The sequence below is a fragment of the Nonomuraea sp. NPDC026600 genome, assembly GCF_040638335.1.
Lineage (GTDB): Bacteria > Actinomycetota > Actinomycetes > Streptosporangiales > Streptosporangiaceae > Nonomuraea.
The window spans coordinates 1-57,671 of the sequence record NZ_JBEZYD010000052.1 but is presented as its reverse complement, the minus strand read 5'-3'; the positions used below and the strand labels follow the sequence as shown (position 1 = coordinate 57,671).

The 57,671-nt window shown below is 70.2% G+C and carries 39 protein-coding genes and 1 pseudogene (1 of these 40 running past the window's edge); 22 read left to right on the top strand and 18 right to left on the bottom strand.

What is annotated here, in order from left to right:
- Together AB0F17_RS59335 and AB0F17_RS59330 are read left to right on the top strand one after the other, a co-directional pair.
- Window positions 1–2,341: the 3' portion of a glycoside hydrolase family 2 TIM barrel-domain containing protein gene (locus AB0F17_RS59335; protein ID WP_358044079.1), read on the top strand. 815 nt of this gene lie to the left of the window's left edge; only the last 2,341 of its 3,156 coding nucleotides appear in the window; the start codon falls outside the window, past its left edge; its stop codon occupies window positions 2,339–2,341.
- Window positions 2,338–3,681, top strand: coding sequence for an alpha-L-fucosidase (locus AB0F17_RS59330; protein WP_358044076.1), 1,344 nt, complete (start codon window positions 2,338–2,340; stop codon window positions 3,679–3,681). Before AB0F17_RS59335 ends, AB0F17_RS59330 begins: the two co-directional genes overlap by 4 nt.
- A 24-nt stretch (window positions 3,682–3,705) precedes the next feature.
- Here AB0F17_RS59330 and AB0F17_RS59325 read toward each other — a convergent pair whose 3' ends face one another.
- Both AB0F17_RS59325 and AB0F17_RS59320 read right to left on the bottom strand, forming a co-directional pair.
- Window positions 3,706–5,046, bottom strand: coding sequence for an MFS transporter (locus AB0F17_RS59325; protein WP_358044074.1), 1,341 nt, complete (start codon window positions 5,044–5,046; stop codon window positions 3,706–3,708).
- 192 nt (window positions 5,047–5,238) lie between these two features.
- Complete coding sequence (locus tag AB0F17_RS59320; RefSeq protein WP_358044071.1) at window positions 5,239–6,192, bottom strand: AraC family transcriptional regulator; 954 nt, start codon at window positions 6,190–6,192, stop codon at window positions 5,239–5,241.
- Between the two features lie 18 nt (window positions 6,193–6,210).
- Between AB0F17_RS59320 and AB0F17_RS59315 the strand changes: the two genes are divergently transcribed.
- Entirely contained in the window at window positions 6,211–7,119 is a 909-nt protein-coding gene (locus tag AB0F17_RS59315; RefSeq protein WP_358044068.1) for an SDR family oxidoreductase, read from the top strand.
- Window positions 7,120–7,567: 448 nt separating this feature from the next.
- Here AB0F17_RS59315 and AB0F17_RS59310 read toward each other — a convergent pair whose 3' ends face one another.
- The 6 genes from AB0F17_RS59310 to AB0F17_RS59285 form a co-directional block, all read right to left on the bottom strand.
- Complete coding sequence (locus AB0F17_RS59310; protein WP_358044065.1) at window positions 7,568–8,440, bottom strand: carbohydrate ABC transporter permease; 873 nt, start codon at window positions 8,438–8,440, stop codon at window positions 7,568–7,570.
- Window positions 8,437–9,315: a sugar ABC transporter permease gene (locus AB0F17_RS59305; RefSeq protein ID WP_358044062.1), complete on the bottom strand. Its 879-nt coding sequence runs from the start codon at window positions 9,313–9,315 to the stop codon at window positions 8,437–8,439. The genes AB0F17_RS59310 and AB0F17_RS59305 overlap by 4 nt, the downstream gene beginning before the upstream one ends.
- A 4-nt stretch (window positions 9,316–9,319) precedes the next feature.
- The gene (locus AB0F17_RS59300; protein WP_358044059.1) at window positions 9,320–10,642 is read right to left on the bottom strand and encodes an extracellular solute-binding protein; all 1,323 of its coding nucleotides are present in this window, start codon (window positions 10,640–10,642) and stop codon (window positions 9,320–9,322) included.
- A gap of 29 nt (window positions 10,643–10,671) precedes the next feature.
- Window positions 10,672–12,765 (bottom strand): glycoside hydrolase family 36 protein, encoded by a 2,094-nt coding sequence (locus AB0F17_RS59295; protein WP_358044057.1) that lies wholly within the window; start codon window positions 12,763–12,765, stop codon window positions 10,672–10,674.
- Window positions 12,766–12,988: 223 nt separating this feature from the next.
- On the bottom strand, window positions 12,989–15,145 hold the full coding sequence (locus AB0F17_RS59290; RefSeq protein WP_358044054.1) for a CBM35 domain-containing protein: 2,157 nt from the start codon (window positions 15,143–15,145) through the stop codon (window positions 12,989–12,991).
- A 111-nt stretch (window positions 15,146–15,256) separates the two neighbouring features.
- Window positions 15,257–16,306, bottom strand: coding sequence for a LacI family DNA-binding transcriptional regulator (locus AB0F17_RS59285; protein WP_358044051.1), 1,050 nt, complete (start codon window positions 16,304–16,306; stop codon window positions 15,257–15,259).
- Window positions 16,307–16,655: 349 nt separating this feature from the next.
- Between AB0F17_RS59285 and AB0F17_RS59280 the strand changes: the two genes are divergently transcribed.
- Together AB0F17_RS59280 and AB0F17_RS59275 are read left to right on the top strand one after the other, a co-directional pair.
- Complete coding sequence (locus tag AB0F17_RS59280) at window positions 16,656–16,967, top strand: STAS domain-containing protein (RefSeq protein WP_358044048.1); 312 nt, start codon at window positions 16,656–16,658, stop codon at window positions 16,965–16,967.
- 46 nt (window positions 16,968–17,013) lie between these two features.
- Window positions 17,014–17,430: an ATP-binding protein gene (locus AB0F17_RS59275; RefSeq protein ID WP_358044045.1), complete on the top strand. Its 417-nt coding sequence runs from the start codon at window positions 17,014–17,016 to the stop codon at window positions 17,428–17,430.
- A 136-nt stretch (window positions 17,431–17,566) separates the two neighbouring features.
- Here the strand turns inward: AB0F17_RS59275 and AB0F17_RS59270 are convergent, their stop codons facing one another.
- Window positions 17,567–18,655 carry a hypothetical protein gene (locus AB0F17_RS59270; protein ID WP_358044042.1) on the bottom strand — a complete coding sequence of 363 codons (1,089 nt, stop codon included), beginning with the start codon at window positions 18,653–18,655 and terminating at the stop codon, window positions 17,567–17,569.
- A 171-nt stretch (window positions 18,656–18,826) separates the two neighbouring features.
- On the opposite strand from AB0F17_RS59270, the gene AB0F17_RS59265 reads away from it, so the two are divergent.
- Genes AB0F17_RS59265 through AB0F17_RS59235 form a run of 7 tightly spaced genes read left to right on the top strand, consistent with a single transcriptional unit; the run spans window position 18,827 to window position 28,203 of the window.
- A complete protein-coding gene (locus AB0F17_RS59265; protein ID WP_358044039.1) occupies window positions 18,827–19,060 on the top strand; it encodes a hypothetical protein in 234 nt (77 codons plus the stop codon).
- 20 nt (window positions 19,061–19,080) lie between these two features.
- Window positions 19,081–20,409, top strand: coding sequence for an SWIM zinc finger family protein (locus AB0F17_RS59260; RefSeq protein WP_358044036.1), 1,329 nt, complete (start codon window positions 19,081–19,083; stop codon window positions 20,407–20,409).
- The gene (locus tag AB0F17_RS59255; protein ID WP_358044033.1) at window positions 20,406–23,591 is read left to right on the top strand and encodes a hypothetical protein; all 3,186 of its coding nucleotides are present in this window, start codon (window positions 20,406–20,408) and stop codon (window positions 23,589–23,591) included. Before AB0F17_RS59260 ends, AB0F17_RS59255 begins: the two co-directional genes overlap by 4 nt.
- Window positions 23,588–26,416 carry a hypothetical protein gene (locus AB0F17_RS59250; protein WP_358044030.1) on the top strand — a complete coding sequence of 943 codons (2,829 nt, stop codon included), beginning with the start codon at window positions 23,588–23,590 and terminating at the stop codon, window positions 26,414–26,416. Before AB0F17_RS59255 ends, AB0F17_RS59250 begins: the two co-directional genes overlap by 4 nt.
- A 51-nt stretch (window positions 26,417–26,467) precedes the next feature.
- Window positions 26,468–26,875, top strand: a complete 408-nt coding sequence (locus AB0F17_RS59245; RefSeq protein WP_358044131.1) for an ATP-binding protein — start codon at window positions 26,468–26,470, stop codon at window positions 26,873–26,875.
- A gap of 60 nt (window positions 26,876–26,935) precedes the next feature.
- Window positions 26,936–27,058, top strand: coding sequence for a hypothetical protein (locus AB0F17_RS59240; protein ID WP_358044028.1), 123 nt, complete (start codon window positions 26,936–26,938; stop codon window positions 27,056–27,058).
- 29 nt (window positions 27,059–27,087) lie between these two features.
- Window positions 27,088–28,203 carry a methyltransferase domain-containing protein gene (locus tag AB0F17_RS59235; protein WP_358044025.1) on the top strand — a complete coding sequence of 372 codons (1,116 nt, stop codon included), beginning with the start codon at window positions 27,088–27,090 and terminating at the stop codon, window positions 28,201–28,203.
- A 307-nt stretch (window positions 28,204–28,510) separates the two neighbouring features.
- Here the strand turns inward: AB0F17_RS59235 and AB0F17_RS59230 are convergent, their stop codons facing one another.
- The 3 genes and pseudogenes from AB0F17_RS59230 to AB0F17_RS59220 form a co-directional block, all read right to left on the bottom strand.
- Window positions 28,511–30,070, bottom strand: a complete 1,560-nt coding sequence (locus tag AB0F17_RS59230; RefSeq protein WP_358044022.1) for a DUF11 domain-containing protein — start codon at window positions 30,068–30,070, stop codon at window positions 28,511–28,513.
- 380 nt (window positions 30,071–30,450) lie between these two features.
- Window positions 30,451–30,937, bottom strand: a pseudogene (locus tag AB0F17_RS59225) (adenylyl-sulfate kinase).
- A 322-nt stretch (window positions 30,938–31,259) separates the two neighbouring features.
- A complete protein-coding gene (locus AB0F17_RS59220) occupies window positions 31,260–34,586 on the bottom strand; it encodes a S8 family serine peptidase (RefSeq protein ID WP_358044019.1) in 3,327 nt (1,108 codons plus the stop codon).
- 84 nt (window positions 34,587–34,670) lie between these two features.
- Between AB0F17_RS59220 and AB0F17_RS59215 the strand changes: the two genes are divergently transcribed.
- Together AB0F17_RS59215 and AB0F17_RS59210 are read left to right on the top strand one after the other, a co-directional pair.
- Window positions 34,671–35,648 carry a LysR family transcriptional regulator gene (locus AB0F17_RS59215; protein WP_358044016.1) on the top strand — a complete coding sequence of 326 codons (978 nt, stop codon included), beginning with the start codon at window positions 34,671–34,673 and terminating at the stop codon, window positions 35,646–35,648.
- A gap of 45 nt (window positions 35,649–35,693) precedes the next feature.
- Complete coding sequence (locus AB0F17_RS59210) at window positions 35,694–35,990, top strand: hypothetical protein (protein ID WP_358044013.1); 297 nt, start codon at window positions 35,694–35,696, stop codon at window positions 35,988–35,990.
- Window positions 35,991–35,994: 4 nt separating this feature from the next.
- Here AB0F17_RS59210 and AB0F17_RS59205 read toward each other — a convergent pair whose 3' ends face one another.
- Genes AB0F17_RS59205 through AB0F17_RS59195 form a run of 3 tightly spaced genes read right to left on the bottom strand, consistent with a single transcriptional unit; the run spans window position 35,995 to window position 39,184 of the window.
- Window positions 35,995–36,900, bottom strand: coding sequence for a carbohydrate ABC transporter permease (locus tag AB0F17_RS59205; RefSeq protein WP_358044010.1), 906 nt, complete (start codon window positions 36,898–36,900; stop codon window positions 35,995–35,997).
- Window positions 36,897–37,829, bottom strand: a complete 933-nt coding sequence (locus AB0F17_RS59200) for a sugar ABC transporter permease (protein WP_358044007.1) — start codon at window positions 37,827–37,829, stop codon at window positions 36,897–36,899. The genes AB0F17_RS59205 and AB0F17_RS59200 overlap by 4 nt, the downstream gene beginning before the upstream one ends.
- On the bottom strand, window positions 37,826–39,184 hold the full coding sequence (locus AB0F17_RS59195) for a sugar ABC transporter substrate-binding protein (protein ID WP_358044004.1): 1,359 nt from the start codon (window positions 39,182–39,184) through the stop codon (window positions 37,826–37,828). The genes AB0F17_RS59200 and AB0F17_RS59195 overlap by 4 nt, the downstream gene beginning before the upstream one ends.
- Window positions 39,185–39,305: 121 nt before the next feature.
- Here AB0F17_RS59195 and AB0F17_RS59190 point away from each other — a divergent pair, with 121 nt between their 5' ends.
- The 5 genes from AB0F17_RS59190 to AB0F17_RS59170 all read left to right on the top strand — a co-directional run bounded on the left by AB0F17_RS59190 (window position 39,306) and on the right by AB0F17_RS59170 (window position 44,152).
- Window positions 39,306–39,980 carry a GntR family transcriptional regulator gene (locus AB0F17_RS59190; RefSeq protein ID WP_358044001.1) on the top strand — a complete coding sequence of 225 codons (675 nt, stop codon included), beginning with the start codon at window positions 39,306–39,308 and terminating at the stop codon, window positions 39,978–39,980.
- Window positions 39,967–40,902 (top strand): dihydrodipicolinate synthase family protein, encoded by a 936-nt coding sequence (locus AB0F17_RS59185; RefSeq protein WP_358043999.1) that lies wholly within the window; start codon window positions 39,967–39,969, stop codon window positions 40,900–40,902. Before AB0F17_RS59190 ends, AB0F17_RS59185 begins: the two co-directional genes overlap by 14 nt.
- Complete coding sequence (locus AB0F17_RS59180) at window positions 40,899–42,035, top strand: mandelate racemase/muconate lactonizing enzyme family protein (protein ID WP_358043996.1); 1,137 nt, start codon at window positions 40,899–40,901, stop codon at window positions 42,033–42,035. Before AB0F17_RS59185 ends, AB0F17_RS59180 begins: the two co-directional genes overlap by 4 nt.
- Window positions 42,036–42,134: 99 nt before the next feature.
- On the top strand, window positions 42,135–42,854 hold the full coding sequence (locus tag AB0F17_RS59175) for a DUF4429 domain-containing protein (RefSeq protein ID WP_358043993.1): 720 nt from the start codon (window positions 42,135–42,137) through the stop codon (window positions 42,852–42,854).
- Window positions 42,855–42,967: 113 nt separating this feature from the next.
- Window positions 42,968–44,152 (top strand): DUF2786 domain-containing protein, encoded by a 1,185-nt coding sequence (locus tag AB0F17_RS59170; RefSeq protein WP_358043990.1) that lies wholly within the window; start codon window positions 42,968–42,970, stop codon window positions 44,150–44,152.
- Between the two features lie 328 nt (window positions 44,153–44,480).
- Here AB0F17_RS59170 and AB0F17_RS59165 read toward each other — a convergent pair whose 3' ends face one another.
- Window positions 44,481–46,883: a hypothetical protein gene (locus tag AB0F17_RS59165; protein ID WP_358043987.1), complete on the bottom strand. Its 2,403-nt coding sequence runs from the start codon at window positions 46,881–46,883 to the stop codon at window positions 44,481–44,483.
- Between the two features lie 311 nt (window positions 46,884–47,194).
- Between AB0F17_RS59165 and AB0F17_RS59160 the strand changes: the two genes are divergently transcribed.
- Window positions 47,195–49,186, top strand: coding sequence for an FHA domain-containing protein (locus AB0F17_RS59160; RefSeq protein WP_358043984.1), 1,992 nt, complete (start codon window positions 47,195–47,197; stop codon window positions 49,184–49,186).
- A 96-nt stretch (window positions 49,187–49,282) separates the two neighbouring features.
- A complete protein-coding gene (locus tag AB0F17_RS59155) occupies window positions 49,283–50,665 on the top strand; it encodes an FAD-dependent oxidoreductase (RefSeq protein WP_358043981.1) in 1,383 nt (460 codons plus the stop codon).
- Between the two features lie 87 nt (window positions 50,666–50,752).
- Here the strand turns inward: AB0F17_RS59155 and AB0F17_RS59150 are convergent, their stop codons facing one another.
- Entirely contained in the window at window positions 50,753–51,958 is a 1,206-nt protein-coding gene (locus tag AB0F17_RS59150) for a hypothetical protein (protein ID WP_358043978.1), read from the bottom strand.
- Window positions 51,959–52,054: 96 nt separating this feature from the next.
- On the opposite strand from AB0F17_RS59150, the gene AB0F17_RS59145 reads away from it, so the two are divergent.
- Complete coding sequence (locus AB0F17_RS59145; protein ID WP_358043976.1) at window positions 52,055–54,931, top strand: tetratricopeptide repeat protein; 2,877 nt, start codon at window positions 52,055–52,057, stop codon at window positions 54,929–54,931.
- A gap of 204 nt (window positions 54,932–55,135) precedes the next feature.
- Here AB0F17_RS59145 and AB0F17_RS59140 read toward each other — a convergent pair whose 3' ends face one another.
- Complete coding sequence (locus AB0F17_RS59140; RefSeq protein ID WP_358043973.1) at window positions 55,136–56,659, bottom strand: hypothetical protein; 1,524 nt, start codon at window positions 56,657–56,659, stop codon at window positions 55,136–55,138.
- Window positions 56,660–57,671 lie beyond the last annotated feature (1,012 nt).

The following is a 57,671-nucleotide window of genomic DNA, read 5'->3' as shown; positions in this document are numbered from 1 at the left end:
GCGTGAGCAGGACTCTGCGTGGCTGGGACGGACCCGGCTGCGCGCCTGCTTGCCGGATGTCCAGCCCTGGTCGGCCGAGACCCCCGTGCTGTACGGCCTCACCGTGCGCCTGCACCGCCCCGACGGGACCGTCGCGGACGAGACCCGCCTGCGCGTCGGCTTCCGGGATGTCGAGATCGCCGGCCGGGACCTGCTCGTCAACGGCGCGCGGGTCCTCCTGCGGGGCGTCAACCGGCACGACTTCCACCCCGTCACCGGGCGCGTGGTGTCCGTCGAGGACATGCGGGCCGATCTGGTGACCATGAAGCGGTTCGGCTTCAACGCCCTGCGCACCTCGCACTACCCGAACGATCCTGCGCTGCTCGATCTGGCCGACGAGCTCGGGCTGTACGTCGTGGACGAGGCCGACATCGAGAGCCACGCCCATGCCGTCGAGATCGCCGACGATCCGGCCTATTTGCCCGCCTTCCTCGACCGGGTGTCCCGGATGGCCCTCCGGGACGGCAACCACCCGAGCATCATCATCTGGTCCCTCGGCAACGAGAGCGACTACGGCGCCAACCACACCGCCGCGGCCGGCTGGTTGCGCCACCATGACCCGACGCGGCCCGTGCAGTACGAGGGCGCGATCAAGTACGACTTCACCGCCGGCGCGGCGGCGAGCGACATCGTCTGCCCCATGTACGCCTCGATCGACGACATCGTCGGCCACGCCCGGTCCGGCCGGCAGAACCGGCCGCTCATCCTGTGCGAGTACTCCCACGCGATGGGCAACAGCAACGGCTCCCTGGCCGACTACTGGACGGCGATCGAGTCCACGCCCGGCCTGCAGGGTGGTTTCATCTGGGAGTTCTGGGACCACGGCCTGGCGCAGCGGCTGTCGGACGGCCGCCCGGGCGTCGAACCCGATGCCGGTGGAGGTGCCGACGGCGTCGCCCCGCCTGGCCATCGCTGGGCGTACGGGGGAGATTTCGGCGACGTGCCCAACGACGGCGGCTTCTGCGCCGACGGTGTGGTGTTCCCCGACCGCACGCCCAAGCCGGTGATGTACGAGCACCGGGAGCTGGCCACGCCGATCCGGTTGACGCTCGCCGGCGACGGCCTCGTGCGCGTGCACAATCGGCAGCAGTTCCGCGACTTGTCCTGGCTCGTGGGCGAATGGAAGCTGGTGACGGACTCACCCGACCGGCGAGGGGACGGCCTGGATACTCGGAACCGGGTCGATGGGGACCGGGCCGACCTGGATACTCGGGACCGAGCCGGCGGGGACCGGGCCGACCTGGATATTCGGCATCGGGACGGCCTGACCTGGGCCGCCGACCTGCCGGCGATCCCGCCGGGCGCGTCCGCGGTCGTCGAGTTGCCCGCCCGGCTGCTGGCCGCTCTGCCCGCCAGGGGCGAAGCCTGGCTCACGCTCGTGGCGACCAACCGGGCTGACGAGCTCTGGGCAGGCGCGGGAAGCGTCGTCGGCATGCCCCAGATCCGCCTGCGGGCGGAGGATCGTGACCTGCTGACCAGGGCGGGGGCGGTCCACGTGCGTGACAGCGGTGTTCCCTGGCCGGTCGAGGTCGATCGCGACGGGCTGATCGCGCATCCGCTGCTCGCGATCCCTCCGCTGCTCAGCCTCTGGCGCGCGCCGACCGACAACGACCGCCTCGGCGGGCACGCCGCGCGCTGGGCGGCGCAGGGGCTGCCCGAGCTGTCCCGCTCGCTGGTCGAGGTCGTACGGCAGGACGGCCGGATCACCGTTCGCGCTGATTACCGGACCGGTGCCGGGATCGTCGTCCCGCACGAGCAGGTCCTGGTCCCGCTGCGCGACGGCCTGCTCATCCATGAGCTCGCCGTACTGCCGGGCGAGCTCGACGACGTGGCCCGCGTGGGCGTCGTCTGGGAGACGGTGGCCGGGTTCGACGAGGTCGAGTGGTTCGGACAGGGCCCGTGGGAGAGCTACCCCGATCGGTGCGCCGGAGCGCCGGTCGGCGGCTACCGGGCCCGCGTCGACGACCTCTTCACGCCGTACCTCCGGCCGCAGGAGAGCGGTGGCCGGCACGCCGTACGCCGGTTCGAGCTGAGAGGGAACGGGCGGGGCATCGCGGTCCACCTCGACGAGCCGGGGCAGGTCGGCATCACCCGCTTCCGGGCGTCCGACCTCGACGCGGCCGCCCACCATGACGAGCTCGTCCGGCGCGAGGGGTGCGTGGTGCACATCGACGCCGCCCACCGCGGCCTGGGCACCGCTTCCTGCGGCCCCGACACGCTACCGCCGTACCGCATCGGGCCCGGTGCCCACCGATGGTCCTGGATCCTGTCCTGGAGTGATGGAGAAAGGGGCGCGCCATGACCGTTCCCGACTGGTTCACCGACGCCAAGTTCGGCATATTCATCCACTGGGGCCCGTATTCGGTGCCGGCGTGGGCCGAGCCCACCGGTGAACTGGGGGCCGTGGACCCGGGGACGTGGTTCGCCCACAACCCGTACGCCGAGTGGTACTGGAACACCAGCCAGATCGAGGGCAGCCCCGCCTATGAGCACCACCGCACCGTCCACGGCGGCCGCCCCTATGACGACTTCCTCGACGCGTGGCGGGCCGAGTCCTTCGACCCCGCGGACTGGATCGATCTGTTCGCCCGCGCCGGCGCCCGCTACGTCGTGGCGACCACCAAGCATCACGACGGCGTGGCGTTGTGGGACGCGCCCGGCACCGGCACCCGCAACACGGTTCACCGCGGCCCGCACCGCGACCTGGTCGCCGATCTCGCCACCGCCGTCCGGGCCCGGGGCCTGCGTTTCGGCGCGTACTACTCCGGCGGCCTCGACTGGTACGCCGGACGCCGGGCCGTCATCCGTCACGAGGATCTGATCGACGACTACGGCCGTCCCCACGAGGCCGCCTACGCCGCCTACGCGCTGCGTCAGGTGCGCGATCTGATCGACCGCCACCGGCCGGACGTGCTGTGGAACGACATCGGCTGGCCCGACGCGGGCATGGCCGACCTGCCGGAGCTGTTCGCCCACTATTACGCCACCGTCCCGGAGGGCGTGGTCAACGACCGCTGGGACGGTGCCCACGCCGACTACCTGACCAGCGAATACCAGGCGAACCGCCAGAACGAGACGGCCGCCCACTGGGAGAACTGCCGGGGCATCGGCCTGTCCTTCGGCTACAACCGCAACGAGGGCCCAGAGCACCTGCTGGACCCGGCGGCCGCCGTCCGCCTGCTGGTGGACGTCGTCTCCCGCGGCGGCAACCTGCTGCTCAACGTCGGCCCGAAAGCCGATGGCACCCTGCCCGGCGAGCAGCGCGCCGTCCTGGAGGGCATCGCGTCGTGGACGGCCGGCCACGCCGCCGCCGTGTACGCGACCAGGCCGCTGGAGCCCGATGCCGCCACGCCCCGCGAGGGAACCCCGTGGATCCGCTGGACCCGCGACGACCGTCATGCTTACGCCTTCCTGGCCGACGTCCCGGTCTCGGCCCGCGGCCAGGTCCTGCTGAGGACCCGGCCGGGACTGCTGGATCCCGCCACGGCGGTCCGCCTGGACAGCCGTCCCGTACAGGCCGACGCCGTGCCGGTCGGCATCCTGGTCACGTCCGCCGGACTCGGCGGGCCGCTGCCCACAGTGGTCCGATTCACCCTCGCGCCGAGCAGATCCGTGGACGCCGGTCAATCGCACCGGGAATGATCGCGTCCGCGCCCTGCCGCACGGTCAGCGGCATGAGAGTGCACCGCGGGAGGGGACGGCCTGCTGGACGATGAGGGCCGCGGCGAGGCACACCGCTCCAGCGACTGCCATTCCGGATGAGGGGCCGAGAGCCGCCATCACCCCGGTGGCAGCGGCCAGGGTGACAGTTTCCAGGCTCATCCGCGTCGTGCTGAACAGCGCGGCGCCCGCCCCTCCCCGCTGGGCGGGCACGTAGGTGAGCGCCTGCCCGTCCGGGACGCCTTCGGTCAGCCCAAGACACAGCCCGATGACCCCGGCCGCGACGAGAAGGGCGGCGGGATGGTCGGTCACCTGGAGGATGACGGCGGTGACGGCGCAGGCGAACAGGGCGGTCGTCACCAGGTGCCGGGCCAGTCGGCGCGCGAGCCGAGCGGCAAGGAGCGGAAGGACCGTTGATGGCACGGTCAGCAGGCTGAGCATGATCGCCGCCTGGCCTGGACCCATGTTCTGGACGGCGCCGAGCTGCGGGAGCACGGTCAGTCCCACCACGAGCATCCCCATGAGGGCACCCGTCGCCACGGCGTAGGCGCGGTAGGCGGGGATCCGCAGCAAGTCCACGGGGATCGCGGGATCTGCTGCTCGCCGCTCCACGCGGATGAGCCCGGTGGCGCCGGCCGCCGCGACCAGGACGAGTCCACCCGGCCCCCACCACGGGACGCCGGCCCCAAGGCCGAGCCCGAGGGCGGTCACCACGGCGGCGATGCTCACCCCGAACAGGACAGCGCCGGCAAGGTCGAAGTCATCGGACACCTCGGGGCTACGCAGACCCGGAAGCCCGAGCGTGACCAGGGCCGCGATGGCGGCGACAGCCCCCGGCACGACGAAGACCAGGGGCCAACCTCCGACGGCCATCAGGGCCTGGGCGACGATCGGTCCCAGCGCCAGGCTGCCGCCCAGCACGGCGCCCGCGTAGCCGTACACCCGCCGCCGCTCCTGCGGCGGGTACACGGCCAAGACCATCGACGATCCACCGGCGGCGCACATGGCCGCCCCGACGCCGGCCACCGCGCGAAGGGCCACCAGCGACGACAGATCCGCAGCGAAGGCGGACAAGACCCCGGCGGCCGCGACGACGATGTTGCCGACGGCGAAGAACCGGGTGCGGGCGCTACGATCCGCCGTCGCCCCGGCCAGCAGCAGGGCCGCGGCGAAGAGCCCGTTGTAGGCCAGGACGATCCACGGACCCAGAACACCCGCACCGGGCAACTGCGTGGTCACATCGGGGACGACCGCTGTCGCGCCGGTGATGGCGAGGGGGAACACCGCGGTGGAGATGAGGTCAGCGACAAGGACCCGCCGACGTTGACGAGAAGACAAGGCGAACATGGGTGCGCTCCGGAACAAGGAATCCGAGCGCCACGAAGGCGCTCCTGGCCATGGGTCAGGAGCGACGGCGAGAACTGGGGTTGTGCGCCGTCGCTCTCAGCGACGGCGCACCTTGTCTGTCTTCGGCACGAGCACACGCTAGCAGCGTGTCGGCGTACGGGTTCGGCTGGAGAGCCGCACGTGCGGAGATGATCAACTGCTGCGCTGGTCCGGCAGGATGGTGGCCCGGTATTGGCTTGGGGTGGTACCCAGCCGGCGTTTGAACGCGGCGCTGAGCGCGAAGGTGCCGGAGTAGCCGACCTTGTGCGCTATGGAGCCGACGGTGGCGTCGGTGCCGCGGAGGAGGTCGGCCGCCAGGGCGATACGCCAATGGGACAGATAGGTGATGGGGGGCTCGCCGACCTCGGCGGTGAACCGGCGGGCCAGGGCGGCTCGGGAGACGCCGACCTTGGTGGCGAGGCTCTCCACTGTCCATGGGTGGGCCGGGTCGCGGTGCATGAGGCGAAGGGCCGTGCCCACGACGGAGTCGTCCTTGACGCGGTACCAGACCGGGGCGTGCCACTGCGGGCGGTCGAACCAGGCGCGCAACGTGGTGACGAGCATCAGGTCGAGCAGGCGGTCGAGCACCGCCTGCTGGCCCGGCCTGTCCCGTACCACCTCCGCCGCCACCAACCTGAGCAGGGGGAAACAACATTCGTCGTCGGTGATGACGAGGATGTCCGGCAAGGCGTCGAGCAGGCGGTCGCTGATCCCGGACCGGCCCTGGTAGGCACCGCTGAGCAGGACGGCCGAGCCGCTTTCCGCGACGCCGCAGGTACGCGGATCCATGGCAGGTTCGCCATCCTCGATCGTCCGCGCGGTGGCCGCGCAGTAGTAGGCGCTGGTGATCACGTGCTGCGGCGGAGTGGCGGGGTCTTCGGCGACGGTGTACGAGGCGGGCCCACGGACGATCGCGATGGCGCCGGGGCCGATCGCCACCGCGTCACCTTCGGCCGGGATGATCCAGCCCTGTCCGTCCAGCATGGTGAGGAGGGTCAGCGGGGCTCCGCTGGCGAAACGCAGCGACCACGGCGAGGTCATGATCGACCGATAGACGAGGGCCGCGCGTGCCCGCACCCCGTCCAGCAGGTCCGTCAGTGTGTCCACGAGCCCAAGGTTAGACGCTTGAACATCGAAGTGAGCGTTATGGCCATCGTCCCGCTCACCACATCAGGGTTGAGTAGACCCATGACGCAACAACCGATTCTGATCACCGGCGGTACCGGCAAGGTCGGCACGCGGATCGTGTCTCGACTTCTGCGCGGGAACGTGGCCGTCCGCGTGGGTTCTCGCTCCGGCACCCCTCGCTTCGACTGGACCGACCAGGACACGTGGGATGGCGCCCTGCACGGATCGAAGACCGTCTTCATCGTGCCGCACGACGGCGAACTACTGACCCGACCGTTCGTTCAGCGGGCGAGGGACCTCGGCATCGAGCGCGTCGTGCTGCTTTCGGGACGCGGAGTGGACGTGCCCGGCTACGCGGGCGACGACAACGCGGTGGGCAAGACTCATATCGATGGCGAGGACGCGGTGCGGTCCTGCGGCCTGGCGTGGACGATTCTGCGGCCTGGCTGGTTCGCGCAGAACTTCAGCGAGGGCTTCTTCCGCGACGCGGTGCTCGCCGGTGAGGTGCGGCTGCCGGCCGGTGACGGTGCGGTGAGTTTCGTCGACGCCGAGGACATCGCCGCGGTGGCGGTCGCGGCGATGACCGAGGACGGGCATGAGGGACAGACCTATGAGCTGTCCGGGCCCCGCGCACTGACCATCGCCGAGGCCCTCGAGTTGATCTCGGAGGCCACCGGCCGCACGGTGCGCTACGTGCCGTTGACCGTCGAGGAGTTCATCACCCATCTGGAAGCCGAGGGCTGGCCGAAGATCGACGCCGAAGCCTATGCCGACGCGTTCGTCCCCATCCGACGCGGTATGGACGAGCACCTGTCCGACGGAGTACAGCACGCACTCGGCCGCCCGCCTCGCGACTTTGCCCGTTTTGTGAAGGACGCGGTCACCGCCGGAGCGTGGCAGGGCTGATCTCGTAGCCCCCTTATCGGCTTGCCGTGGCGGGAAGCGCAGCGAAACGCTCGGCGAGGGTCTCCCCGCCGAGCGTCTTTTTGGGTTGGGCGTTGAACTCAGTGGCGGTGACGGCGACGACGGCGCGCGAGTTCGGCACCAGAGCTGCCGCCCGAGATGATATCCGGAGGCATGGGCACCGGCGGGCGCGTCAGGCCGAGATAGCGAAAGATAGACACAGTGTTCTCCGTGGGATTTCTGGTGTCAGCGGGGATGGATACTGACCCCGCTCTCCACGGCTACAACCCATCGAATGCCCCGAGCCTGCCCGCTGAGAGGGCTTCTGACCTGGATTTTCACCACTTGAGCCCATGCCGAGACTCAGGCCGGGCACCCCCTAGCCGGGCTTTACTCCGCGAAGATGTCGTTTTGTCGTTCCGGCCGTCGTGAGGGAGCAGTCGGTCAGGAGTCACTTCACCGCTCCCCCGGTGATCCCGGAGATGATTTTGCGCTGCGCCACGGCGAAGACGACCAGCAGCGGCAGGCTCATCAGGATGATGTAAGCGAAGATCAAGTGCCAGTTGTTGAGGTAGAGCCCGGCGTTGGCCACCTGGAAGAGGTTCAGGGGCAAGGTGTCCATCCGTCCGCCGATGACGAAGAACGCGTAGAAGACGTCGTTCCACACGTACAGGCAGATGAGGATCGTGGCGGTGGCCAGCACCGGGCGCAACATGGGCAGGATGACCGAGACGAAGACCCGCACCGGGCCCGCGCCGTCCATGCGCGCGGCCTCCTCGATCGACAGCGGCACCGTACGCACGAAGCCGGTGACGAAGAAGACGACGGTCGACAGGTAGATGCCGACGTACACGCCGATCATGCCGGTGAGGGTCCCGGCCAGGCCGAGCTGGCGCAGCAGCAGCACGATCGTCACCACGGCGGGCGGCAGCACGATGCCGCTGATGGCCAGCGCGTACAGGACGGCGGTGAGCCGGCTGGCCCGGCGGGCCAGGATCCACGCCGCCATGGAGCCGAACGTCAGCACCAGGGCGACGGCCGGGACCACGATCAGCACGCTGCCGAGGAACGCGGCCGGGATGTCGCCCTGGGTCCACACCTGGGCGAGGTTCTCCCAGAGCCGCCAGCGCGACGGCAGCGACAGGTCCGGTGAGAGCGCCTCGGCCTGCGACTTGGCCGCCGTCGAGACGATCAGCCAAAGCGGCACGCCCATGACGGTGACGACGAGCGCGACGACGGCGAAGGGCCGCAGCCGCGCCGCCAGGCCGGTCGCCCGGGGCGTCCGGACCCGGCGGCCCCGGACGCCGTACGCGGGGATGGTCACAGGATCTCCTCTCGCTTGCGCAGGGTCCGGATGACGGGGAAGGCCAGCAGCCCGACCAGCAGGAACAGCACCAGGCTCATGGTCGTGGCCTGCGCGAACAGGCCCTGGCCGAAGGTGCGGTAGATGAAGATGTTGAGGATCTCGGTGCTGCGGGCCGGCCCGCCCCCGGTGGTGGCCTGGACGATGTCGAAGCCGTTCATCGAGCCGAGCAGCGCGGTGGCGACGTTGAAGGTCACCGCGGGCGCGAGCAGCGGGAAGCGAATCGACCAGAACGCCTGCCAGGGCGAGGCGCCGTCCATCCTGGCCGCCTCGGTGATGTCCTCCGGCACGGTTTTCAGCCCCGCCAGGTAGATGAGCATGGACAGCCCCATCCACTTCCAGGCGTGGATGACCGAGGCCACGACCAGCGTCCAGGTGGTGTCGCCGAGCCAGGCGATGCTGACCGGGTGGCCGAGCAGGCCGCCGAGCAGGCCGTTCAGGCTGCCGTTGGGTTTCAGCAGCGCCTGGAAGACGTAGCCGACCGCCAGGGCCGACATCAGCACCGGGATGAGGAAGAACAGCCGCGCGACCCGGTTCAGCCAGGTGTCGCGCTCCAGCAGCACGGCCAGGCCGAACCCGAAGAGGTTCTGGAACAGCGCCACCAGGACCGCGTACACGACCGTGATGCGCAGCGCGGCGAACAGCGTGCCGTCCGACAGCAGGTCGGTGAAGTTGTCCAGCCCCACCGGGCGGATCTCGCTCTTGAAGCTGGACCAGTCGGTGAAGGCGTAGATGAAGTTGAACAGGGTCGGCAGGAAGAAGAAGACGAACAGGATCGCGAAGGCCGGGCCGAGGAACCACATCGGATGCGTACGGCGCGCACTGGTGTCGGTCATGTGGTCAGAACCCGGAAACTCCAGCAGCCTTCGCGAGCTGGGCGAACTGCTTCTGGGTCGCGGCGGCCACCTGCTCGGGCGTCAGGCTGCCGGTGATCATGTCGGCCAGGTTGAGGTACAGGTCGGGGTTGGCCACGGCGAGCGCCTGCATCGACCCGACCGAGTCACCGAGCGACTTGTGCACGTCGAGCAGCGCCTGCGGCACTCCGGCCGGGCTCGGCACGTCGGCGCGCAGCGAGACGGTCTTCCGGTCGGCGATGAAGCTCTGGTAGCCGGGGCCCATCCAGTACGACAGCAGTTGGCGGGCCGCCGCCTCACGCTTGGCGTCGCCGGTCCTGAAGGCCACCAGCGCGTTGCTCTGGTCGGGGATGAACGTGCCGACGTTGCCCGACGGCGAGATGGGGAAGAAGCCGATCTTCTTGTCCAGCGTCGCGGTGTCGGCCTTGGCCTGGAGCTGGCCGAAGAACGAGTTCACCTGGACGGCCATCGCCGCCTTCCCGGACAGCAGCGCCGCGCCCTGGTCCTCGAAGGTCGCGGTCTTGATGTCGGAGTTGAACAGGCCCTCGCCGATCAGCGCCTTGTACTTCTTGATCGCGTCCAGGATGGTCTTGTCGGCGAAGGTCTCCTTGCCGGTGTTGACCCGGTCCCACAGCCCGTCACGGGCGGCGTCGGCGAGCTGCACCTGCACCCACCACTGGGTGGCCCACTTGTCGCCGGCCATCTCGAAGAACGGGGTGACGCCCTTGCCCTTGAGCTTGCGGGCGATCTCCACCATCTCGTCGAAGTTCTTGGGCGGCGCGGTGACGCCGTTGGCGGCGAAGACCTCCTTGTTGTAGTAGACGCCCTCGACGGCCGGGCTGGTGATGAGGGCGGCGTAGCGGGTCTTGTCCAGCAGGCCGGTGATGTCGCGCAGCTCGGGCGTCATCGAGGCGAGCCAGGGGGCGTCGTCGAGCGGCTGCAGGTTGTTCCTGGCGTTCAGCGCGGTGAGCATGGACGCGGTCGGCTGCCAGAAGGCCAGGTCGGGCTTGTCGCCGGTGGCCACCTTGGTCTGCACGCCCTGCTCGTACGGGTCCGGGATGGTGACGACGTCGACCTTGGCGCCGGTGGCCTTCGTGAACCCGTCGATGACCTGCTTGGGCACGGTGTTGCTGTTCTGCGCGGCCCAGATGGTGAGCGTGGTGCCGTCGAGCTTGCCGGTGGGCGCGGCCCAGGCGGCGGGCTGCCCGCTCCCGGCCGGGGTGGCGGCGGGTCCGGAGGCCGGGTCGCTGCAGGCAGTGAGGGCCAGGAACGCGGTGGCGGCCGCGGCCGTGATCGCGGTGAGTTTCACGGTGTGCTTCCTTCGGTTCATCAGGGGGTTCACAGGGAGCGAAGCTTGAGGATTCGGGCGGTCGGGCCGGTGATGGCGCTGGTCACGGACAGCTCGGCGGTCAGCGGGTCCCAGGAATGTCCCCAACCTTCCGCATACCCCGGGTAGACGGTCTCGATCTGCAGGCCGCGCCCGGCCAGGTGCGGCAGGGACAGGACCGCGGTCTCGGCGGCGCCGGGGCGGCGCCACAGCCCGAGATGGGTGGTCTCCCCGGCGCGCAGGCCGAGGGCGAGCCAGTGGTCGTCCCAGCCGGGCAGGCCGAGCGGCCAGCACGGGACCGCGCGCACCAGGTCGGCGCGCAGGTCACGGTGCGCGGTCACGCCCGCCCGCACCAGGTCGAGCTGGGCGGCGCTCATGGCGTGCAGGTTGCCGGACAGGTAGAGCCGCCCCAGCACGCCGGTGCACATGGTGAAGACGAGCTCCTCGTCCGTCATCTCCGGTTGCGGGTACGCCCAGCTCGCGGCCTGTTCCGGCAGCATGGACAGCGGCGCGGCCACGGCTATCGGCGGGTAGCGGAGGAAGTCCTGCTGGTCGCTGGTCGACTGCAGGTTCAGCCGCGACAGCAGCGCGTAGTCCATGCGCATCGCGCCCGAGGCGCAGTTCTCCAGGACGAGCCCGGGGTGCCGGTCCAGAACGCCGTCCAGCCAGGCGAGGTGGGCCCGGTTGCAGGCCAGCAGCCCGGCGCCCGCGCTGTCGGCGTCCAGGTCGGTGCCGACGCCCGGGTTGATGTTGTAGTCGAGCTTGAAGTAGCCGACGCCGAGCTCCTCCACCAGCCGGTCCACCACCTGGTCCAGGTGCGCGACGGCAGCGGGGTGGCGCAGGTCCAGGTGATGGCGGCCGTGCTCGGTCAGGCGCTGGCCGCCGCGCTGGAGGAACGCCTCCGGGGGCAGTTTGTCCGCCATCGGGCTGCGTACGCCGATCACCTCGGGCTCCAGCCACAGCCCCGGTGTCATGCCGTGCTCCCTGATGTGGCCGAGCACCTCCTGGATGCCGCCAGGGAAGCGGGTCCGGGACGGCTCCCACTCGCCGACGCTGTCCCACCAGGCGCCGTCGTCGTCGTACCAGCCGGCGTCGATGCAGAAGATCTCGGCGCCGGCCGCGGCGGCGGCGTCCACCAGCGGCAGCAGCTTGGCCGTCGTCGGGTCGCCCATCAGGGTGTTCATGTAGTCGTTGAAGACGACCGGCAGCGCCGACCTGTCGGGGTGCGGGCGCAGCAGCGCGCGCCGGTGCGCGGTGAGCGCGGCGACGGCGTCCTCCAGGCCGTCGGCGGAGACCGCGACCGAGACCGGCACGGTGGTGAAGGACTCCCCCGCCGCCAGGGTCTGGCTCCACTGGTGGTCGGCGTCGGTGGGGCCGGTGGCCACGACGTACACGCCGTCCAGCCGTTCGCCGGTCTCCCATCCCCAGGCGCCGTTGTGCTCGATCTGCCACAGCCAGGTCTGGCCGGTACGCCGGTCGGCCAGGCCGCCCATCGGCACGTGCCGCCCGCTGGACCAGGTGCCGGAGCTGCTCAGCGCGAACCGGCCGCGCCCGTGCTGGCCGTGCGCGGCCAGGTTGAGGTCGGCGATGTGGTCGCGCAGCGGCCGCCTGCTCCACCTGCTCTCGCCCAGCCACTCGCTGTCGGCGGACAGAACGTCCAGCTCGCTCACGGGGCGACCGAGGAACCCGGCGGCGAAGGAGGACACGGCGAGCAGCAGCACCGGGTCCGTTCCCTGGTTGGTCACCCGTACCTGGATCTGACAGGCGGCGACCCCTTCGTAGGAGCGCAGCGTCAGCTCGGCCGCCAGCCCCGACACCTCGTCGTGCAGCGCGATCCGCAGCGTGTGCCAGTCGCCGTCGCGGCCCTGCTCGGCGCCTGTGTACCGCAACCGGCAGCCGACGGCCGTCTCCGACAGGCGCTGCGACGCCTTGGCCCGGCCCTCGCCGGGGATCAGCACCTCGACCAGCGGCTGCGACAACCGGCGCGGCTCCTCGCCGGGCGGGCCCAGCCGTTGCAGGGCCACCGGCCGGTCCGGGTGGATCTCCACCACCGCTGCCAGGGCGTCGTGTCCCCAGCGCAGGGTCTTGACCACGTCAACAGGCATCAAGAAATCTCCTTCGGTTGTGCGGGTGTCCGCAGGGCGCGCACACCGGTCCGCCGCGATCGGCGGGGACCTTCAGGGGGGCCGGGAGATCCGGTCACGGGGATCTGGCGGGGGGCGGCCCGGTCCAGGAGGTCCAGACCCGGAGGTCCGGCGGGTCGGGGTCGGGTTTGGGGGGTTCGGGCGGTGCCCGCCCGCGTCGCTTTGGGCGCGGGCGGGGCGGGTGTCAGCCGAGTGCTGCGGCGATCTGGATGCGGTCGACGTCGGGGCCGTACGCGGTGGCGTTGCCGAACTCGATCGTGTTGGCGCCGGCCCTGAGGTCGGCGGTCATCACGGTGGTGCGGAAGTTCGACCAGCCCAGCGTGTTGCGGAAGTAGACCCGGGTGGCCGCGCCGCCGTTGACGCTGACGTCGGCGTAGCGGTCCACGATGTTGGAGTTGTAGTTGGTCGCGCCCTCGCCCAGCTCCCCGTTGGCGTACGTGATCACCACGCGGTAGCGCCCGGCGGCCGGGGCGTTGACGCCGGTGAACCGTAAGATGTTGGCGGCGCCCTTGCCGATGTAGCCGACGTACGAGCCGCCGGACGCGGCGCTGTTGGCGCCGACCGCGGCCGTGCCGCCCCGGACGTTCGCACCGCTCTCGGCCTCGTAGGCGGTGACGGTGCCGGTGGTGGCCGTCACGTCCAGGTAGTCGAGGTTGACGGCGTCGCGGTCGTCGGTGGTGAAGGCGTGCACGCCGATCCGGTTGACGCCGGCCTGCAGGAACACCTTGGTCGTCACCGTGTTCCAGGTGTTCCAGTCGGCGGTTCCCGGCAGGGTGAGGTCGGTCAGCGCGGTGCCGTTGAGCACCAGGCGGGCGGCCCGGTTCTGCGGCGCGCCGGTGTACGGGCCCGCCGAGTAACGCAGGCCCAGGTTGTAGTAGCCGTCGCCGGGCGCGGTCACCACGAACGTGGTCGCGGCGGTGTTGCTGCCGCCGTAGCCCTCGGAGAAGGAGGTGCCGGAGTAGCCGGTGTTGGGGCCGTAGGTGACGCGGGCGGTCCCGCCGAGCGCCGCGTACTCGGCCTGGTAGCGGGTGGCCGGGCCGGCGGGTGTCAGGTCGGTGTTCGGGGTGACGATGAGCTGGTACGCGGCGGCGCCGTTCAGGCCGGTCAGCGGGACGGTGATCTGGCCGCCCGAGACGGTGTAGTCGCCCTCGTGGATCAGGGCCGGGCTCGGAGAGGCGTTGAGGCCGGAGCTGTTCACCCCCCACACCGTCACGTGGACCGAGTTGCCGAGGTAAGAGGCCGAGCCCATGCCCTTGACCACGACGTCGGTGGAGTAGGTGTCGGTCACGTTGAGGGAGCCGCCGAAGATCACCCGGGCCTGCTTCCTGGCCGGGTCCAGGGCGGCCAGCCCTTGGAGGGAGCCGTTCTTGGTGGGCGGGGTGACGGTGACCGTGTGGCCGGTCAACTCGCCGTACCACTTGTAGAGCCACCAGCCGCCGGTCGCCTGGCTGTTCCTGGTGACCAGGTCGTTGAGTGCTCCGGCCGTGGTCCAGTAGGCCAGGCAGGCGTCCACCTTGCTGTTCTCGAACCGGGTCACGTACTGGACCAGGTTGCCGGGCACGCCGAGGTCGCCGGAGAAGCGGGCGTACTCGTTGATCGAGATGGGCCGGGGGCTGATGCCGAGGCTCGTCTCGATGGCCCGGTAGTCGGCGTGGTGGTCGTACCAGCCGGTAAAGAAGTCGTCGCCGAGCTCGTGCCAGGTGGTGACGTCGGGCAGCACGTTGTTGGCCTTGGCGTAGGTGAAGAACGTGCGGTAGTCGGCCGCGCGGTAGGAGGCGAAGTTCGGGCCCGCGATCCGCGCGGCGGGGTCGATCGAGCGGATCTTCTGGTGGACGCGCTTCCAGGCGTCGAGCAGGCCGTTGAGGTTGCCCTGGTACCAGATCTGGTCGGGCTCGTTGAAGGGCACGTACACGTACGAGGTCCGGTTGGGGTCCGCGACGATCTTGCGGGTCATCGTGTCGACCTTGGCCAGATAGTCGTCGATGCCGAGGTTCTCGTACGGCCATTCGCGGTAGATGTCCTGCATGTAGACCTGAATGTCACGGCCGCCGGCGCGCTTGAACATGGGCGCGATCTGGAGCGCGTCGCCGTTGGGGTGCTGGAGGCCGTCGGGCGCCTTCTGCGCGGTGACCTGGGGCTTTAGGGCCGCCAGCATGGTGTCGGTGGGGATCCCGTCGTTGCCCAGGCCGTACAGGAAGCCGGTCGCGCCGTACTTCAGCGGGCCGGTGTCCGAGGCGAGGTCGACAATGAGAGCAGGGGACGCGGCCTGCGCGGGAACGGCGGCGGTGCACAGCAGCGTCGAGACGATGGTCGTGACACCCAGGAGCCGGAGCGATGTCAACGTGAGTACCTCCTGCCGGGAGAGGGGCGGTCATGTGACCGGTCACATGGAGTGTGAGCGGTCACATGCCAAGAGCGGAAGGGTCCTTTGCCGGATTGTTACGTGCCGATTTCAGGCGTGGCGCGGAGGGGCGGTTGATTCGCGCACGATGAGGCGGGGTGGGGTCAGTTCGGTGTCCGGTTGCGGCTGCCCGGTCAGCTCGGCCACCGCCGCCAGGAAGCAGGCCCGGCCCAGCCCGACGAAGTCCATCCGGACGGTGGTCAGCGCGGGGATCCAGAACGCCGAGCCCGGGATGTCGTCGAACCCGACGATGCTCACGTCACCGGGCACGTCCCTGCCCGCGTCATAGAGGGCGCGGCGCACCCCCTGGGCGATGTCGTCGTTGCCGCACAGCACCGCCGTGACCTCCGGGTCGCCGGCCAGGCGCTGCCCGGCCAGGTAGGCGGCGCGGATGTCCCAGCCGGAGCCGATCACCTCGGGGATCTCGGCGCCCGCCCGCGACAGCGCGTCGCACCAGCCGGCCTGCCTGCCGCTGGAGCGCCCCTCGGACGGGATCGCCACGTGGTGCACGGTCCGGTGGCCCAGCGCCAGCAGGTGCTCGGTGGCGTCGGCGGCGGCTCCCCGCTCGTCCAGCGCGATCGCGACCCGGCCCGTGTCGGGCGCCACCGGCTCGGTCGCGGCGATCGCCGGTATGTCCGGCGGCAGCGCCGCCAGCACCGCGGTGCCCGCCGGGTCGAACGCGATGATGATCAGGCCGCCCGCGCTCGGGTCGCTCACGTAGTCGACGGTCTGCTTGACCTCGGCGGGCGAATCCGACTCCACGACCCTGACCCCCACGGCCAGGCCCTCGGTCCGTGCGGCCTCCTCGATGCCCTGCAGCGTGGACGCGTAGCCGTACAGCATCGTGTTGGCGGTCACGACGGTGATACCGGGAGCACGCCCGAGACCGAGCGCCCGCGCGGCCCGGTTGGGGCGGAAGCCCAGCGTCTCGATGGCCGCGAGCACCGCGGCCCTGGTGTCGGGGCGCACTCGGGGCGAGTCGTTGAGCACGCGCGAAACAGTCTGGTACGAGACGCCCGCCGCGGCCGCGACGTCGCGGATGCTGGGCACGGCCCCTCTGCGGGCGCCGGAGCGCGGCTCACGCCGGGGGCTGAAACTCACGATCACATGGTAAGCCGCCCCGAACCACGACTCCGCCGGACTCGACCGCCTGCGGATCGTCTGCCAGACGGACCCACGGCCCGACCACCCGCGAACCGGCAGCCGGACAGGCCGCCGCCCGGTTCCACCGCGCATGAATCGGCGGCCGGACGGACCGCCGTGCTGCCCGGCTCAGGCGCGTGAACAGGCCGCTGAGAACGGTCGGGTGGGTGGCGTGGTGGGCGAGCCGGTGATAGATACCCGTATATACCGGGACAATGGTTCGTGCGAGTAGCCGGCCATACCCGACCGGCGGGCCGGAGTGCGTCACGGGGTGAGCCCGCCGTGCTCGGCAGAGGAAGGAATGCGCATGGACGTGGTGTCGGTCGGCACCGTAACCGACGGCCTGCTGGAGGTGGTGCTGCGCGGGGACATCGACTTCACCAACGCGGCCTGGGTTCGGAAGACCGTAGCCTCCGCCGTGATCGACAAGCGTCCTTCCGTGGTGCGGATCGAGATGGGCGAGGTGGCCTTCCTCGACTCCTCCGGGATCGGCGTGCTCGTGGACGCGATGAAGGCGTCCGCCGAGGTCGAGGCGGCCTTCAGCGTGGGGCATCCCACTCCCCGGGTGTTCGACCAACTGCGCATAACGGGGCTGCTCACCGCGTTCGGCCTGGGCTGAGGGCGGCTGAATACCACCATGGTGTCCACTCGGGGGCGAGGCGCCGATGAGTGAGCCCGACGAAGCCCTTGAACTCCAGTACGACTTCGACTTCGACACGCTCGTCACGGTGCGGCGACTGGTGGAGCGGTATGCCGAGCGGCGCCGTCTCACCGGGCAGGACCTGTACCGGTTCGTGGTCGCGGTCAACGAGATCACCACCAACGCCGTGCGCTACGGCGGCGGGGGCGGGCGGCTGAGCCTGTGGCAGGCCGGCGGCCGGCTCCACTGCCGGGTCACCGACAGCGGACCCGGCCTGCCGCGGCCGTACGAGCACGGCCACCGTCCCGTGCCACCCGGCAGCAGCAGCGGCCGGGGGCTGTGGCTGGCCCGGCAATGGGTCAACCACCTGACCATCGAGAGCGACGCCAACGGCACCACCGTCACCCTGGAGACCGCCGCGCCGCAGCCGGACCACCCCTGAGCAAGATCCTTTAGTGATTGCCGCCCATGAGCGATCGGGACAAGGACGTGGGGATACGCCCCCGGGGTCCGCCGGGCTTGGAATAGACGTTCCTTACCGCAGGGTGTCGTCATGTCGGAACGTGGCGCTGTCCACATCAGTCATCATCTTCGCCTGGCGGCAGGGAGCGCACCCGCGTCGGCGGCGGATCGTCAGCGGCACCGCACCGCTCCAGCGCCTCGAGCACGTTGCTCGGCTGCGTCATGTCGGCGCTGCGCTCCAGGTAAATGAGCTGACGCTGAGTCAGCGTACGCACCGCCAAGCGGCCCGCGTCCTTGATGACCAGGACTGACCCGACCAGTACTACCGCCTGCTCGGTGCCGTCGAGTGCCTGGATCAGCGTCGCCGCGGCCTGTGCCTGCTTGCTGTCGTTCTCGGCCTGTACGCTGTGCAGCGCTCGAAGTTCGGCCGCCCGGCGCAGCTCTTCGGCGATCTCCTTGGCGTCCGAGGACATCGCCAGGTCCGTGGCCTTCAGGCGAAACCGGCGGAACCATGAGCCCTCCAGCGGCTCGGAACGCGGCGTCACCTCCCATCCGAACGCCTCGCCGAACTGCCGCAGCGCCTTCTCCACCGCCGGCGCACTCTCCGCGTCTCCCAGATAGGCGAAGCCCTCCTGCGTGCCCCTGGGCAGCAGCGACTCGCGCAGTGCGTCCAGCACTTCGTCGTCCGGCCCGGCCGGCATCATCTCCACGGCCGGATCCGGCTCCACCGCATCCCGCCTGGCGTCGGCGAGCGCCTGCATGACCAACGCCCGGGAGAACGCGTCCTTCAACGGATCGGATGACGGCCGGTAGCCGAAGAAGGCGAGGAAGGCCCTTTCATACCCGTCGACAGGCTGAGCTCCCAGCCGAGGCCGCACCTCGTCCGGTGCCGGCCCGAGCTCCGATATCCGGCGCTCCGGATTCAGTGCCGCCAGGGCGTGATCCACGTCGGGTGAGGTCGGCAGCCCGATCTGGCGAGTCACATCTCGCGAAATCTTCGCATCGCCCGCCAGGGTCGCGCCTCCGCCCGCGGCACGCGCGTCGAGCCACGCGCGCAGTATGAACCGCCAGCCGCCCGGAGTAATCCGTTCGGCGCCGGTCAGGTCGAAGACCAGCCAGCGCTCACTCTGCTCCAGGCGCGCGCCCAGCAACCGCGCAGCCTCCTTCGCTACACGGTCGTCAACGACCCCGCGCAGCGCTACCACGATTACCTGGGGCCTGGCACGAACCATGGCTCCTCCTTCGCGAATAGCCTGCATTGAGGATACGCAATCCCGCGACAGGACTAGCGATCAGATAACCCATATAAGCTGTTATGTTAGCTATCGACCCCTATTGTCCAACTTGATGCAGAGAAACCATCTAACGACAAGTTCATGCATGCCGTCAGCGACGGCGATCCGGGTGTCGAGCTCGTCTTTCTTCAGGCGGCCCACGGCGAAGTGTTGACGCGGAATCACACAGGCGCGGTCACGCTCGACGTCGGAAACATGGATGTGTTTCACGTCGCCCCCTCTCCTCGACAAATTGCCCAGTTCGCCCGGCAGGGGGCGTGGATGTTCACAGGATCTTTCATCTCCTCGGCGGCTGCCGCGCCGGTTTGTCGGTAGGGCGATCTATTGTCCCGGCCATGACTTCAGCGACGCAGGCGTACACATACGCCGCGCCCTCCTCCCTTGTCGACGGTCGTCTCGGATTGGCGACCTCCGGCGGCCGGGCCCTGTCCGGCCCGGCCGTGGCCCCCTGGTTCTTCAGCGGCGTGGTGACCCAGGCGGCCCCCGCCGCGGCGGGGCTGCTCGGCGTCGCCGATGTGGCGCTGGCCCGCTACCACCAGCCGCAGGCGCGGCCCGGCTGGGTGCGGGACCCGGTGGTGACGTGCAACGGAGACCGGTTGCGGTTCGAGTCGTTCTCGGCCTGTGGCGGGGTGTACGCCCGGCTTGATCTGCTGAACGGCACGCTCGACGGCGAGGTGTTCGACCGGGGCACCACCAACGTCGACGTGAACGCGCCGCTCCGGGAGGCGCTGGCGCGCGTCGGCGCGCGTGACCCGTTGCACCTGGGGGTGGGCCTCGACGAGCTGGTCGTGACCACGATGGACGGCGCGGTGGTGGAGAAGAAGGTGCCGCTGCCCGAACGCTGGTTACGCGGATTCGCCGAGGTGCAGGTCATCGCCTCGGGCATGGACCAGCGCGGTGAGCTGGCCGGCATGGCGGCGGTGCGGTTCCTGCGCGGGCTGCCCAAGAAGGGCACGGTGTGGGTGGCGCAGGCGGGGCGTGAGCTGAAGGTCTCCGACCGTCGGGTTCCGGGCTCGGTCCAGCTCGCCGGCCCCAACCGGCTCGGCACCCTCCTGCCGCTGCTTCGCTTCGCGAAGTCCCTGCGGGTGTACGGCCCGGCCGACGCCGCCTCCAGCGCCTGGGAGCTGGAGCTGCCGGGCATGCGCTACACGCTCACCCTCTCGCCCGAGCGCTGGCGCGGCTTCTCCGGCGAGGGCGCGGTGCTCGACGATCTGGCCACCGACGAGGCCGAGAACGACGCCGACGTGGTGGGCATGCTGCTCAACTTCGAGCCCGAGGTCGAGATCGGCCTGCTGGCCGACCGCGCGGGCATCCCCGCAGACCGGGTGCGGACCGCGCTGACGCAGCTCGGCGTCGCCGGCCGGGTCGGCTACGACCTGTCGGAGGCCGCCCACTTCCACCGTGAGCTGCCCTATGACAAGGACAACGTGATCCTGCTCAACCCGCGGCTGGCCAAGGCGCGCAAGCTCGTCGACGCGGGCGCCGTGCACCTCGAAGGCGAGTCGGCCACCGTCCGCACCTCGGGCGGCGCGCGCCGGGTCTCGCTGGCCGACGGCTCCTGCACCTGCGAGTGGTGGTGGGACCATCGCGGCTCCCGTGGGCCGTGCAAACACGTGCTGGCCGCCCGGATCGTCGCCCGCGCCGCCGTGGAGGTCTCCCGATGACCCTCTGGACGGAGATCTGCGATCTGGTCACTGGCAACCAGGTCACCCGCCTGGCCGACCGGCTGGTCACTCTCACCGAGGAGGAGCGCGCCGAGCTGGGCGGGCGGTTGCCCGGCCTGGTCAAGGAGCTGCGCCGCGCCCTCACCGAGCAGTTGCGCGCCCAGCATCCCGACGACTTCGAGGAGGTGGCCTCCTGGGAGGTCGGCGACCTGCTCGACGAACTGGCCGGCGCGCTGCTGCTGACCGGTGTCGGCGTCATCACCGGCCCGGCGGCCGCCGTGACATGGATGACCAGCCGCGACGTCAACCGCCGCTGGGCCGAGGACCTGGACGTCGCCCAGGTGTGCCGGGTGGCGGCCACCCGCCCCTGGGAGTGGCGTCGCGATGTCGCGGTCCGGCTGGCCCAGCGGTTGCGCCGTCCCGCCGACCGCATCGCGCCGCTGGCCGTGGCGCTGCTGCGCGAGTCCGGCGCCGTGCCGCCCGACCACGACCCGCTGGTGGCCGCCTGGCTGGCCGCGCCAAGCGTGGTCGGTGACCCGCTGACCCCCGTGCTGCTGCCTCGTGTCTTCGCCGCCGACGGCGCGGGCCGCGCCCTCCGTGACGAGCGGCTGGAGCCCCAGCCGACCCGCTGGCTGGCCGCCGCCGCCCGCGAACTGCCCAGGGAGCAGGTGCTCGATGGTTGCGTGAGCCGTTTCCTGCGCGGCGGCGAGGCGCAGGACCTGCGTTTCTTCGTACGGCTGCACACGCTCCTCGACCCCACGCCCGCGGAGTCCGCTCCCCGCCTGCGCGACTACCTGCGGTTGTTGCCGTCGGCTCCGGGCACGGTCGCCGAACTGGCCGCGGGGCAGGTGCGCGGGGCGATGCCGCTGGACCACGCCGACCTGGTCGAGGCGGTCGACGCGTTCACCTTCCGGGACGAGGCCAAGCTCGCCGCCACGGGCCTGCGCTGGCTCGACCAGGCGATCCGGGCCACGCCCGAGGTGGCCGCCGATTTCGTGACCGCGCTGACCACGGCGTACGCGCACAAGTCCTTCGACGTGCGCAACCGCGCGGTCGAGCTGACCCTGAAATACGCCGACCTGTTCGCCGACCACGCCGAGGCGATCCTCGACGGCGTCCGCCACCTCCCCGCCGACCTGGGCGCGAAGCTGGCCGAGCGGTTCGGCGGGGAGGCCCCGGTCGAGGAACTGCTGGCACAGAAGGAGTTCCCGCCGCTGCCCGAATTGCCGGAGACTCGGCGGTTCCCCGAGCCGTCGATCTTCCCCGACCACCAGGAGCGCTGGATCGGTCAGGAGCGCTGGCTGGCGGCCTTCGTCGCCGGGATCGCCGACGACCGGGCGAAACTGCGCCGCACGCTCAAGCCCCACGTCGAGCAGGACCAGCGCTACTGGCGGTCCAGGAAAGCGCGTCTCGACCCCGACGACTGGCAGTCGGCGCTGTCCGCCGAGCTCGTCACCCCCGGCAGTGTGCTTGAGCTACCGCCGATCGAACCGGAGAAGTTCTGGGACAGCGCGAACCACTCCGTAGGAGTGCGCGCCCTCACCCGTGGCGAGGAGCCCGACGCGGAGCCGTCGCCCCGGGGGATCATGATGGGCGGCTTCTTCCGGCCTGGCCGCTATCTCGATGACGACACCCCGCTGCGCGCCTTCTTCATCACCTGGACCAGCGACGACGGCCCGACCGGGGCGGTGGCCCACGAGGGCGACCGGCAGATCCCCTTCGCCGGAGGCCGGATCCACCTGAACGGCTCCCCCACCGACGTCGAGCAGCCGTGGTCTTACGGCGACGACGGACTGCCGGATCACCTCCGTCCGGCGCGGTCGAGGCCCGGCGTCTTGTACGACGACTCCGAGGAGGCCATGCCGTCCTTCATCCTCGACCACGCTTACGAGCGCATGGCCGAGCTCGGCGTGGACCCCGACCGGATCGCGGCGATGCGGGCGGAGAAGCAGGTGCCCCCGCCGAACCCGGGCGAGCCGCTCGTACAGGTGACCGTCGTCTTCGTCCCGCCCCGGCTGCGTTCCTTCATGCCCGAGGCGCTGCCCGAGCACGACGAGTGGCGGCGGCGCAACCAGCTGCCCCACCCCCATCACGTCTCCCCGCCCCACGACTTCCTGCTGCACCGCTACGCGGAACTCGCCGAGGCCCTCCGCGACGGCGCCCTGCCGCCGGTGCTGCTGGCCACCCCGACCTGGATGAGCGGCCACCTCGACCCCGACGTACTGATCGACCGGCTGGAGACCTGCGCTGCCGCCCGCGTGGAGCCGCCCCCGGCCGACCTGGCGCAGGCGCTGCTGCGGCTGCCCCGGGGCGGCCACCCGGCCGCGGCCGACCGGGCCGCCAAGGTCGACTCGGCGGCGGCGCGCTCGGCCGCCCACTGGCTCGCCGGTGACGGCATGGCCGACCCCGAGTGCGGCCACGTGTGGCGCCACATGGTCGACGCGTCCATGGTCGAGTTCGGTGACGGCGAACCGGAACACTTCACCCAGGTCAGGCTGCAGCCCGTGCTGCGGGTGACGGCCCCGAGCGGGCATCGGCTGATCGACGAGGTGCTGCTGCGCCAGCCGTTCGACTGGACGACCGACGAGTTCGGCGGCACGCTCAGGGCGTGGCCCGCCATGTTGCCCTCGCACCGCGAGGTCGTGGCCGTCAACTTCCTGCCCTTCCTGCTGCGCGGCCACTGGGGCGCGGGGGGGATGGTTCCGGCGGACATCACCGGCCTGGAGATCGCCCAGGGCCCGATGGGCGAGTCCACGGCGGTGATCCTCGCCTTCCTCCTGGCCGACAGCATGCCCAGCATGATCCCGCTGGTCCTGAGCATGGCCGCCAGGGGCGAGCTGCCCGCCGAGGCGATCGGCCGCCAGCTCGCGCTGGTACTGCGCCGCACCTGGCAGGAGACCCGCCCCGCCATCGCGGCCTTGACCGAGCTGGCCGACGCCGGCGGCCACCAGGAGGTGTGGCGCATCCTGCGCGCCCTGCTGCCCGGGATGCTGCCGCGAGAGGGGCAGCGCATCACCGTCACCCACTCCGAACTCGTCGCCTTCGCCGCCGACGTGGCACGCTGGACCGGCGCGCGCGGGGAGATCCCGATCGTCGGCGAGTTCGCGCGGAGCCGCCGGACGATCCGCTTCGTCCACGAGTGCAAGCGCCTGCACGCCCAGCTCACCGGAGCCACGTCATGACCTCTGACGACATCCGTACCGAGATCAGGAATCTCGTGCTCAACCACGACGCCGAGGGTCTGGCGTTGCGGTTGCCGAAGCTCACCGACGCCGAGCGGGGCGCCGTCGCCGCCGAGTTGCCGAGCCTGCTCGCCGAGCTCCGCGAGAGCCCGCTGCCAGCCGCCACCGCCAGCTGGACCACCGACGATCAGGTCAGCGGCTCGTCCGAGGTGCTGATGATGGTCGGCGCGGCGACCATTCCCGGCCCGGCAGGGGTGGCCACCTGGCTGATGAAGCGCGACCTCAATCCCCGCTGGTCCGGCGCGCCGAGCCCGCACCGGCTGGTGAAGGCGGTCTCCGGCCGCCCGGTGGCCTGGCGTGCCGATCTGGCGGCACGGCTCGCGCGCCGCATCCGCCGTCCCGACGACCGGATCGTACCGCTGGCCTTGGAACTGCTGCGCGACGGCGAGGCCACCCCACCCGACCACGAGCCGCTGGTGACGGCCTGGCTGTCGGCGGTGGGCGTGGCCAAGGACCCGCTGACGCCCCACCTGCTTCCGAAGATCTTCGAGGCGGCCGGCGCGGGCCGGGCGCTGGTCAACGAGACGCTCACCCCGAAGCCGTCCCGCTGGCTGGCCCTGACCGCCCGCACGCTGCCGCGCGAGCAGATCATCACCGGCTGCGTGCGCCGTTTCCTGCTCGGCGGCGACGCGCAGGACCTGCGTTTCTTCGTCCGGCTGCACACGCTCGTGGCGCCCGCACCAGAGGAGTCGGCCGGGCGGCTGCGCGACTACCTGCGTCTGCTGCCCACCGCGCCGGGCCCGGTAGCCGAGCTGGCCTGGCAGCAGGTGCGCCAGGCGCGGCTCGACCCGGCGGACGTCGCCGAGGCCATCGAGGCGATGACCTTCCGCCAAGAGGCCAAGCTCGCCGTGAAGGGCCTGACCTGGCTCGACCGCGACCTCGGCCAGCACCCGGAACGTGTGGCCGACCACGTCACCGCGCTGACCAACGCGTTCACGCACGCCTCTCACGAGGTGCGCGACCGCGCGGTCACCCTCACCCTCAAGCACGCCGACCACCTCACCGACCCCGCCCCGATCCTGGAGGCGGCCGAACTGCTGCCCCCAGCCTCAGCCCGGCAGCTCTTCGAGCGCTTCATCGAAGGCTGGACCAGCGACTTCACCTCCGGCCGCCGGCCCGAGGCCACCGTCCCCGGCCCGTTCCCCACCTCCGGCCTGGAGAGCGGCCCGCCGGAGGAGATCGGCTGGATCGACGTCGAGGCGTGGCTGGCGGCGGTCACGCGGGAGGCACATACGAACCCGGACTCCCTGACGGAAACGCTGGCCCGGCGGTTCGGCGAACACCTGCGGCCGGTGCTCTACGACGCGCCGACGTGGCAGTCCCCGCGTGACTGGTGCACCGCGCTGGCCAGGGAACTCGTCAACCCCGGCGAAGATCCGGGGCCGCCCGCATCCCGTCCGCCGAGGCAGCGCCCGTCGTACCGGAGGACGTTCTCCGAGGAGCAGCGGGCCGACGCGGGGCACGCCTTCCCCGGCCTGTCCGGCGATCTCGGGCAGGCCCTGTACGACGGCATGGTGAACCTCGCGGCCACGGCCTTCGAGCTGTTCCCCGGCCTCCGCACGATCGTCCCGCTCCACGAGATGCCCGGCTACGTACAGGAGGACATTCTGCGGACGACCGACGTCCAGACCGACCTCTACGACCCGAAGGCGCGACCGGCGCCCGCCCCCTGGAACCGCCTCCCCCACTTGCGGGAGTGCGCTCGCCCCCACGCCTTCCTCCTGTCCCGCCTCGACGAACTCCTGCGCGCGGCGAAGGCCGGAGCCCTGCCCCCGGTCCTGCTGGCCACCCCCACCCGCGCCGACGGCCACCTCGACCCCGAGACCTTGCTCAACCGCCTGGCCGTGTGCGCGGGCTCCGGCTGCGAACCGCTCCCGCTGGACGTGGAACAGGCCCTGTTACGCCTCCCGCCCAATCCCGCCCCCGACCTGGCCGAACGCGCGAAGGGCATCGGCTCGGCGGCCGCCGCGGTGGTGGCCCGCTGGTTCGAGCGCGGCGCGCCCCCACCTCCGGAGGTGGAGCTGACCTGGACCCTCGACCTCGGCTCCCGCGTCGTGCCCTACGACGACCAGGTCCTCGACCAGCGCGGCATCGCCAATGTGAGCTGGCGACCCGTGGAGCCCACCGGTCTCGCCCACCTCGACGCCCTGCTGACCACGCCCGAGATGCGCCCGTTCCGGCGTGTGTCACGTCCCTTCTGGCCCGGCATGATGCCCCACCACCGGGAGCTCGCGGCGGCTCATCTGGCGATCGGCCTGATCGACCGTTTCGACCCGCCCGACATCGCGATCGACGACCTCCGCGACCTGACCCTGGCCGAAGGCGCGTCCGGCCCGGCGACGGCCCTGGTCCTGGCCTACTTCCTCACCATGGAGGGCGACGAAGCGGTGCCCCCACTGCTTCAGCTGGCGGCCAAGGGCGCGCTCCCCGCCGCCGAGACGGGCCGCCTGCTGGGCCTGTTCGGCCGGCGCACCCGCTACGAGGCCGGCCCCGCGTTGCCCTCACTGGAGCTGGCCGCCAAGCAGGGCGCGCACGCCGAGGTATGGACGATCTTGCGCCACTTCCTGGCCGTCTTCCTCCCGAGACAGGGCGAGCGGGCCCAGCGTCCGCAGACCGACGCCGTCGTGCTGGCCACCGGCATCGCCACGTGGGCCGGCGCGCGGGGCGAGATCCCCGAGGTGGCCGCCCACGCGAAGAAGCGCGGTTCGACCTCGCTGACCCGGGCCTGCCGAAGCCTCCACCAGTTCCTGACCCGGGAGTCCTGATCGACTCAGCCGGGACGACCGCCGACTGCCGACCTTGACGCGGTCAACGAGATCACCACCAACGCCGTGCGCTACGGCGGCGGAGGCGGGCGGCTGAGCCTGTGGCAGGCCAGCGACCGGCTCCACTGCCAGGTCACCGACAGCGGACCCGGCCTGCCGTGGCCGGACAAACGCAGCCACCGTCCCGTGCCGCCCGGCAGCGGCCGGGGCCCGTGGCTGGCCCGGCAATGGGTCAACCACCTGACCATCGAGAGCGACGCCAACGCCACCACCGTCACCCTGGAGACCGCCGCACCGCAGCCGGACCACCCCCGAGCAAGATCCTTTAGTGATGTGTGGTGGGGCTTGGTGAAGATTTGCCTGTCGCAGACTGCATCTGGTCCTCTCAGTGGCAGGTGGGCACCGTCACACCGAGCGCGGGGGCCTACCTCATCTAACTGGACGACCTCTTGTCGATAACGGACGGTAGTCATATGGTCGCGGAGGCAGTTCTTTTCAAGGCGAGGAAAGGCTCTCCGCATGGGCAAGCACGAAGGCGAAAAGCCCAAGTCGAAACCGCTTGAGCTCCCGAAGCATGACAAGAACACGGGCGATGGGGACGGCAGCGGTGGCAAGCATGAGGGGGACGGAAAGCAAAAGTGATGCCCGACCTCGAGGCAAGCGTCGACAGCATGATCACTGCGATCAGCGGGACTCGGGCCCCGATCCGCGGCACGATCGCCAACGCGCTGCATGCGGTGCCAAGGCACCTGTTCGTGCCCTCGTTGGGCGTGGCTCTGACCCACGCGGGCCCCGAGCTGATCGACCGGCGCCGCGACCCAGAGGCATGGTGGGCGGCCGTGTACGGACCATCCGCCATCGTGACGCAACTCGACAAGGGTGCAACGGACATCCGCGACGTGGAAGGGCGCTACACCTCTTCCAACTCGGCCCCGGGCACGGTGGTCGACCTGCTCACGCTGCTCGATCCCGATCCCGGGCACCGCATACTCGAGGTCGGCACCGGTACCGGGTGGACGGCCGCGCTGTTGTCCCACCTGGTCGGCGACGCCGCTCGCGTGACATCGATGGAGGTCGATCCGGCAGTCGGCGAGCAGGCGGGAAAGGCTTTGGCCGCAGCCAGCGTGCACCCGCACCTGATCGTTGGCGATGGGGCGGCCGGCTGGCCAGAGGGAGCCCGGTACGACCGCGTGCACGTCACGTGCGCCGTCCATACCGTTCCGTACGCGTGGATCGAGCAATGCCGCCCCGGCGCGGTCATCGTCACGCCGTACTCCCCCGGGTTCGACACCGACCATTCGCTACGGCTCGTCGTCATGCCGGATGGCAGTGCCGTCGGGAGGTTCCCGGGCTACGCCTCGTACATGATGATGCGCTCCCAGGGCGCAACGCCGGGAGATCCGGACGACGGTAGCGGCCGACGGTTCACCACCGCAGTAGATCCCCGCACGATCACGTACGCGCCGGCCGGCGCGGGCCTGGTCATGTCGGCCCTGACTGGTTTGCGTATGCGGCTCGACGATGAGAAGAGGCTGTTCCTCGTCGACCCCGGCAACCCTGGTCGGTGGGGCGCCGCCATCTATGAGCCCGACGGCGAACCGTGGGTGTACGAGCTCGGCGACCGTCACCTCTGGGAGGAGGTGACCAACGCCTACTTCGAGTGGGTGAGCAGGGGTGAGCCGGGCCTCGATCGGTTCGGCATGACCGTCACCTCCGACGGCCAACAGCTCTGGCTCGACGCACCCGAGGCCACCATCGGCCCGCGCCGACGGTCGGCCACCGCGTGACACATCAGACTTGAACGTCAACCACGACGACGTGATCACCGAGTCGTTTCCTGGACGAGGCGCTTGGCACTGACCTGCGCGAACGCGATCCTGTGATCAGCTGAGACACGAGGGCCCGCCAGCGAGCGGGCCCTTCGTCGTCTGCACGATCTCCCACGTGAAGGGGGGAGACGCTCAGGGATGGGAGTGACGATCCGCGCATCACCTGGATCGTCATCAAGGCCGAAGCCGTGTCGCCCGGCTCCCGGCCTGGACGACCGCGTCCCTGCCACGAGGCGATCGGTGGCAGGGACACGGCGTCCTGCTGCTAGCTCTTCGCCTTCTGCCCGGTTTCCTTGATGCAGTACGGGCAGAAGGGTTCAGGGTCGACGCAGATCTTGACGCTGTCGGAGTTGTCAGCGGGATCGAGATCCAGCTCCTTGCCGTCGGCGGTGGCCGCGTTGGTCGTCTCTCCGACCGCTGTGGCCTTGGCATGGACGGTCAACGTGGCCGAGGCGCCACTGGCCAGCGCGCCGACCGTCCACATCCCGCTCGCCGGGGCGTAGGTCCCGTTGGAGGCCATGGCGGACATGAAGGTGAGGTTGGACGGCAGCACGTCCTTGACCATGACCCCTGTCGCGTCGTTCGGGCCGGCGTTGCGTACGGTGACGCGATAGGTGACGGTCTGGCCCACGGTCACCTTGGTCGAATCGGCGGACTTGACCACGCTCAGGTCCACGGCCGGGTTGACCTCGGTAACGGTGTCGCCGCTGGTAGAGGTCAGCTGCTCCGGCTCCGGGCCGAGCCGGTTCTCGTAGCCGACCGTCCCCTGGTTGGTCACCTTCCCGCCCGCGGCGTCCCGGCCGACCTTGACCTTGAACTCCACGGTGGTGCCGCCGGGCAGGCTCGCGGCGTTGGGCAGCGAACCCCCGGCAGCGGGGGTGGCGCCGTTCCCCAGGGTGAAGGAGACCTTGCCGGCCACGGCGTCGAACGCGCCCTGGTCGTCGCCCGCCTGATCGGTCTTGTCCCCGATGCCCGGGCCGTCGACCACCCGGAGCGAGCCGGGCACGTAGGTGGTCCCCGCCGGGACGGTGTCGCTGAGGCGCACGTTCTCCGCCGTGGCGCCGCCCTTGTTGACCGCGGTGACCCGGTAGGTGATCACGTCGCCGACGTCGACCGGCCCCTGCGGGCTCGCGGTCTTGGTGACGACAACGCACGGCGCGGTCGCGAAGGAGATGTCATCGAGCAGGTTGCCGAAGGTGCGGTTCCCGCCGGCCGCCGAGACGGAACGGAAGGCGAACCTGGTGGTCGTCTGGCCCGCGGGCACGATGTAGGTGCCGGAGTAGGTGCCCCAGCTCCCGGTGCCGTCCGACATGACCCGCTGTTGCACCGGGGCCGCCGGAGCGCCGATGTCCAAGGCCATCGTGTCGACCCCCAGCCGGCCGCGGTGGGACAGCCGCCAGTACAGCTTCATCCCCGGGGTGGTCGCGTGGTCCTGGTACAGGGTCGAGACCTGGTTGGCGTTCAGCTCGGCGAGTTGCCTGCCCTCTTTGGGCGGGGTGTTGGCCGGGTTCGGCGGGCTGGCCCACAGCTCGATCATGTGGTCGGTGGCGGTGGTGAGCCAGCCGGGCACGTGGTTCGGCGCGCCGGTCTGCGAGGCGTCGGGGAACGAGGCCCACGTCCCGCGGCTGACGACCGGCTGCTCGAAACCGCCGTTGACCAGCGACACCTGGTCGGGGCAGGTGGCGGGATCCGGCGCGACCCGCGAAACCGCCGGGGCGGTGACGGCAGGTGCGGCGGCGGCCGGGACCGCGCCGAACAGCGTCAGCGGAAGGGCCACCGCCGCGAGGGCGGCGACCGGGTAACACATCCCTCGGATGTGCCTCATCGTGTTGTTCCTCTCGTCGCAGAGAACTGCCTTCATCCACCGGGCCGGGGAAACCGGCGCCGGACGGCAGCCTCGCCCGACGAGGACACGCGGCGGCACGCGACACGTGCGGCCGCACCAACAGTTGGCTCGATCTTGTTCAGCGCGTACACGGCGTGGGCATCGCCGGCGGTCTGTCGCTGCGGTAGCGCTGGCGTAGAACGCGGTCCAGGTCTGCTGCGCGGTTGACAAGGTCGGCGAGGGATCGTCAGTCGATGTCGAGTGCGGCCATGCCCTTGTCCACGGCGGCTTCGAGATCTCCGCGTCAGGCGTGGACGATGCCGAGATCTAAGGGGGCAGCGGGCCGGTGGTAACACCACCACCCCCACGGGACGAAGGCCTCAGCCCTGCAGCAGCGCACACAGCTCGTCCATCACGTCATCGAGCGAACCGGAGCCGTCGACCACCATGTCGGGATGCTCCGGCGGCTCGTAGGCCTGGCCGAGCCCGGTCATGTTCGGCAGCGTGCCGGCCTTCGCCTGGGCGTACAGGCCCTTCGGGTCCCGGTGCGCGCAGGCCGGCGTCCAGCAGGATGCGGGTCAGCTCGGCGACCCGACGCACGTTCTCCGCGCGGTCGCCCAGGGTGAAACCGAGGTCCTTGTTCAGTCCGCTTCGGACGTTGTCTCCGTCGAGCACGTAGGTGTGCAGTCCCATGGCGTGCAGCCGGCGCTCCAGCGCGTTGGCGATCGTCGACTTGCCGGCGCCCGGTAGGCCGGTCAGCCACAACACCTTGGCCTGCTGCCCCTTCAGCCGTTGCCGCGCGTCCCGGTCGACGGTGTACGCGTGCGGAACGACGTTGCGGCCGCGCCGCAGCGCGCGCCGGACCATGCCCGCCGCCACGGTCGCCGGTCCTGCTGATCTCCACAGGGATGGGTCTCGTCGTCTGTGCGCTGCTGCTGACGGTTCCCGCTGTTCGCGGTCTCACCAGAAAAGACCAGGCAGAAAGGTGAACACCGAATCACCTCGATGGACGTGCCCACCCGCCAGGCCTACGTCATGGCCATGGTCCCGCCCCCGAGCTCACCGCCACAGCCGCCGTCACCAACACCGCCCGCTACCTGACGCGCCCGGCCGGTCCTGCGGTGGAGGACATCGGATGATTTACGTACTACGGCGGGCCTCGGGCAACGTACCCGAGGCCCGCCGGGCGTCATCGCAGGTTGTAGGCGCGGATGACGGTGTAGTCGACGGTGCCGCCGTCGGCCCGCTCCGCGTGCGCGCGCACGGACACCGAGCCCTTGTCCGGGTGGTTCAGCGTGGCCAGCCACGTGTCCGTTCCGGTCGGGATCAGGACCGCCTTCCGCCACGTCGCGCCCTCGTCGTAGGAGACCTCGACACTGACCCGCCGGTTCCGCGAGGCGGCCGAGCCCGGCTGAGCCTTCAAGCTCACCGGCACCATGAACGGCCGGCCGGCCGGTGCGCTGTTGGCCAGGTCGACCTGCGGCGTGAAGGAGAACGACGCCAGGGGCAGGTACGTCCACTTGTCCGTGCCCACCTCACCGGACTTGAACGTCCACGCACCGCTGATCTTGGTGGAGGCGTTGAAGCCGGTCGTACGGTCGACGTCGTACTCCAGCCGATAGGTGCTCTCGGTCGACGGCACCGGCCCGCTGGCGTCGTAGAAGTACTTTGGTATCTCGGCCAGCTGGACGCCGTCGCGATAGAACCCGACCCGGCCGCCGTCGAGCAGCGAGTAGCCGGTGTGCCCGGAGTCGTCGCCGAACGGCGGGATGTTCAACATGATGGTGTTCCCAGTCCGGGCGACGTACGTGCGCGGGTTGAACTTCGGCCCGCCAGGTCCGCGTTGCCAGTCGACCACGTATTTCCTGCCCGGCTGCCAGGTGGTGTCGTCGTACCAGAACTGCGTCTGGCGCCCTCCGCTCACCTCCCACCGGTTGTCCCAGACCACGCCCTTCGCGCTGTAGTAGATGGTCCGGGTGCTGGGCACGTCATACCTGATCGGTCCCGACATCGCGCTGCCGCCCTCGGACGGGAAACCGAAGTTGTGCATGTAGCCCTGCTGCTTGTCCGGGGTCACGCCGTGGTTGCGGTTGACCACGGTCGCCAGCTCGCCCGGGCGCACGGTGTGGCGGTAGCCGGTGAGGAACCGGCCGCGGACGAACTGCACGAGGTCGTACTCGTACGGCGAGCCGTAGAACGTGCCGTCGGCGCCCGGCTCGGCCCAGAAGCTGCGCACCTCCGACACCAGCGTGCCCTGATCGGCCGTCACCTCCTTACCCAGGTCCGCGGTGAACAGCTTGCCGAAGTCGGCACCGACGATCCGCGTCGCCAGGCCGTATCCGCGCGGCAGGCTGCGGAAGAAACCGGCCGCGGCCAGCCGGGTCCGCGCCGAGGACTTCGGTACGGTCACCGACACCGGTGTGCCCTGGCGCGCGTCGAGCGTGAGGACTCCGTCGTCGGTGTTCCCGACGGTGAGGTTCGGCTGCACCAGCAGCGTCGAGGTCCCGTCGGGTGTGATCACCGTGGCCTGAACGTGGTAGCGGCCGGGCCGGAGCTTGGCCTTCACGGTGCCCGACGCGTCGTAGGGAACCCGGAAGACGTCCAGATCGAGACCGACCACCGACAGGTCGTAGTTACTCGCCGGCGTGCCCGCGCGGTCGGTGAGCTGGAAGGTGACGGTGCGGGTCTCGTGTCCCTTCGTGATCGTCAGTGGGGTCCGCACCGACACGCCGTCGGCGTTCGAGGCCAGCAGCATTCCGGTGAAGGTGCCTGTCGCCGACGGCACCCGGGTGTCGGCGGTCAGGGTGACCGCCGCGGTCCCACCGGCCGGCACGACGGCCCGCGCCGGACTGGCCGTGAACAGCCCGGCCGGCGCGACGACCCCGTCCGGGCCGGTCGCCGTGATCGTGAGGTCGAGGGTGACGGGCGCTGTGCCGTCGTTCCGGTAGGTGATCGTCTTCGTCACGGGAACGTCGTCTTCGGCCGGCCACGGTTGCGACCCGAGCGCGAGGCCGGTGACGTCGGGCAGGATGGCCTGCTGGACCGCGCGGCCGACGTCGACCCGGCCGGCGCCCTGCTGGAAGGCGTTCAGGCCCGGGTTCGGCTTGGCCGTGGCGACCAGCGCGGCTTTGAGGTCGGGGCCGGTCCACTTCGGGTGCTGCTGCGCCAGCAGCGCCGCGGCTGCCGCGACGTGCGGCGTGGCCATCGACGTCCCGTTCAGCTGGGTGTACCCGGGCGAGTACTCCGCATAGTCGGATCCCTTCGCCAGCGCCGCGACGATGCCCACGCCCGGCCCGGTGATGTCCGGCTTGATCGCGCCGTCGACGCGCGGCCCGCGGTTGGAGAAGGACGCCAGGGCATCCTGCTTGTCGACCGCGCCGACGGCGAGCGCGGCGTCCGCGGTGGCCGGCGAGGACACACCGCCGTCACGGCCCTCGTTGCCCGCGGCCACGACGAACAGCGTGCCGGTGGTCGCGGTCAGGCGGTTCACCGCCTCCTCCAGGACGTCGACGCCCGGGAAGTCGGTGCCGCCGAGGCTCATGTTGACCACTTTCGCCCGCTCGGCGGCCCACTCCATCCCGGCCAGGATCGCCGACTCGGTGCAGTTGCGGGTGCTGCACACCTTGCCGATCAGCAGGTTCGCCCCGGGCGCCACGCCGCGGTACTTTCCGCCCGATGCCGAACCGCTGCCGGCGATGGTGGATGCGACGTGCGTGCCGTGACCGACGGTGTCCACGGTGTCGGCGGCGTCGCTGAAGTTCTTCTCCTCGACGATCTTCCCGGCCAGGTCCGGGTGGGAGTTGTCGATCCCGGTGTCCAGGACGGCGACGGTAATCCCGCTGCCGTCGTATCCGGCCGCCCAGGCGGTCGGCGCGCCGATCTGCTTCACGCTCTGGTCCAGCGAGACCTCGCGCTTGCCGTCGAGCCAGATCCGCCCGATGCCGGACGCCGCGGTGCGCTGGGTCGCCGGGCCGGCGGTCACCTCGGTCCAGAACTCGTGCGCTCTCGCTTTGCCGACCTTCACCGCGGCGGCGCCGATGCTGGGCAGCGTGCGGGTGACCTTCCCGGCCGACCTGACCCGGGCGGCGGCCTTGGCCTCGTACGACACGATGGTGGGCACGTCGTCGACGTGCGCGTCGTCGTATCCGGCCTGGACGAGCCCGGTCACGTCGAACAGCCGCCGGTCGAGCCGGGCGGCCGACACCAGCTTCTGGGCGTCGTTCGGCACGACGAACTGGTGCCCGTCGCGTTCGTACTGGCTGAAACCGACCTTTTCGCGGCCGGGCGCGGGGTCGATCGAGACCCGGTTCCCCTCGACATAGACCCGGTCGCCCGTCAGCAGGGTGACCCACGAGCCGCGGGGCGCCGTGGACTGGGTGCCGGAGGTCCACCGGGAGGGTGCCGGATCGGCGCTCGGCGTGGGCTCCGCGCTCGCGGTGGAGGTCAGACTCGCGGTTAACAGGGCGGTGGTGAGCAAGAGACCGGGCAGGCGCCGGCGCAGAGACGTCCTGGACATCAAATTCCTTCCTGATGGTGCAGGAAAGATTCTGAGATCAGGACCTTGAACGTAGGTACTCCTAATCGGGCATAACATCGCGTTATGCAGTTGGAGATCCGCCACCTCCAGGTTGTCGCGGCGATCGCCGAGTCCGGCAGCATCAGCCGGGCCTCGGCCGTGCTCGGCCACAGCCAGCCGGCCGTCACCGCGCAGTTGCAGCGGATCGAGCGCGCGCTCGGCGGGAGGCTCTTCTCCCGCGACGGAACCGGCGCCAAGCCCACGGCGTTGGGTGCCATGGTCCTGTCCCATGCCCAGGGCATCATCGCGTTGCACGACGATCTGGTGCGCGACGTGCGACGCCGTGACGCCGACGGCGACCTGGCGACGCTCAGGCTCGGCGCCACTGCCGGGCCGATGGCCGCCGGCCTGATGACGGTCAGCCGCCGGTTGCTGCCGGAGGCCGAGGTGTCCCTGCACGTGAGCGACGAGGACGAGGAACTGGTCGAACTGCTCGCCGAATCCCGGCTGGAGATCGGGCTGAGCGTCGACTATCCGGGCTACGAGCTACCGGTGCCCGAGGGGCTGAGCGAAGCGGTACTGGGCGTCGAGCCCGTCTTCGTCGTCCTGTCGAAGGACCACCCGCTCGCGGCCGAACCCGAGGTGCCACTGGCCGCGCTGGCCGGCGAGCGCTGGCTGCCGGGTGTCGGCAAGGACATCAGGATGCGGGCGATGTTCCGGGACACCTGCCGCCGCGCGGGGTTCGTGCCGCAACGCATCCAGCGCACCGACGCCAGCCTGGTGTTCTCCCTGATCAGCCAGGGGCACGGAGTGTCCCTGTGCAGGGCGATCACGGCCGAGCGCGAGAATGTGGTGGTCAGGCCACTGGTCGGCGACCCGATGTGGGTGCGGGAGCGGCTCCTGTGGTCGGCGGGCTCGCCGGTCGCCGAGCACGTACCGGGTATCCGTGATGTGCTCGCCGCGGCGTACCGGGAGCAGGCGGAGGCGATGCCGGCCTATCAGGCGTGGCAGCGCAGCCGCCGCCGGTCCTGGTCGGAGCGCGACATGGAGCCCTTCGCCTAGCAAGTCCCCCAGGTGCGGGGCCACGCGGGCTGGTACAAATGCGGCATGAGCGAATCCGTCGGGTATCCCCCGCAGCCGAACGTGCCGTCGGCCCGGCGTGTCTACAGTCGGACGTACCGTGTGTGGGCCCACGTGCTCCTGTGGACGCCGATCGCGCTCACGGTGGCCGGTGTCGTCCTCGGCCTGGGGCTGTTCGCGGCCGCTGACGCCGACCCGACGTACGGTTCGTCCGCGCTCGGCTATCTCGGCCTCTTCGCGTGGGGTGCCCTCGCGATCCTGTCACCGGCCCTGCTCGGGTCGTTCATCGCCGGGCTGGTCATGCTGAACCGCACGCGCCGCTGAAGCGTCAGCCCTTGACCGCGCCGGCGCTCAACCCCTGGATGAGAAAGCGCTGAACGTACGCGAAGAGCACGACGACGGGCGCGACGGCGATCAGGCCCCCGGCGGCGAGAGCACCGAAGTCGCTGCCGAACTCGCCCAGCAGGTAGCTCAGCCCGACGGGCACGGTGAACCGGTCCTGCGAGCTGATGAACATGATGGCGAACAGGAAGTTGTTCCACGCGCTGATGAACGCGAAGGACCCGACGGCGACGATCCCGGGCTTCAGCAGCGGCAGGACGACCGCGCAGAACGCCCGGATCCGGCTGCACCCGTCCACCTGAGCCGCCTCCTCCAGGGAGACCGGCACATTTCTGATGAAGCCCGCCATGAGGACGAGGGAGAGCGGCAGGTGGAAGACGGTGTCGGCGATGATCAGGCTCCATAGGCTGTTCGTCAGATAGAGCCCGTTGAAGATCTGGAAGAGCGGGATGAGCATCATGGCGCCCGGGATGAACTGCGTGCACAGCATGATGACCAGGAAGACGTTCTTGCCGCGGAAGGTGAGGCGGGCGAGCGCGTACCCGCCGAGCATGCCGATCACCGTCGACACGACGAGGCTGGCGACCGCGACGGCGATGCTGTTGCGGAAGTAGACGCCGAAGCCCGAGCCCTCCCAGACTCTGCGGAAGTTCTCCAGGGTGATGGGCCACGGCACGAGGGCCGTGGAACCCGGCGGCCGGAAGGCGAACAGCACCATCCAGTACAACGGGACGAGCGTGAAAAGCAAGAACAACGTCAGCGGCAGCCACAGCATCAGGCGGTCGCCCGTCGAGCGCCGTCGCTTGCGGGCCGCGTGCGTGCTGGCAGTGTGCTTCCGGGTCGGTGGTGTCACCGGGGTCCGCCCGACGTCGTCGCGGGTGGCGAGGCTCACTTGCCCTCCTTGGAATCGCCGGAGCTGATGCGCAGGTAGACCAGGGACGCGAAGGTCAGCAGCAGGAACGCCGTGACGGTGAGCGCGGAGCCGTAGCCGAAGTCCTGGTCGTGGATGGCGGTCTGGGCCACGTAGAGCGGCAGGGTGGTCGTCGAACCCGCCGGGCCGCCGGCGGTCATCGTGTACAGCAGGTCGACGTTGTTGAACTCCCACACCGCCCGCAGCAGCGTGGCGATGACCACGGCCTTGCGGATGTGCGGCCAGGTCACCGCCGAGAACCGGCGCAGCGGCCCGGCGCCGTCGACGTTCGAGGCCTCGTACAGCTCCAGCGGCACCGACTGCAGGTCGGCGAGGATGAGGATGGCGAAGAACGGGATGCCCTTCCACAGCTCGGCGAGGACCAGGGCCCAGAAGGTCGTGCCGGGATCCGACAGCAGGGAGGTCCCGTACTCGCCGATGCCCATGGACGCCAGGTAGTGCCCGATCCCGGTGGTGGGGTTGTAGAGCAGGATCCAGATCGTCGTGGTGAGGATGCCCGACACCGCCCATGGACTGAAGGCCAGGGCGCGGGCCAGCCCGCGGCCCACGAAGGTGCGGTTCAGCACCAGCGCCAGCGCCAGGCCGAACACGAACTGCAGCCCCACCTCCACGAACACCCACTGGGCGGTGAAGCGCAGGCTCCGCCAGAACAGCTCGTCGGCCAGCAGTGCCCGGTAGTTGTCCAGGCCGGCGAACCCGTCGTCGAGGGGCCGGGTGAGGTTGTGGTGGCGCAGGCTCTCCCAGAAGACGCTGAGCACGGGATAGAACAGGAAGACCAGCACCAGCACGACGGCCGGCGCGATCAGCAGGTACGCGTGCCCGGCCCGGGACCCGCCCGGGCGGCGCGCCGCGGGCGGGCGGCGCACCGGTTCGGCGGTCGTGGAGCTCATCCGTGCTCCTTGTCGTACTTGCGCTTGGCCGTGGTCAGGGCCGTGGCCGCGGCGGTGAGGAAGTCACGCGGCGTCAGGCTGCCCTGCAGCACCTTCTGCCACTCAGGAAGCAGGTCGGTGACGGTGATGGAGCTGAATTCCGGCAGGTAGTAGGGCTGTTCCAGGGTCACGACGCCGGGCTTCGCGGCGGCGTCCAGCGCGGCCTTCATGGCGGCGTTCTCGGTCACCCACGGCTCTTTCGCGACCGTCTTGTTGCCCGGGAGGTATCCGGACTTCTGTGCCCAGAAGCTGTTGCCCTCGGGCTCCATCGTGTAGGCGAGGAACTTCCAGGCCTCCTCCTGGTGCTCGCTCTTCTGGAACATCGCGAACCCGGTCGTCATCCAGCCGGTCAGCACCTGGCCGTCTGGCCCGGGGAAGGGCGCGACGGCGCCGACCTTCTCGGCTCCCAGGGTGGCGACGTGGTTGGGGTAGGAGCCGATGCTGTGGCTCAACATGGCCGCGCCGCCGTTGCCGAACTGGGCCACCATGGTCTTGAAGTCGGCGGTCAGATCACTGCGCGCGGTCTGCTTGCCGAACAGGGCCACGTACTTCTCGCAGGCGGCGATGACCGCGGGGTCGTCCAGCGTGGAGGACCCGTCCTCGCGGAAGAACGTGCTCACGCCCGCGCGTGGATAGACCATCTGCACGAACTGGCTGAAGAAGCCGTTGCCGCCGCGCAGCGTGTAGCCGAAGCGGCCGGAGGAGGCGTTGGTGAGGCGGCTCGCGGCCGCGTCGAAGTCCGCCCAGGTGGCCGGCGGCTTCAGCCCGGCCTCCTGGAACCAGTCGGCGCGATAGTAGATCACGTCGGCGAGGCTGGTGGTGGGCGTCAGGTAGAGCTTGCCGTCGGGGGCTGCGGCCCGGGAGGACTTGAGCATCTGCTCGGAGATCTGCTGTTCGAGGCCGGCCTTCTTCAGGCGTTCGTCCAGGGGAGCCAGCGCGTTCTGGGCCACCAGAGCCGCGAGGTCGGACGCCTTCGGGGTGAGCAGGTCGGGTGTGGAGCGCGTGGCGATCGCAGTGTTGATCTTCTGCATGTACTGGTCGGTGGGCAGGCCCAGGTAGTTGATGCGGATGCCGGGGTTCTTGGCCTCGAACATCGAGATCAGCTTCTTGAGGTTGGCCGTGCGCTCCGGCCGGGTGTCGGTGTCCCACAACTGCAGCGTGACGGTGCCGCCGCTGCCGCTGCCTGAGCCGCCGCAGGCGCTCACCGCGGACGCCAGACCCATGGCGACGCCGGCCTGTGCCGCCGTCCGGATGAAGCCGCGGCGGGACAGGGCCTGCGGGCCGAGGACCTCGGCCGGGTGGTGCTGACGGGTCATGGGTCTTTCCTCTCGTTCACCAAGAACTACGCTCCGCTGTGCGGTTGCCATACGGTACATGAGATATGAGATTTAGGGTATGGTCGGTTCTATACAATCGACGACAAGTGAAGGAGTGCGGGTGAGTGAGACAGCGTTGGGCGCGATCAAAGCGTCTTCCAGGACGGCCCTCGTCCTCGATGCGCTGCGTCGCGGCATTCTGAGCGGCGAGCTGCCGGCCGGGCGTGCTCTCGTGGAGGTGGAGCTCGCCAGCCGTTTCGGCGTCTCCAAGACTCCGGTGCGCGAGGCGCTGAAGACGCTCAGTGGCGCCGGCCTGGTCACCATCGGCGAATACACCGGGGTGACGGTCCGCAAGGTCGACGAGCGCCTCACTCGCAGCGTGTTCGACGCCCGGTGCCTGATCGAGCCGGTCGCGGTGCGGCGAAGCGTCGAGGCGGGACTGCGCGACGGCGGCCGGCTCGCCCGCGAGGCCCTGCGCAAGGCGGACGAGGCCACGGACGAGGTGACCCGCAGCCTTGCCAATCGCGACTTCCACCGCGCCCTCTACGCCGACTACGACAACGAGGTGCTGGTCGGCGTGCTCGACCAGCTGCGCGACCAGACGGCCCTCATCTCCGTCAACGTCTGGTCCCAGCGTCCCTCCTGGGAGGACGAGGCGCAGGAGCACCGGCAGATTCTCGAGGCGGCACTGAACGGGCAGGCCGACGAGGCGGCCCGGCTCGTGTTGCAGCACATCAGCGTGTTCCAGGAGCGGGCGCTCCAGCAGATCAAGGAGGCCGGCCGTGAGGTTCGGTGAGCTCTCCCAGGCCCTGCGCGACGTCGTCGCCATCCCGGTCACGCCCTACGTCGGCGGCGTCCCCGACCTCGCGCTGTACCGTTCGCTGCTGCGCCGCCTGGTCGACGCGGGCGTCACCGTGCTCACCCCGAACGGCAACACCGGCGAGTTCTACGCCCTGAGCGCCGAGGAGCGGCTTCAGCTGATCACGGCCGCCGCAGAAGCCGTGCGGGGAGAGGCGCATCTCCTGGCCGGGATCGGCCTCGACGTCGCCACCGCCGTCGAGGAGGCCCGCCACGCGGCGGCGCACGGCATCCGGATGGTCATGGTGCACCAGCCGGTGCACCCGCACGTGTCGGCCCAGGGCTGGCTCGACTACCACAGGGAGATCGCCGAAGCGGTGCCGGACCTGGCCCTGGTCCTCTACCTGCGCAACGCCTGGGTCGACGGCCGGCTGCTGGCGCGGCTGGGCGACCTGTGCCCCAACGTGATCGCCCTGAAGTACGCCGTCGCGGACGTCAACCGTTTCGCGCAGCTACGCGCGGAGGCAGGCCCCGACCGGTTCGTCTGGATCGCCGGGCTGGCCGAACCGTACGCGCTGTCCTACGCCGTCCACGGGGCCGAGGGCTTCACCTCCGGGCTGGTGAACGTCAACCCCGCCTTCTCGCTCCGGCTCAGGGACGCCCTGCGCGAGGAGCGCTATCCGGCGGCGGAGCGGATGCTCAACGACATCGCGCGGTTCGAGCACCTGCGCGCGGTCGACGGCGGAGCCAACAACGTCAGCGTCGTCAAGGAGGCGATGCACCAGCTCGGCCTGTGCGACCGCGCGGTCCGGGCGCCGAGCACCGTCCTGGGCGAACCCGAACGGCAGGAGGTCGCGCGGATCCTCACCGAGTGGGCGAAGGCCGACGACCTCGGGCCCCTGCCCGTGGCGGCGTCATGAGGATCAGCGGCCTCCGCTCGTTCGTGCAGCGCGTCGGCGAGCGTCCCCGGGTGCTGGTGCGCGTCGACACCGACGAGGGCGTCAGCGGCTGGGGCGAGGCCTACAACCACGGTCCCGACCTGGCGCTCGGCCCCCTGCTCGACTACCTCGGCGGGCAGATCAGGGGTGCGGATCCGCGGCGCGTGGAATACGTGTCCCAGCTCCTCCTCCGCACCGCCAGGTTCCCGCAGGGGGCGCTCGGGCTGGCGGCGATCGCCGCCATCGACCATGCGCTGTGGGACATCACCGCCAAGGCGCTCGGCGTGCCCGTCTACCAGGTGCTCGGTGGCGCCGTACGGGATCGGGTGCGCGTCTACTGCGGGCTCTACTCCGCGCCCGACCCCGACGAGTGCCGCCGCCAGACCACCGAGCTGCACCGGCGCCACGGATTCACCGCCTTCAAGCTGAGCCCGTTCCGTACGGACCTGCACGCCAGACGCTGGGGTCTCGTCGTCGCCGAGACGGCGGAATGGGCTCAGGAGGTCAGGCGGTGCTGCCCGGAGGAGTTCGACTTCGCCTTCGACGCGCACGCCAAGATCTTCGAGCCCTACCAGGCGGTTCAGCTCGGCAACGCCCTGGCACCGATGGACCCGCTCTTCCTGGAGGAGCCGCTCCGCCCGGAGCACTTCGCCTCCTGGGGCCACCTGCGCCAGCAGTTGGAGGTGCCCCTGGCCACCGGGGAGAGCCTGTACTCTCCCCACGAGTTCCTGAACCTGCTCACCCACGGGGGCGCCGACCTCGTCCAGCCGGACATCTGCGTGGTGGGCGGCATGTCCCAGATGCGGCGCATCGCGACCCTCGCCGAGACCTTCAACACCATGGTGGCGCCCCACAACCCGATGGGGCCACTGGCCACCGCGCACAACGTGCACTTCGCCGCGGCCTGCAGCAACTTCTCGATCCTGGAGTACAAGCCGGAGACGACGAGGTGGTGCCCGGACCCGTACATGCCGGTCGACGGGCACCTGGAGCTGCGGCCCGACCGGCCCGGCTGGGGGATCACCATCGACGAGGACGCCCTGGCGGAGGACGACTACGTGCACTGGGAACGCCGGGTTCCCATCCGGCCGGACGGGTCCCTCGCGTTCTGCTGACACGGCGGGGCCCTGGCAGGTGCCGGGGCCGGCGGGCGCTCGTCGCGGTGGCCGCCCGTCTGCGCAGCCGCCAGTGTTCGGGCACCTATCCTTGCTTGCATGGGTGACGTACTGAAGGGGCGAGGTTGCGCGTGGGAGTTCGAGGACGGGGGGCTGCGCATTACGCCTGAGCCGGGTAAGGCGTCGAAACTGAGCATGGAGCTCGGTGAGCGGTTCGTGCCGTACCACGCGTTGGCCGATGTCATGGTGGAGCCTGGTGCACGCGGCAGGGTGGTGTTGCGGGTGGTTCCCCGGGAGGGAGCCGATCCGGTCATGTCCGCGGCAACGGGGCAGCTCCAGGAGTCGCTCGATCCGTACCGGCTGGTGCTGCCCGCCGCCACGAAGACGCTGGCCGACCAGTATGCCGACGAGATGCGCGCGGCCCTGTCCGAGCGCGGTCCGGCTGAGCGGTTCCTGATCGCCGGTCCTTCGGTGCCGCGTAGTTTCAGGGCATTGGACGGTGAGGCCGCCTTCGACGGGCAGGCTGTCACCTTCACCTGGTTCTCGTCCGCGGCTTCCCCGGCCAAGTACACGGCAGGTGACCGGCGTTACCCGATCACCGAGATCGAGGGCGTCGAGTGGAATGCGCTGGAGGACGCTCGCGGGTCGTTGCGGCTGCGCATCCGTGGGCACCAGGCCCTCTCCAACCCCAACAACGATCCCGCCTCCGTGGTGTTCGGCATTGGCTGGGGAGCCACGCATCACTCCCTGCCCTTCGCCGCCGCCGTGCTGGCCGCCGTACAAGCTCCCATGATCGAACAGGTCGCGGCGGAAGGCTGAGTGTCAGCCGGGGTCGGTCAGGACCTCGCCGCCTTCCACCGCGCCGGTGAGCAGGGGACGAGGCTTCGTCGCGGTAGGGTTCTGGCGGACTTTCTTCAAGATGGACGGCACGTGTGAGTAAGGCTAATGAGCTGATCGGCGCGGCGATGGAGGCCCTTGCCCGCGAGGATGAGGCAGCCTTCGACTCCGCCGCCGCCTTCCTGGCCGACCGGGACGACGCCGATCGCGTGCTGGTGGAGGTTGTGACCCGGGCGATCTCGGGGTTGTGGCGCAACGGCTGGCAGCCCGCCGACGTGGTCAGGATCGCGGCCAGGCGGCTGACCGACTGGCACGGGCGGGCGGCGGCCGACCTCATCGCCTGGGAGATGCGGGCCTACGCGCCGGCCACGGTGGATGAGCGCTGGCGCGACCAACTCGCCGGCCTGGAGGCCGCGGTGTGGTGGAAGGGCGGCTACCTGGCGGCGCGGCAGGCACGCGACGGGGCCAGCCGACTGGTGACCGTCTCCGGTGGGCTGGAGCTGCTGGGGTTGCTGGCCGGGCTGCCGCGGCTGGAGTCATTGAGCCCGCGGCCCGGGGCCGCTCGCTGTACGGTCCAGGCACGCTCGCACGCGGTCAGCGAGAAGACGTTCACGCGGGTGCGGGCGCTGCTTGCCAAGGCGGAGTCGACGCCGTACGAGGCGGAGGCGGAGACGTTCACGTCGGCGGCGCAGAGCTTGATGGCGAAGTACAGCATCGACGCGGCGATGCTGGACGCACAGCCAGGCGGAGGTGAGGCCCCGGCGGGCATCCGGGTCGGCATCGACGCGCCGTACGAGCAGCCCAAGGCCGTGCTGCTCGACCTCATCGCCGAGGCCAACAGGTGCCGGGTGATCTGGTCGAAGGAGCTGGGGTTCGCCACCGTGCTGGGGTTCTGGGCGGACCTGTCCTGGGTGGAGGTGCTGTTCACCTCGCTGCTGGTGCAGGCGCAGACCGCGCTGGTGAACTCGGGCACCAAGAAGCACGGCACCGGCCTGTCGAGGAACAAGACGTTCCGCCAGTCGTTCCTGTCGGCGTTCGCCTCCAGGATCGGGGAGCGGCTCGCCGAGGCCACGGCGAGTGCGGTCTCGCTGGAGAGCGCCAGCCGGGGCACCGACCTGGTGCCGGTGCTGGCGGCCCGCGAACAGGAGCTGGAGCAGGCGGTCGAGCGCATGTTCCCGAACCTGGTCTCGCACGCGGTCCGCACGTCCTGGGACCGGGAGGGCTGGGCGGCCGGCCGTACCGCCGCCGATCAGGCCAGCCTCGGGGCGCGAGACCGATAGCGCCTGCTCTCTCCGTCCACCCCGGCCGACCGGGCACCCCGATTACCCCGCGCCCGCTGCCAAGCGATCAGCAGGAACGCGGGATCACAGACGAGATTGAACACATCACAAAACCCGCGATCTGCATCCTCGATCGTCCAACGGTGCAGCTTGGCCTGCCATGTACGCGCCTCTGTACCGCGCTCGGACTACTACGAGACCTCCGCCCCATCCAACGGCCATCAGCCGACGACGGACCTGCCCTGCGACGTCCTGGCTGGAGCGTCGTGAGGGCGACCGCCAGGCTGACTGACGAAGACGATCTGATCCTCTTTCGATGGTGGAAACATCAACCCATCGCCGTCAGGGTGTCACGCAACCGGCGTAGGTCCATCATGCGGGCCTCGTACGTCGCCCCGACCACCACGAGTAGCAACCCGCCCAAGGCGATCGGCACCCAGCGCGGCACCGTGAGGAGCATCTCCGACACGTACGGGGCCAGTTCCCGCACCGCGACCCCGGCGACCACGACGGCTCCGACCGCCGTCGGCGCCTGGAGCCGGAACCGGACCCCAGCGAACAGCACCGCCAGCGCCAGCACGCCGAGCGCCAGTGACCGCCGCCATTCCGTGTCCGAGTAGACCGCCACCAGGCTGGGCAGCATCGTGAAGGACAGGCCCGCACCATAGGCCACCCAGGACGAAACCGGTGCGCCGCGCCGTCGCCACCAGCCGGATCCCAGCAGGACCAGCGAGCACGGCACCGTGTACGCCTCGACGACGGTGACCTCGTCCGCCCCCAACCGCAGCCACGAGGCCAGCAACAGCAGGGCGGCACCGGTGTACCTGAGGCCGTTCACGCCGCCTCGGCCGGCCGAGCCCGCCCACAGCGACATGAGAAGCACCAGCACCCCCGCCACGGCGAATCCCACGCTCGCCGCGACCAGTACGCGCAGTCCCAGCGAGAACCCCACCGCCACCGCCTCCAGCCCGAGGAACAGCGCGGCGAAGCCCAGCCCCCAGACCCGGAGCTCCTTCAGCCTGGCCACCAGAGCCACGGCGGCGGCCATCGCCAGGATCGGCAGCACGATCAGCGTCGCCGACTCGCTGCCGAACGCGTACGCCGCCGCGTGAAGCGAGGCCGGACCGGCGACGAGCGCGCATGCCACCGCCCACCAGGGCGTCCGGCCCAGTGTGGCGGCCACCCCCAGCGCGACGGCCAGCACCGCCTGCACCGCCACCGCGGCCGGGTAGGGCATCGCGAGGGCTTGGGTGGAGACCGCGACCATGAGCGCCCCGGACACCAGCGCGCCGGACGCCGCGGCCTTCCTCGGCCGCCCGCCGGTGCCGCGCACGGCCGCCGCCAGGAGCCCGGCCGCTACCGTGCCCAGCACCACCACGTCCGCCGGCGACGCCATCTCGAACGGCTGCCACTGCCGTCCGTTCCACGTGCCTGTCCAGAGCACGTCCAGCCAGGCGAACGGTGCCGTCAGGGTGGCCAGGAGCCGAGGCAGCAGCGTCAGAGTGGTCAGCAGCGCCACCAGCCCACCGGTGGCCATGCCCGCCAGCCGTACCCTCCGCCAGGGCAGCCAGGCGGCAGCGAGCACCACCGCGAGCGCGGGGACGAGGTAGGCCAGGGCATGCCAGTCCGCGCCCAGGCCGTCCAGCGCCGGCTGCGCCGACGCGGCCGGCACGGCGATCAGCGTGAGCGCGGTTCCGACGGAAACGGCAGAGGCCCAAATCTCTCTCTCAGCCTTGCCCGGCCTGGCCAGCAGCCATGTCACGAACCCGCCGAGCAGAGCCAGCGCGACCAGCGGCGCCGACCTGACCAGGGCCTGACCGACGGATGGGGACCCCAGCGCGTACGGCGCGCCGCCCAGCAGGGCGAGGGTTGCGACCCCGCTGCCGGCCAGGGCGGACGTCACCCTCACCGTTCCCCGGCCGTAGCGGACCAGGGCGGCGTCCAGCGCCGCCGTGACCACCAGCATGGACACCAGCCAGGTCGCCGACAAGTCGCCGGCCAGCAGTGGCAGGACCGGCTGCGCCAGCACCACGGCGACCGGAGCAGGTCCGCGAAGCCGGGTGACCCGGGCATAGAACACGAGGATGAGCGCTGTGAGCCCGAACACCCCCGCCGTGTAGTGCAACGCGTCGAGGGCGTCGACGCCGAGGAATCCCACCCGCCTGGCCGCGTAGCCGTCGAGCAGCAGCAGCGCGACCGCGAACCCGGCCACGGTCTCGGCCGTCGCGGTGAGCTTGCGCCGGATCAGCAGGACCGGCGCCAGCATGACCAGCGCGGTGAACGCGGCCAGCACGGCCGCGCGCCCGCCGATGCCCAGCCACCCCCAGCTCACCACGGTGAACACCACCGCCGCCACCGTCAGCAGCAGGCCGCCGAGGATGAGCAGGACATTCTTCGCGACGCCCGGGGAAACCTCCCCCGACGGGGCACCGGGCCCCGTAGCTCCGAGCCCGGCCGCCGCTCCCGGGTACGGCGGCAGCGCGCCCGCATCAGGAGACGCCGCACCCGCGGGCCCCTGACCCACGGCATCCGCGCCTGCCGCCCCCTGACCCGCCGCGCCCGCGCGCAGGACGCCGAGCAGTTCCGTACGGCGGGCCCGCAGCCGCGCCTGCTGATCCCCCAGCCCGGCGAGAGCCCGGTCCACCTGCCAGAGCTCGTGCGCGGCGGGCCCCTGCAGAGGCAGCGCGCACCTCGGGCACTCCGGCTCCTGGGGCCCGGTTCCGGATAACATCGCCCCGCAGTCCGGACATCTCATACTTCCAACTCCGTTTTAGCCTGTCGAGATGACCCAGATATCACCACGACGTCCTTGCTAATCACTATCACCGGGATCACGAGCGACAGCCCGGCGATGTAGGGGAGCAACGTTCGAGACGTGGCCACCGAACCGGACACGTTGGGCAAGCCCCGGTCCGCCTGGCCCGGTAGGAGAAGTCCCAGCCGCCGATGTGCGTACTTCTCACTTACGCGGCTGCTTCTGGTCGCACATGATGGACTTGAACTCATCGATGGCTAGATCTCCTGCGCGATAAGGAAGGCATCATGCCCCCTGCCATCGTCGGACACGACGGCCCCCTAGCCGACCGCCACTTCCCTCTCGGTGACATGCCGACCACCTTCGGCCGCAGGCAAGACTGCAGCGTGGTGCTCTCCAGCGAACGAGCTTCGCGCCGCCACGCCGAGATACGCCACGAGGCAGGGCGTTACATCCTGTACGACCTGGGAAGCCGCAACGGAACGCTGGTCAACGGCAGACACGTCACCTCACAGGTGCTCCAACCGGGCGACCTGATCACGATCGGCGACGAGCAGTTCCGTTTCCTGCCCTCCGATGACGTCGCGACGATCTACGGCGCAGCCTCGCTGCCGCAGGCGAGCGGACCCGCCCCATCGGTCAATGCGGGGCCGGTACTCCGGGTGACCGTCTCCGGCGGTGGGCCCGTCGGGCTGAGCTTCGCGCTCCTCCTGGAGCACCTCATGGGATCACGGGTCGTCGTAACTGTTTATGACGGCCGCTGGACCCAGGACGGTTCTCAGGTCGTGTGGAAAGGGCAGGATCAGGGCAATGTACGGCGTCAGCAGGTCGTCACGGTTCAGAGCCGCCAATACCTGAATCTCCCCGGCCCGGTGCAGGCTCGGCTGTTCAGGTCCGGGACGTACTCCGAGATGTGGCCGCCCGGCCCCGACTCCATCCGAGGGCAAGCCCCGCGCAACCTCCGCATCGCCTACATCGAGGACACGCTCCTGGAGATGGCCGGCGAGAAGTCCGACCGCATCCGGCTCGTCCCCATCCGCTTCGATCCCGACGAGCATGGCGACAGCGCGAAGCAGGATCATGTCCTCGCCATCTGCGAGGGTGGCCGTTCGCGCACGCGGGAGCACTTCACCGGCAAGTTCGGCACCGCCGACAGCTCGATCTACTCCCTGAACGGCAAGCACCTGCAGGATGTCGTGCTGGGCTTACGCGTCAAGTCCGACCTTCCTGACGCCATGTCGGTCCTGCTGACCGTGGCCCAGAACCGTTACCTGCTCAACGCCCTGGGCGGCGAGGGTTTCCTCAACATGCGACTCACCGACGATGAGGCCCAGGAGGTCATCGGCATCGATCCCGTCCGTCGCGTGTTCGAGGAGTGTGTCGCCGCCAACCCGTGCATGATGGGCCGTACCGATGACGGAGACTTCCACTGCTCCACTCACGGCACCTTGTTCCTGCCCGCCCTGATCAAAGGGTCCGCCCTGTGGCGGCGGGTGCAGGAAGGGCTGGCGATGTTCGGCGTGGCCGAGCACAACCTCAGCGCCGTCACCGCCTTCCGGCTCGACATGGTGCAGCGGCCGCGCTTCACCGCGCGCCTGCACGCCCCTACGTCCACCGCTCCAGGCACCTACGGCTTCCTGCTCGGCGACGCCGCCAACGCCATCCACTTCTGGCCGGGTCGTGGGCTCAACAGCGGGCTGGCCTCGGTCATCTCTCTGGCCCGGTCGCTCAGCCAGGCCTGGCGCGGGCGACCCTTCCGCGACGCGGACTTCATCCGCCACGAGGCGGCCATGGCGATGCTCCAGTACCGGCACAAGAGCCGTGCCTGGCAGGCGATGGTCACCACCGACGAGGACGGCGTCACCTGTGCCATCAAGGACAACATCGCCAGAGGCTGCGCCGGCCCGCAGGGCGCTCCGAGTTCCGACGCGCAGGTCGCGGCGGACATCGACACGCTGATGAACCGGCTCGGGATCGTCCGGGGCCGTCTGTCACAGCGCGTCTCCGGCCTGCCTGACGACGCCGCCCTGCGTGCCCACCTCGGCCGGCTGTCGGCTGAGACTCTGCGCATCCTGGTCATCAGCGACGCGTGGGACACAGTGGTCATGGGCGGTGAAGAGGTCGATATCGACATCTTCTACCGCGAGGAGCCCGCGTCCGCTTCGGATGGAAAACCCGTGTGGGCTCCACGACTCGCCAGCGAGCGCGAGCAGCACACCAGGCTGATCTCCAGGCCGACAAGCCGATCGCCACAGCCAACGGCACAGACCCCCCGGTAGACATCGCCTCAGGTCAGATCATTGCTTCTCGCGAAGGCTCCACCTCCGTCCCGAGCTGGATAGGCTCCGGGCCATGGCCTCGATTGACGTGACCCGGTGAGCGCCACCCGTCTGCTGGTCATCGGAGCCGATGCGGCAGGGATGAGTGCGGCGCACCAGGCGATCCGGGCGGCCGGCACCAAGCTGACTGTGACCGCGCTGGAGGCGACCGGCGATACGTCGTACTCCGCCTGCGGCATCCCTTACTGGGTCGCCGGAGACGTGTCCAGTGGCAGCGCCCTGGTGGCCCGCACCGCGGAGGAGCACCGGGCAGCCGGGATCGACCTGCGGCTCGGCGCCACCGCGACCGGGATCGACCGGCAGGCCGGCACCGTCACCTACCAGGATGCCGACGGTGAGCAGGTGCTGGGCTACGACGAGCTGGTGATCGCGACCGGTGCGTCGGCCGTGGTGCCGGACTGGGCCGTCGACCCCAGCACAGGGCAACGCTATGCCGGCGTCGCGCCGGTCAAAACGCTCACCGACGGCGCTGCCTGGTTGGACCTGCTCATGAGACCGCCCAAGGGAAGTGGCCGGGTGGTTGTCGCCGGTGGCGGCTACATCGGCGTCGAGATGGCCGAGGCCGCCAGGAGGCGTGGCTACGAGGTCACCGTGATCACCCGGACTCGGGTGATGAGTTCCCTGGACCCGGACCTGTCCGCCCGAATCGAGGAGGGGATGCACGAGGCGGGAGTCCGGGTCGTGGTCGGCTCACCGGTCGTGCGGCTGGACGTGGCGGACGGACGAGTGCGTGGCGTGTACACAGCAGAAGGCGAACGCCATCCGGCGGACCTGGTCGTGCTGGCGCTGGGGATCACACCGAACACCGGATACCTTGACCTCGACAAGTTGCCGAGCGGCCCGAATGGCGGTTTGCGACCCGAGCCGGACGGGAGCCTGGCCGACGGGATCTGGGCCGCCGGTGATTGCTGCGAGACCCGGCATCGGCTCACCGGTACGTGGACCTACATGCCGCTCGGCACTCATGCCAACAAACAGGGCCGGATCGTCGGCACCAACCTCGTCACACCGGGCGCGCTGCGGTTCGGCGGCGTGCTGGGCACCGCGATCACCCGATTCTCTGAGGGCCCGACCTACTTGGAGATCGCCCGCACCGGTCTGAACGAGCGTGAGGCCGCCGCCGCCGGCATCGAGGTGACCTCCCTGGTCACCGAAGGCAGCACGGCCAGCGGCTACATGAGCGAGGCCGACCCGATCGCGGTGAAGTTGCTGGCAGCGCCGTCGGATCACCGGCTGATGGGCGCGCAGATCGTTGGCGGGCGTGGCGCGGGCAAACGTATCGACACCGTTGCCACCGCGTTGTGGCACGGCGCGACCGTTGACGACTTGGCCTGGTCTGACTTGTCCTACGCGCCGCCGTTCGCCACCGCGTGGGACATCGTACAGGTCGCGGCCCGGCGGCTGGCCGACCGGCTGTAAGCCACTGGAGCGCGGACTCTTGCCTGGCAAGTCGCGCTCCCGCGGCCGGTGAAGCGGTGTATTGCCAGGCAAGTTATCCGATCTTGGTCAGATGACGCGGACCTGGAACTGGTCCCCGTCCAGGACCCGGGATTTGTAGTAGAAGGAGCTCAGGTCGGATCCGCCGCCGGCGTTGTCCGCCAAGGAAATCATGCAGACGCTGTAGCCGCCGGAGTCGCTGGGGGCGCGGATCGACAGCCACGACGCGCCGCAGTCGTATCCGCCCCCGGTGTTCCAATCGATGAACATAATGTTTCGGCCGTAGGGCTGGGAGTACGCGCCGTTGTAGGTGGACTTGAAGGGGTACTCGTCGCAGGACCAGACTCCCGGAGTCGTGGGTTTGGGGTACCCCGGCGGGCATGCCGTGTTGTAGTTGTTGTCGATGATGGTCTGGTTCTGGGTCCTGGTCAGGATGTTCGTCATTTTGAAGTAGTTGATGGCGTACTGGAGGTGGCGGGCATACGACGGATAGCGATACGACAGGACGTCGTGCACCGGGCGGACCGAGTCGTAGACGCAGCCCTCGGGGTAACCGGGCAGCGCGTCGTCGCAGCGATGCACGGCCGGCGCCGTGATCGAGGCGTTCGTCGTCGGGTTGACCCAAGCCGAGTTGGCGAACCAGTACCTCATCCCACCGTGTGCGTTCCACTTGTAGCCGCTGAGCGGGCTGGTGAAGTACGTGGTGGCCGAGTGGATGCGGCCCGGAAGCGCTGACCCGCCGACCAGCCCGCTTCTGGACACCGTGCAACTGGCGAGGCATTCCGGCTCGGCGTAGACGAAGGAGTCGAGCACCGCCGGGATCGCCGGGCCGGCGACGGAGTTGGCCTGGTAGTGCCACGACTGGCCCCAGCTCAGCGAACTGTAGTCGAGGGTCGTCAGGCTTGAGACGGTGAACTGTATCGAGCCGATGACGGCCCCGTTGGGCACCGTGATGATGAGCAGGATGCCGTCCTCGATCACGCATGCGGCCGTCCGGCTCAGCGTGGGGCTCCCGCCACAGATGTCGGCGGCGATCCCGGCGCCGGTCTTGACCGCGTCGGCTTTCCTCGCCTGCTTGCGGATACAGGTGGCGGTCCCGGACTTCCCGGTCGCGGCGAGCTTGGCCGCGTGCTGTTTGAGGTCGGCGCCGCACTCCTGTGCGACGCCGGGTTCCGGTGCGGGCTTGTCCGGTTCCGCCGTCACCGGAGTGGCAGGGACGAGCAGGGCTAACAGTCCTAAAGCGACGCTCGCGATCCCCGCTTTCCATCTGGCCATGGGTACTCCCTTCGTGGAAGAGCGTTGGGCGAAGGAGATCATCAGCCTCTGGACAGGCTCTGGATCTTCACTGAACATCGCCACTACACTGTGGCCGTGCTTGTCATCCAGGTGCTTGGCCGCCTGCGGGTGTGGCACGATGATCGCGAGGTCGATGCCGGGCCGCCCGCCCGCCGCCTGATGCTGGGGGTCCTGGCGCTCAACGCCGGGCGGCTGACCACCCGCCGGGAGCTGATCGAGTCGCTGTGGGGCGAACGGCCGCCGTCAAGCGCGGTCAACATGCTGCACACCTACACCAAACACCTGCGCCGCCTGCTCGACCCGAGGCACAACCCAGGCGACCAGGGCGGCGTGCTCTCCACCGTCGGCGACGGCTACCTGCTCCGCCTGCCGGAGGGCGCCCTCGACCTGCTGCGCTTCCGGCGTACGGTGGCAGCCGCGCAGCAGGCCGGAAGCGACGGCGCCCCGGCGCGAGCGGCCGCGCTCTTCCGCGAGGCGCTGCGGCTGTGGGAGGGCGACGATCCCCTGTGCGACGTGCCGGCGCTGGAGGGCCACCCCAAGGTGTGGGGCCTCAAGGCTGAGCGCCGCCGCGCGCAGCTGTCCTACTGGGGCCTGATGCTGCGGGCGGGCAACGCCGCGGAGGTCATCGCCGCGCTGGCGGTGCAGGGCACGGCGAACCCGCTCGACGAGGCGGTGCAGGCCACGCTGATCTGCGCGTACCAGGCGACGGGCCAGCGGACGATCGCCTTCGAGCGGTACGAGGCCACCCGCCGCGTGCTGGCCGAGGAGTTGGGCGTGGAGCCGAGCGGGGAGCTCGAACGGGCGCACCGGCAGCTGCTTGAGAAGCGGGAAAGCCGTGGTGTGCCAAGGATTCCGCGGCAGCTCCCGGCGCTGGTGCCGGACTTCACCGGACGCGCCGACGAGCTGGCCCTGCTCGACGCCGCGAACACCCGCCGCCCACCGGGGATCGCGGTCGTCTGCGGCACCGCGGGCGTGGGCAAGACGGCGCTCGCCGTCCACTGGGGTCACCACAACCGCGAGCTGTTCCCCGACGGGCGCATCTACCTCGACCTGCGCGGCGACGACGCCGAACACGCGCTGCCCCCGCACGAGGCGCTGGGCCGCCTGCTGACCGCCGTCGGCGTGTCCGATCAGGACATTCCGGCCGACACCCAGTCACGGGCCGCGCGCTGGCGCACCGAGACCGACGGCCGCAGGCTGCTTGTGCTGCTTGACAACGCGGCCACGGCCGAGCAGGTACGTCCGCTGCTGCCCGGCACCCACGACACCCTCATGGTGATCACCAGCCGGGACAGGCTGGCCACCCTGGTCGCCCTGCACGGCGCGCACCGCATCGAACTGGACCTGCTGCCCCGCACCGACGCCGTCCACCTGCTGCGCCGGCTGCTGGGCGAGCGGGCGGGCGCCGATCCCGACAGCGTCGACTCGCTTGCCACCATCTGCGCTCGCCTGCCGCTGGCGCTGCGCCTGGCCGCCGAGTACGCCGGGGCGCAGGCGCACCTGCCGCTGGCCGGCGTGGTGACGCGGCTGCACCGGGCCGGACCGCTGGATCTGCTCGACCCGGGCGGCGGGGCGGCGATCCGGCACGTCTTCGGCTGCTCGTACCGGCTGCTCGACGCCGAGGCGCAGCGCCTGTTCCGGTTGCTGAGCCTGAACCCGGCGCCGCACTCCACGCTGGCCTGCGTGGCGGCGCTGTCGGACGTCGACGAGATCGGCGCGGCCCGGCTTCTGCACCGGCTCGCCTCGGCGCACCTGCTGCGATGCGATGCCTTGGGGCGCTACGGGTTTCACGACCTTCTGCGTGCGTACGCCGCCGAAATGAGCCTTGCCATGGACGGCGAGGCCGAGCGGCAGGCGGCCACGGACAGGCTGCTGGAGCACTTCTGCGGGACCGCCGTCGAGGCGAGCAACACCCTCTACCCCGGGTGGAGCGGGAGCTGGCGGCACGCCGGGCTCGCCCTCAAGCCCAGCGGCGTCGCCCTCTCGCCGGGCGAGGCACTGTCGTGGTTGGACAGTGAGCTGGCATCGTTCGGCATGATCTGCCAGTTCGCGGTCAGGCAGGGACGGCCGGAGCGGGCGGTCACCCTTGCCGCCGCGTTACACCGCTACCTGGAGGCGGGGCACGGCACCGAGGCCCTGTCGATCTACGAGTGCGCCGTCGAGGCCGCGCGGAGGATAGGAGACTTGGAGGGCGAGGCGCATCTGCGGACCAACTCCGGGGTCATCCTGCGGCTGCTCGGCCGGTACGCTTCGGCCGTCGAGGAACTCAGCGAGGCGCTGGAGTTGTGCCGGCGCACCGCCAACCGCCACGGCCAGGCCCGCTCGCTGTCCAATCTGGGCATCATCGAGGAACGCCTCGGCGAGTTCGCCTCCTCGGCCGCCCGGCACAGCGAGGCCATCGCGCTCTACCGCGAGATCGACGACCCCTTCGGCCAGGCGGCGGCGCTGACCAACCTGGGCAACCTCGAGGAGTCGATCGGCGAGCACACCGACGCGGCGCAACGCTTCCTGGCCGCGCACGACATCTTCGCCACGCTCGGCGAGCGTGCCGGGCAGGCCATCGCCCTGTCCAACCTCGGCCAGATCTACAGCTCGCTGGGCGAGGACACGCTTGCCGTCGCGAAACTGCGCGAGGCGCTGAGCCTGTTCCGCGAGATCGAGCACCGTGACGGGGAAGCGACCGCGCTGAGCAACCTCGGCACCGCCCTGTGCCGTCAGACGAAATTCGACGAGTCCCTGTGGCACTTGGAGCAGGCGCTCGAGATCTTCCAGTCGACCAAGCACAGGTACGGTGAGGCGAGTGTCCTCAACGCGATCGGTGAGGCGTTGCGCACCATGGGCCGTGACGGCGAGGCGGCGCAGCGGCACCGGCTGGCGCTGGCGATCGCCGCCGAGACCGGCGACGAGGACGAGCGCGGGCGTGCCGCCGCCGCACTCGAAAGCCTCGGCTGAGGACCGCAAGGTGTGAGAGGGCGGTTGCGGCGTGACCGGACGAGGCCCGCACGATCACGCTCCGGGTCGCGGTGCCGGGCTGTGAGTGGGTTGTCAGATGAGGAGATCGTCGTGCTGCTCGGCCTGTCCCGGCATGCCCGGATGCCTTCTTAATCCAGCTGCTGGCTGAGACCGGCATTTTTCTCCGGGTGCGAACCCTAGTAGCTAGGCGAGTGCTGGGGGCAGGCCGTAGCCGCTGACGGCCAGGTACGTCTCCGGCGTCGCCGCTTCGAGGAGTCCCTCGTCGCCTTCCAAGTCGAGTTGTGGCTCCTGGGGACGGCCCAGCAGATCACTCCAGTCGCTTGTCGCTCCCCGCTCGTAGGCGTCGCGGAGCCGGGGGCGTAGCTGGGGGCGGGCTTCCTCCTGCTGCTCGCGGAAGATCCGCCGCTGGGTGAGTCGCTGTTCTTCCTGAGCGTCGTCGCTGAGTTCCTGGTCATCGGCCAGTTGGTCCTCGGCGCGCAGCCCCGGGGTGCGCTGGGCGATGGCGAGGTCTTCCTCGTGGAGGCGCTCGCAGGCGGCGAACAGCTTCCGAGACATGCCGAGGTTAACCTCGGTTCCGGTGATGCGGCAGGTGAGGAAGTCGTCGAGGCCCATGGAACGGATACGGGCGCGCAGGGCGTACCGCTCGATGTGGCGCGCTGCTCCTCGGGCATCGGCCCGCATCGCACGGGTGAGGTCGTCGCCTTCCAGGGGCGTGATCAGCCCGGAACGCCGATGACGGGACGCGCGGTCGGCGGGAACGAGCACGGTGCGCAGTTGCGAGGCGGGAGCGGAGCGCAGCGCCAGGTAGGTGAGCATTTGGGCGCGGGCCGCGCCGATGAGCGCGTCGTCGCTGTCGCCGAGATTGTCTTCGAGGCTGCCCAGGCCGACCGCTGACTCGTCGATATCGAATCCGGCCGGGGTGCGCGGCGGCTGTCCGGGGTGCAGGTCGTGGTCGATGGTGAGGAAGAGATCGTCTCCGGGCCTCGCGCACGCTCCGATCAGGACGGTGCGGTGGGTGTACGAGCCGAGGATCTTGCTGCCGGCGGCCAGTTGCGCCCACCCCTTGCGGAGGGTGCCGAGGCCCACGTCGCCCCCCTTAGCCTCGATCAGCCAGTACAGGCCCTCTGTCTGGTGCCGCCCCCATAGGTCGGGCAGTTTCTCCTTCGGATCCCTGAACGTGTTGCGCAGGGCGCGGATCGGCCCACCAAGTTCGAGGTGCTCGGTCTGGCCGAGGCCCAGCAGTGAGCGGCAGGCCCACTCGGTCATCGTCATACCCAGTCGGTAGCCGGCTGCGTTCTTCGCGCTGCGCTCGGTGCCGTACGCGTACACCGGATTCAGGGTCAGACGCCAGCCCTTGGTGCCTCGTACGGGGTACTGAGGCATGACGGGGTGCATGCCGAGATAGGCGTACAGCGGCGCAACCCGGGCGACGAGTTCCCCGTGCGCATACCGCGGCTGATTCCGCAAGTGCGGCGTGACGTCGCGACCGACCTCAACGGCGGCCTTGATGATCTCCCGCCAGGTGGTCGTCGAAACGTACCAGCCGTCGATCGCCGGAAACCCGCCCGACCGCGCCCACAACTCGTGCTTGGCCGTCCGCCACTGCCTCGTGGGCTTCCTCGCAGGTCCGTTACGGAAAAGGACCGGTACGTCGAAGCTGTCGGCGTAGATGAGCGGTGGCTCGTCGGGGATGTGTGCGGGGATCATGCAGATCACTCTGGCACGGTTGGATCGCTTCCGGCACCGGGTATGAGGTTGCCGGACGGTTCCCAGTGAGAGCCATTCGCTTGGCCCACGCCGGAGTACAAGCTGGTGATGGTCGAGGCCTACGACGCGGCGACCGAGCCGGGGAGCCAAGGACGCACTACTACGACGCGAGGGGCTCTATCACTCCCACATCATCGAATGGCGCGAGGCCTGCCGACGCAGGCGCACTGAACGCGCTGGCGGCCAAGCCGTCCGGCCCGAAGACGGCCAAGAACGAAGCCGAGAAGGAGAACGAACGGCTGCGGGCGCGGGCGGAGAAGGCCGAACGTGAGCTGGCCAAGACCAAGGCCGCGCTGGAGATTATGGAAAAGTCCCTGATAATGGCCCTACGGCACGCCCTGCGTGAGTACGAACACTTCTACAACCAGCACCGAGCCCCAACCGCCCCGCGGCGTCCCGCCCCGGGCCCAAACACCGCTCCAAGCGAATCACCGACCTGACCATACGCCGAAGAGGCTGGCTCGGCGGCGTCCTTCACGAGTACCCACATGCCACTTGACCTGCATGGAAGGAATTTCGGCAGGCGCAGTCTCGTCTGATACGCGGAGATCGGTGGCGAGGAACGAACTGCTGCCCATGAAGCTGAGGGCGCCAATGGCCGTGATGGCGGCGGTTTGCTACTCGATGGTGCTTTCGGCAGGTCGAGGCGGTGATGGGTTCGGTTGGATTCCGATGCTCACGAGTAGTTCTGCCGGGATGGGGCGGATGGTGCTGTAGTCGCGTTCGTCATTTTCAAGGGGCGAGGGTTTTCTCGCAGAACGTCGTACCTGGCGCAGTCCATTCCAGAGAGATCTCGCGCTGCTCTTGCCCGCGCTGCCGACTCGCGGTCGTTGCCGGTTTCGCTGCCGGGGCACACTGAACCTTTTTCACCCTCGTGACGGCGGTCCGCTGGTCACAGCATGATCGCGAGCTCGGCGTTCGCCTGACGAAGCAAAGAACCCCTGGTAGACGG

Coding starts and splice junctions, on each gene's coding strand:
- AB0F17_RS59140 (WP_358043973.1), bottom strand. CDS start 56,659: ATGATCCCCGCACACATCCCCGACGAGCCACCGCTCATCTACGCCGAC.
- AB0F17_RS59165 (WP_358043987.1), bottom strand. CDS start 46,883: ATGTTATCCGGAACCGGGCCCCAGGAGCCGGAGTGCCCGAGGTGCGCG.
- AB0F17_RS59230 (WP_358044022.1), bottom strand. CDS start 30,070: ATGAGGCACATCCGAGGGATGTGTTACCCGGTCGCCGCCCTCGCGGCG.
- AB0F17_RS59200 (WP_358044007.1), bottom strand. CDS start 37,829: ATGAGCTCCACGACCGCCGAACCGGTGCGCCGCCCGCCCGCGGCGCGC.
- AB0F17_RS59260 (WP_358044036.1), top strand. CDS start 19,081: ATGACTTCAGCGACGCAGGCGTACACATACGCCGCGCCCTCCTCCCTT.
- AB0F17_RS59330 (WP_358044076.1), top strand. CDS start 2,338: ATGACCGTTCCCGACTGGTTCACCGACGCCAAGTTCGGCATATTCATC.
- AB0F17_RS59280 (WP_358044048.1), top strand. CDS start 16,656: ATGGACGTGGTGTCGGTCGGCACCGTAACCGACGGCCTGCTGGAGGTG.
- AB0F17_RS59210 (WP_358044013.1), top strand. CDS start 35,694: ATGAGCGAATCCGTCGGGTATCCCCCGCAGCCGAACGTGCCGTCGGCC.
- AB0F17_RS59295 (WP_358044057.1), bottom strand. CDS start 12,765: ATGCCTGTTGACGTGGTCAAGACCCTGCGCTGGGGACACGACGCCCTG.
- AB0F17_RS59325 (WP_358044074.1), bottom strand. CDS start 5,046: ATGTTCGCCTTGTCTTCTCGTCAACGTCGGCGGGTCCTTGTCGCTGAC.
- AB0F17_RS59160 (WP_358043984.1), top strand. CDS start 47,195: ATGCCCCCTGCCATCGTCGGACACGACGGCCCCCTAGCCGACCGCCAC.
- AB0F17_RS59215 (WP_358044016.1), top strand. CDS start 34,671: ATGCAGTTGGAGATCCGCCACCTCCAGGTTGTCGCGGCGATCGCCGAG.
- AB0F17_RS59220 (WP_358044019.1), bottom strand. CDS start 34,586: ATGTCCAGGACGTCTCTGCGCCGGCGCCTGCCCGGTCTCTTGCTCACC.
- AB0F17_RS59265 (WP_358044039.1), top strand. CDS start 18,827: ATGCATGCCGTCAGCGACGGCGATCCGGGTGTCGAGCTCGTCTTTCTT.
- AB0F17_RS59240 (WP_358044028.1), top strand. CDS start 26,936: ATGGGCAAGCACGAAGGCGAAAAGCCCAAGTCGAAACCGCTTGAGCTC.
- AB0F17_RS59250 (WP_358044030.1), top strand. CDS start 23,588: ATGACCTCTGACGACATCCGTACCGAGATCAGGAATCTCGTGCTCAAC.
- AB0F17_RS59180 (WP_358043996.1), top strand. CDS start 40,899: ATGAGGATCAGCGGCCTCCGCTCGTTCGTGCAGCGCGTCGGCGAGCGT.
- AB0F17_RS59175 (WP_358043993.1), top strand. CDS start 42,135: ATGGGTGACGTACTGAAGGGGCGAGGTTGCGCGTGGGAGTTCGAGGAC.
- AB0F17_RS59150 (WP_358043978.1), bottom strand. CDS start 51,958: ATGGCCAGATGGAAAGCGGGGATCGCGAGCGTCGCTTTAGGACTGTTA.
- AB0F17_RS59255 (WP_358044033.1), top strand. CDS start 20,406: ATGACCCTCTGGACGGAGATCTGCGATCTGGTCACTGGCAACCAGGTC.
- AB0F17_RS59235 (WP_358044025.1), top strand. CDS start 27,088: ATGATCACTGCGATCAGCGGGACTCGGGCCCCGATCCGCGGCACGATC.
- AB0F17_RS59195 (WP_358044004.1), bottom strand. CDS start 39,184: ATGACCCGTCAGCACCACCCGGCCGAGGTCCTCGGCCCGCAGGCCCTG.
- AB0F17_RS59305 (WP_358044062.1), bottom strand. CDS start 9,315: ATGACCGACACCAGTGCGCGCCGTACGCATCCGATGTGGTTCCTCGGC.
- AB0F17_RS59275 (WP_358044045.1), top strand. CDS start 17,014: ATGAGTGAGCCCGACGAAGCCCTTGAACTCCAGTACGACTTCGACTTC.